48 protein-coding genes (2 of these 48 running past the window's edge) are annotated in these 57,671 nt (G+C 62.7%); 23 read left to right on the top strand and 25 right to left on the bottom strand.

Going from position 1 to position 57,671, the window contains the following annotated elements; translation table 11 throughout:
• The 3 genes in view from recG to EYW45_RS16125 are tightly spaced (at most 54 nt apart) and all read right to left on the bottom strand, a layout consistent with a single transcriptional unit that may run on beyond the window.
• Positions 1-1,985: the 5' portion of an ATP-dependent DNA helicase RecG gene (gene recG, locus EYW45_RS16135; RefSeq protein ID WP_161136461.1), read on the bottom strand. Its footprint begins 124 nt before the window's first position; only the first 1,985 of its 2,109 coding nucleotides appear in the window; the start codon lies at positions 1,983-1,985; its stop codon lies off the left edge, out of view.
• Positions 1,986-2,017: 32 nt separating this feature from the next.
• Complete coding sequence (locus tag EYW45_RS16130; protein WP_161136460.1) at positions 2,018-2,404, bottom strand: Rid family detoxifying hydrolase; 387 nt, start codon at positions 2,402-2,404, stop codon at positions 2,018-2,020.
• A 54-nt stretch (positions 2,405-2,458) separates the two neighbouring features.
• Positions 2,459-3,367 (bottom strand): LysR family transcriptional regulator, encoded by a 909-nt coding sequence (locus tag EYW45_RS16125; protein ID WP_161136459.1) that lies wholly within the window; start codon positions 3,365-3,367, stop codon positions 2,459-2,461.
• A 69-nt stretch (positions 3,368-3,436) separates the two neighbouring features.
• Between EYW45_RS16125 and EYW45_RS16120 the strand changes: the two genes are divergently transcribed.
• Genes EYW45_RS16120 through EYW45_RS16110 form a run of 3 tightly spaced genes read left to right on the top strand, consistent with a single transcriptional unit; the run spans position 3,437 to position 6,222 of the window.
• Positions 3,437-4,819: an acyclic terpene utilization AtuA family protein gene (locus tag EYW45_RS16120; protein WP_161136458.1), complete on the top strand. Its 1,383-nt coding sequence runs from the start codon at positions 3,437-3,439 to the stop codon at positions 4,817-4,819.
• Positions 4,816-5,196 (top strand): AtuA-related protein, encoded by a 381-nt coding sequence (locus EYW45_RS16115; RefSeq protein WP_161136457.1) that lies wholly within the window; start codon positions 4,816-4,818, stop codon positions 5,194-5,196. Before EYW45_RS16120 ends, EYW45_RS16115 begins: the two co-directional genes overlap by 4 nt.
• A gap of 54 nt (positions 5,197-5,250) precedes the next feature.
• On the top strand, positions 5,251-6,222 hold the full coding sequence (locus EYW45_RS16110) for a Bug family tripartite tricarboxylate transporter substrate binding protein (protein WP_161136456.1): 972 nt from the start codon (positions 5,251-5,253) through the stop codon (positions 6,220-6,222).
• 172 nt (positions 6,223-6,394) lie between these two features.
• Here EYW45_RS16110 and EYW45_RS16105 read toward each other — a convergent pair whose 3' ends face one another.
• Complete coding sequence (locus tag EYW45_RS16105) at positions 6,395-7,171, bottom strand: ferredoxin--NADP reductase (RefSeq protein WP_161136455.1); 777 nt, start codon at positions 7,169-7,171, stop codon at positions 6,395-6,397.
• 454 nt (positions 7,172-7,625) lie between these two features.
• On the opposite strand from EYW45_RS16105, the gene EYW45_RS16100 reads away from it, so the two are divergent.
• The 3 genes from EYW45_RS16100 to EYW45_RS16090 are packed head-to-tail and all read left to right on the top strand — an operon-like array spanning position 7,626 to position 11,209.
• Positions 7,626-8,669: a Fe(3+) ABC transporter substrate-binding protein gene (locus tag EYW45_RS16100; RefSeq protein WP_161136454.1), complete on the top strand. Its 1,044-nt coding sequence runs from the start codon at positions 7,626-7,628 to the stop codon at positions 8,667-8,669.
• A 60-nt stretch (positions 8,670-8,729) separates the two neighbouring features.
• A complete protein-coding gene (locus tag EYW45_RS16095; protein WP_161136453.1) occupies positions 8,730-10,409 on the top strand; it encodes an ABC transporter permease in 1,680 nt (559 codons plus the stop codon).
• Positions 10,410-10,414: 5 nt separating this feature from the next.
• Positions 10,415-11,209 (top strand): ABC transporter ATP-binding protein, encoded by a 795-nt coding sequence (locus tag EYW45_RS16090; RefSeq protein ID WP_161136452.1) that lies wholly within the window; start codon positions 10,415-10,417, stop codon positions 11,207-11,209.
• 39 nt (positions 11,210-11,248) lie between these two features.
• On the opposite strand, the gene EYW45_RS16085 is transcribed toward EYW45_RS16090, so the two are convergent.
• Complete coding sequence (locus EYW45_RS16085) at positions 11,249-11,947, bottom strand: pirin family protein (protein WP_161136451.1); 699 nt, start codon at positions 11,945-11,947, stop codon at positions 11,249-11,251.
• A 223-nt stretch (positions 11,948-12,170) separates the two neighbouring features.
• On the opposite strand from EYW45_RS16085, the gene EYW45_RS16080 reads away from it, so the two are divergent.
• Positions 12,171-13,121, top strand: coding sequence for a LysR family transcriptional regulator (locus tag EYW45_RS16080; RefSeq protein ID WP_161136450.1), 951 nt, complete (start codon positions 12,171-12,173; stop codon positions 13,119-13,121).
• Positions 13,122-13,124: 3 nt separating this feature from the next.
• Here EYW45_RS16080 and ntrC read toward each other — a convergent pair whose 3' ends face one another.
• The 5 genes from ntrC to rdgB form a co-directional block, all read right to left on the bottom strand.
• Entirely contained in the window at positions 13,125-14,567 is a 1,443-nt protein-coding gene (gene ntrC / locus EYW45_RS16075) for a nitrogen regulation protein NR(I) (protein WP_161136449.1), read from the bottom strand.
• Complete coding sequence (gene glnL / locus EYW45_RS16070) at positions 14,564-15,625, bottom strand: nitrogen regulation protein NR(II) (RefSeq protein WP_161136448.1); 1,062 nt, start codon at positions 15,623-15,625, stop codon at positions 14,564-14,566. The genes ntrC and glnL overlap by 4 nt, the downstream gene beginning before the upstream one ends.
• A 65-nt stretch (positions 15,626-15,690) precedes the next feature.
• Positions 15,691-17,103 carry a type I glutamate--ammonia ligase gene (gene glnA / locus EYW45_RS16065; RefSeq protein WP_161136447.1) on the bottom strand — a complete coding sequence of 471 codons (1,413 nt, stop codon included), beginning with the start codon at positions 17,101-17,103 and terminating at the stop codon, positions 15,691-15,693.
• Between the two features lie 179 nt (positions 17,104-17,282).
• A complete protein-coding gene (hemW, locus tag EYW45_RS16060; RefSeq protein WP_161136446.1) occupies positions 17,283-18,509 on the bottom strand; it encodes a radical SAM family heme chaperone HemW in 1,227 nt (408 codons plus the stop codon).
• A 9-nt stretch (positions 18,510-18,518) separates the two neighbouring features.
• Positions 18,519-19,142 (bottom strand): RdgB/HAM1 family non-canonical purine NTP pyrophosphatase, encoded by a 624-nt coding sequence (rdgB, locus tag EYW45_RS16055; protein WP_161136445.1) that lies wholly within the window; start codon positions 19,140-19,142, stop codon positions 18,519-18,521.
• 99 nt (positions 19,143-19,241) lie between these two features.
• On the opposite strand from rdgB, the gene EYW45_RS16050 reads away from it, so the two are divergent.
• On the top strand, positions 19,242-21,065 hold the full coding sequence (locus EYW45_RS16050; RefSeq protein WP_161136444.1) for an EAL domain-containing protein: 1,824 nt from the start codon (positions 19,242-19,244) through the stop codon (positions 21,063-21,065).
• A gap of 153 nt (positions 21,066-21,218) precedes the next feature.
• Here the strand turns inward: EYW45_RS16050 and EYW45_RS16045 are convergent, their stop codons facing one another.
• Positions 21,219-22,865 carry a methyl-accepting chemotaxis protein gene (locus EYW45_RS16045; protein WP_161136443.1) on the bottom strand — a complete coding sequence of 549 codons (1,647 nt, stop codon included), beginning with the start codon at positions 22,863-22,865 and terminating at the stop codon, positions 21,219-21,221.
• Between the two features lie 102 nt (positions 22,866-22,967).
• Entirely contained in the window at positions 22,968-23,870 is a 903-nt protein-coding gene (locus tag EYW45_RS16040; RefSeq protein ID WP_161136442.1) for a LysR substrate-binding domain-containing protein, read from the bottom strand.
• Between the two features lie 167 nt (positions 23,871-24,037).
• Between EYW45_RS16040 and EYW45_RS16035 the strand changes: the two genes are divergently transcribed.
• Together EYW45_RS16035 and EYW45_RS16030 are read left to right on the top strand one after the other, a co-directional pair.
• On the top strand, positions 24,038-25,198 hold the full coding sequence (locus EYW45_RS16035) for an acyl-CoA dehydrogenase family protein (protein WP_161136441.1): 1,161 nt from the start codon (positions 24,038-24,040) through the stop codon (positions 25,196-25,198).
• Entirely contained in the window at positions 25,198-26,583 is a 1,386-nt protein-coding gene (locus EYW45_RS16030; protein ID WP_235939094.1) for an MmgE/PrpD family protein, read from the top strand. The genes EYW45_RS16035 and EYW45_RS16030 overlap by 1 nt, the downstream gene beginning before the upstream one ends.
• A gap of 45 nt (positions 26,584-26,628) precedes the next feature.
• Here EYW45_RS16030 and rph read toward each other — a convergent pair whose 3' ends face one another.
• Positions 26,629-27,369, bottom strand: a complete 741-nt coding sequence (rph, locus tag EYW45_RS16025) for a ribonuclease PH (protein WP_161136440.1) — start codon at positions 27,367-27,369, stop codon at positions 26,629-26,631.
• Positions 27,370-27,521: 152 nt separating this feature from the next.
• Here rph and ggt point away from each other — a divergent pair, with 152 nt between their 5' ends.
• From ggt to EYW45_RS16010, 3 genes are all read left to right on the top strand, one after another.
• Positions 27,522-29,345 carry a gamma-glutamyltransferase gene (ggt, locus tag EYW45_RS16020; RefSeq protein WP_235939093.1) on the top strand — a complete coding sequence of 608 codons (1,824 nt, stop codon included), beginning with the start codon at positions 27,522-27,524 and terminating at the stop codon, positions 29,343-29,345.
• Between the two features lie 3 nt (positions 29,346-29,348).
• Positions 29,349-30,314: a YicC family protein gene (locus EYW45_RS16015; protein WP_161136438.1), complete on the top strand. Its 966-nt coding sequence runs from the start codon at positions 29,349-29,351 to the stop codon at positions 30,312-30,314.
• Positions 30,315-31,115: 801 nt separating this feature from the next.
• Complete coding sequence (locus EYW45_RS16010) at positions 31,116-31,733, top strand: C40 family peptidase (RefSeq protein ID WP_202444761.1); 618 nt, start codon at positions 31,116-31,118, stop codon at positions 31,731-31,733.
• A gap of 178 nt (positions 31,734-31,911) precedes the next feature.
• On the opposite strand, the gene EYW45_RS16005 is transcribed toward EYW45_RS16010, so the two are convergent.
• The gene (locus EYW45_RS16005) at positions 31,912-32,745 is read right to left on the bottom strand and encodes an SDR family oxidoreductase (RefSeq protein WP_161136436.1); all 834 of its coding nucleotides are present in this window, start codon (positions 32,743-32,745) and stop codon (positions 31,912-31,914) included.
• A gap of 107 nt (positions 32,746-32,852) precedes the next feature.
• On the opposite strand from EYW45_RS16005, the gene gmk reads away from it, so the two are divergent.
• The 3 genes from gmk to EYW45_RS15990 all read left to right on the top strand — a co-directional run bounded on the left by gmk (position 32,853) and on the right by EYW45_RS15990 (position 36,085).
• On the top strand, positions 32,853-33,485 hold the full coding sequence (gene gmk / locus EYW45_RS16000; protein ID WP_161137061.1) for a guanylate kinase: 633 nt from the start codon (positions 32,853-32,855) through the stop codon (positions 33,483-33,485).
• Between the two features lie 65 nt (positions 33,486-33,550).
• Entirely contained in the window at positions 33,551-33,754 is a 204-nt protein-coding gene (gene rpoZ / locus EYW45_RS15995; protein ID WP_161136435.1) for a DNA-directed RNA polymerase subunit omega, read from the top strand.
• Positions 33,755-33,775: 21 nt separating this feature from the next.
• On the top strand, positions 33,776-36,085 hold the full coding sequence (locus EYW45_RS15990; RefSeq protein WP_161136434.1) for a RelA/SpoT family protein: 2,310 nt from the start codon (positions 33,776-33,778) through the stop codon (positions 36,083-36,085).
• Between the two features lie 230 nt (positions 36,086-36,315).
• Here the strand turns inward: EYW45_RS15990 and glnQ are convergent, their stop codons facing one another.
• The 3 genes from glnQ to glnH all read right to left on the bottom strand — a co-directional run bounded on the left by glnQ (position 36,316) and on the right by glnH (position 38,540).
• Entirely contained in the window at positions 36,316-37,044 is a 729-nt protein-coding gene (glnQ, locus tag EYW45_RS15985) for a glutamine ABC transporter ATP-binding protein GlnQ (RefSeq protein ID WP_161136433.1), read from the bottom strand.
• Entirely contained in the window at positions 37,041-37,700 is a 660-nt protein-coding gene (gene glnP / locus EYW45_RS15980; RefSeq protein WP_161136432.1) for a glutamine ABC transporter permease GlnP, read from the bottom strand. The genes glnQ and glnP overlap by 4 nt, the downstream gene beginning before the upstream one ends.
• Before the next feature lie 84 nt (positions 37,701-37,784).
• Complete coding sequence (glnH, locus tag EYW45_RS15975; RefSeq protein ID WP_161136431.1) at positions 37,785-38,540, bottom strand: glutamine ABC transporter substrate-binding protein GlnH; 756 nt, start codon at positions 38,538-38,540, stop codon at positions 37,785-37,787.
• A gap of 315 nt (positions 38,541-38,855) precedes the next feature.
• Here glnH and EYW45_RS15970 point away from each other — a divergent pair, with 315 nt between their 5' ends.
• Positions 38,856-39,800 (top strand): DMT family transporter, encoded by a 945-nt coding sequence (locus tag EYW45_RS15970; protein WP_161136430.1) that lies wholly within the window; start codon positions 38,856-38,858, stop codon positions 39,798-39,800.
• Positions 39,801-39,881: 81 nt separating this feature from the next.
• Here EYW45_RS15970 and EYW45_RS15965 read toward each other — a convergent pair whose 3' ends face one another.
• Positions 39,882-40,553, bottom strand: coding sequence for an ABC transporter ATP-binding protein (locus tag EYW45_RS15965; protein WP_161136429.1), 672 nt, complete (start codon positions 40,551-40,553; stop codon positions 39,882-39,884).
• On the opposite strand from EYW45_RS15965, the gene EYW45_RS15960 reads away from it, so the two are divergent.
• Complete coding sequence (locus EYW45_RS15960) at positions 40,552-41,235, top strand: arylesterase (protein ID WP_161136428.1); 684 nt, start codon at positions 40,552-40,554, stop codon at positions 41,233-41,235. The two genes, EYW45_RS15965 and EYW45_RS15960, sit on opposite strands and share 2 nt — an antisense overlap.
• 258 nt (positions 41,236-41,493) lie before the next feature.
• Here the strand turns inward: EYW45_RS15960 and EYW45_RS15955 are convergent, their stop codons facing one another.
• Positions 41,494-43,512: a SurA N-terminal domain-containing protein gene (locus EYW45_RS15955; protein ID WP_202444760.1), complete on the bottom strand. Its 2,019-nt coding sequence runs from the start codon at positions 43,510-43,512 to the stop codon at positions 41,494-41,496.
• A 121-nt stretch (positions 43,513-43,633) separates the two neighbouring features.
• Between EYW45_RS15955 and ugpQ the strand changes: the two genes are divergently transcribed.
• Positions 43,634-44,389, top strand: a complete 756-nt coding sequence (gene ugpQ, locus EYW45_RS15950) for a glycerophosphodiester phosphodiesterase (protein ID WP_161136426.1) — start codon at positions 43,634-43,636, stop codon at positions 44,387-44,389.
• Positions 44,390-44,405: 16 nt separating this feature from the next.
• Positions 44,406-45,263 carry a 23S rRNA (adenine(2030)-N(6))-methyltransferase RlmJ gene (locus EYW45_RS15945; protein WP_161136425.1) on the top strand — a complete coding sequence of 286 codons (858 nt, stop codon included), beginning with the start codon at positions 44,406-44,408 and terminating at the stop codon, positions 45,261-45,263.
• A 116-nt stretch (positions 45,264-45,379) separates the two neighbouring features.
• On the opposite strand, the gene EYW45_RS15940 is transcribed toward EYW45_RS15945, so the two are convergent.
• Genes EYW45_RS15940 through EYW45_RS15930 form a run of 3 tightly spaced genes read right to left on the bottom strand, consistent with a single transcriptional unit; the run spans position 45,380 to position 51,504 of the window.
• Positions 45,380-47,014 carry an efflux transporter outer membrane subunit gene (locus EYW45_RS15940; RefSeq protein WP_161136424.1) on the bottom strand — a complete coding sequence of 545 codons (1,635 nt, stop codon included), beginning with the start codon at positions 47,012-47,014 and terminating at the stop codon, positions 45,380-45,382.
• Positions 47,011-50,232, bottom strand: coding sequence for an efflux RND transporter permease subunit (locus EYW45_RS15935; RefSeq protein ID WP_161136423.1), 3,222 nt, complete (start codon positions 50,230-50,232; stop codon positions 47,011-47,013). Before EYW45_RS15935 ends, EYW45_RS15940 begins: the two co-directional genes overlap by 4 nt.
• Positions 50,233-50,244: 12 nt before the next feature.
• Positions 50,245-51,504 (bottom strand): efflux RND transporter periplasmic adaptor subunit, encoded by a 1,260-nt coding sequence (locus EYW45_RS15930; RefSeq protein WP_161136422.1) that lies wholly within the window; start codon positions 51,502-51,504, stop codon positions 50,245-50,247.
• A gap of 171 nt (positions 51,505-51,675) precedes the next feature.
• Between EYW45_RS15930 and EYW45_RS15925 the strand changes: the two genes are divergently transcribed.
• Complete coding sequence (locus EYW45_RS15925; protein WP_161137060.1) at positions 51,676-52,620, top strand: LysR family transcriptional regulator; 945 nt, start codon at positions 51,676-51,678, stop codon at positions 52,618-52,620.
• 10 nt (positions 52,621-52,630) lie between these two features.
• On the opposite strand, the gene EYW45_RS15920 is transcribed toward EYW45_RS15925, so the two are convergent.
• Complete coding sequence (locus EYW45_RS15920; protein ID WP_161136421.1) at positions 52,631-54,763, bottom strand: hybrid sensor histidine kinase/response regulator; 2,133 nt, start codon at positions 54,761-54,763, stop codon at positions 52,631-52,633.
• A gap of 6 nt (positions 54,764-54,769) precedes the next feature.
• Positions 54,770-55,498, bottom strand: coding sequence for a pseudouridine synthase (locus EYW45_RS15915; protein WP_161136420.1), 729 nt, complete (start codon positions 55,496-55,498; stop codon positions 54,770-54,772).
• A 135-nt stretch (positions 55,499-55,633) separates the two neighbouring features.
• Here EYW45_RS15915 and EYW45_RS15910 point away from each other — a divergent pair, with 135 nt between their 5' ends.
• Together EYW45_RS15910 and EYW45_RS15905 are read left to right on the top strand one after the other, a co-directional pair.
• Positions 55,634-56,209, top strand: coding sequence for a chorismate--pyruvate lyase family protein (locus EYW45_RS15910; RefSeq protein WP_161137059.1), 576 nt, complete (start codon positions 55,634-55,636; stop codon positions 56,207-56,209).
• Positions 56,210-56,212: 3 nt separating this feature from the next.
• Complete coding sequence (locus EYW45_RS15905) at positions 56,213-57,577, top strand: DUF2254 domain-containing protein (RefSeq protein WP_161136419.1); 1,365 nt, start codon at positions 56,213-56,215, stop codon at positions 57,575-57,577.
• Here EYW45_RS15905 and EYW45_RS15900 read toward each other — a convergent pair.
• Positions 57,574-57,671, bottom strand: partial view of a YaeQ family protein gene (locus tag EYW45_RS15900; RefSeq protein WP_161136418.1) — the 3' portion only. The gene runs 439 nt beyond the window's last position; the window shows 98 of its 537 coding nt (coding positions 440-537); its start codon lies off the right edge, out of view — the gene reads right to left on this strand; it ends in the stop codon at positions 57,574-57,576. The genes EYW45_RS15905 and EYW45_RS15900 overlap by 4 nt on opposite strands.

Genomic DNA, 57,671 nt, shown 5'->3' with positions numbered 1-57,671 from the left:
GTATTGAGGTCGGCAAAGCGCAACAGCGCCACGCCGGATTGCCGCTTGCCCAAAAACTCTCCAGGGCCGCGCAGTTCGAGATCGCGCCGGGCGATTTCGAAGCCATCGCCCGTTTCGAACATCGCGCGCAAGCGCTCGCGAGCAACCTGCGACAACGGCGACGCATACATCAAGACGCACACCGATTGGGCGGTACCGCGCCCGACCCGGCCGCGCAACTGATGCAGCTGCGCCAGGCCGAAGCGTTCGGCATGCTCGATCACCATGAGCGCCGCATTGGGCACATCCACGCCCACTTCGATCACGGTGGTCGCCACCAATACATCCACTTCGCCGGCACGAAAGGCGTTCATCACGGCCGCCTTTTCGCTGGACGACAGGCGACCGTGCACCAGGCCCACCCGCACATCGGGCAACTCGGCGCTCAGCGTGTCGAACGTATCTACCGCCGTCTGCAATTCGAGCGCTTCGCTTTCTTCCACCAGCGGGCACACCCAATAGGCCTGGCGTCCTTCGCGCACGCCCATGGCAATGCGCGCAATGACTTCCTCGCGGCGTGCATCGTTGACGAGCTTGGTGATCACCGGCGTGCGGCCCGGCGGTAGCGTGTCGATCACAGATACATCCAGATCGGCGAAAAACGTCATCGCCAACGTGCGCGGGATGGGGGTGGCGCTCATATTGAGCTGATGTGGAATGGCGATGCGATCCTCGCGTTCGCCCTTCTTGGTCAGCGACAGCCGCTGGCCGACGCCGAAGCGATGCTGCTCGTCGACGATCGCCAACCCCAGGCGCGCGAAGGTGACGGTGTCTTGAATCACGGCCTGCGTACCCACCAGCAGATGCACCTCGCCCGCGGCCACGGCAGCGGCCGTTTCCCGCTTCACGCGCGCGCTGAGACTGCCGCTCAACCAGGCGACCTTCACACCCAGCGGCGTGAGCCAACCCGAGAGTTTGACGTAGTGCTGCTCGGCAAGGATTTCCGTGGGGGCCATCAAGGCCGCTTGCGCATCGTTCTGGATCGCCTGCGCGGCGGCCAATGCCGCCACCACCGTTTTGCCGCTGCCCACGTCGCCTTGCAGCAACCGATGCATGGGATAGGCGCGGCCCAGGTCGTGCGCGATCTCGGCCACCACGCGCTCTTGCGCCGCGGTGAGCGCAAACGGCAAGGCGGCGAGCAACTGCGCCACGAGGCTTTTCCTGCCGCGCGGTGCAGGCAGCGGATCTGCCGATTTGAGCCGGCGGGCTGCCCGGGCAGCCGCCAGCGACAGTTGCTGCGCGAGCAGCTCGTCGAACTTGATGCGGCGCCATGCAGGATGATCGTGGGCGGTAAGCGTGTATTCGGCCACACCGGGCGGCGGCGCATGCAGAAACCCGATCGCCTCGGCGAATGGCATGAGCGCGTAGGTGTCGCGCACCTCGTCGGGCAAGGTATCCGAGAGATCACAGGACGCGAGCGCCTGGGCGATCGCGCGCCGCAACGCCGGCTGCGCAAGACCATCTGTGGTGGGATAGACGGGCGTCAGCGCTTCGGGCAACGCGCCCTCGGCCACCGTGATGCGCGGATGCACGATCTCGCGGCCGAATAATCCGCCGCGTATTTCACCGCGCGCGCGGATGCGCCGGCCCACCGCCACCTGCTTTTGCTGACTGGGATAGAAGTTGAGCCAGCGCAATTGCAGCTCACCCGTGTCGTCCGCAACGACGGCCGTGAGCTGCTTGCGCGGGCGATACGTCACATCCGACCGGATGATGTCGCCTTCGACCAGCGCCGAACGCCCGGGGATCAGCGTACGTATCGGCACCACCTGCGTTTCGTCCTCATAGCGCAGCGGCAAATGCAGAACGAAATCCTGCGGCGCGTAGAGGCCCAGGCGCTGGAACCGGCGCGCGGCGTCGCTGAGCGCCGGCTTGGCCGACGGTTTGGCCTGACGTGAGGCAGGCGCCCCCCGGCCACCCGCACGGGGCGCAGTCGCAGTGGTCACGAGATCGACAGCTTGGAAGGCATTGGCCGGGTCTAGAGTGCCAGGATGGCCTCGACCTCGAACTGCGCGTTCTTGGGCAGGCTGGCCACGCCGATGGTCGAACGTGCCGGGAAGGGCTCGGGAATCAGCTCGGCCATGATGGCGTTGGCGGCGGTGAACTTGCTCAGATCCGTGAGGAAAAGCGTGAGCTTGACGACCTGATGCAAGGTGCCGCCGGCGGCTTCGATCACGGCCTGCATATTGGCGAACGCCTGACGCACCTGCGCGTCGAAGTTCTCCGAGACGAGTTCACCCGTGCCCGGCTCCAGGCCGATCTGGCCGGAGAGGTACACCGTCTTGTTGGGAACGACTGCGACCGCCTGCGAGTACGGGCCCACGGCCGCGGGCGCCGAATCGGTATGGATGATTTGTTTATTCATGAACAGTCCTTGTTTGGAGGAAAAGGTCGCTATCGGAGTGTAAACACCAATAGCTCATAACGAAAGCGCATCCGCTGCGATCTTCGCACGTTCAGCCATCAGCATGGCATAGAGCGCGTCGGCAGCCGGCGGCAACGTGCGCCCGCGGCGTTTCACCAGGTAGAGCGAACGCGTCAATGCACGGCCGACCAGCGGCACGATCGCCAGGGTTGAACGCCGGAAGTGAAACAGAGTCATGGCGGGCACGATGCTCACGCCCATGCCGGCGGCCACCAGCCCGGTGACCGTCGCCAGATGCTCCACTTCCAGAACCGGCCGCAACGCCACGCCTTGCGTTGCGGCATCGAGATGCTGCCGCACGCTGCTGTGCCGTGCCATCTGGATCATGGGCCATTGCGCCACGTCGCTCAAACGCACCTGGGCCTTGGCCGCCAGCGGATGATCGGTCCGGCACACGACGTAAAAGCGGTCGGCATGCAAAAAGTCGCTGTCCAGATCCGTCATGTCGGCCCGGCGCGCCGCGACCGCGAAGTCGCTATCGCCCCGCACCACGCTATCCAGGCACGCATCCAGCAAGGCATCGTTGAGCGCCAGTTCGATGCCTGGATGCGCAGCAGTAAAGCGCGCCAGGATCGGCGGCAGCCACCCTGCGGCCAGCGAGGGCAATGCGGCGATGGCGACCCGCCCTCGCCGCTTGGCCACGTGGTCGTCAAGGTCGGCCATCGTCAACTCCATATCCACGAGCAGACGCCGCGCGGCCCCGTTGAGCACCTCGCCGGCCGAGGTGAGCGCGACGTGCCGGGTACTCCGATCGAAAAGCCGCGCACCGGCCGTTTCCTCCAATCCCTTGATCAGCGCGCTGAATGCCGGCTGGGTGAGGTGGCAGCGATGCGCGGCGCGCGTGAAATGCTTTTCGTCGGCCAAGGCCACGAAGGCGCGCAACTGCCGGGTGGAGATATTCATGGCTTATCTCTATCAATTGATTTTATTTTTCTATTTTACGTATGAGTGCACGCCGCCTACATTGCTCGCATGAGCCAGCCCTCTTCCTCGCAAGTTTCCAAGCCGCCGATGCATATCGGCTGCGCCAGCGGCTTCTCGGGCGATCGCACCGATGGCGCATCGGCCGTGGTCGATACCTTGATCGCCCTGGGCGGCGGAACCCTGATTTTTGAAACGCTCGCCGAGCGCACACTGGCGCTGGCGCAACTGGCGCGCAATGCCGATCCGGAGAGCGGCTACGAGCCCCTGCTGGACGCGTTGGTCGCGCCGATCCTGCAGCGCTGTCTCGATCACGGTGTGCGTATCGTGAGCAACTTCGGACAAGCCAATCCCCTGGGTGCCGCCCGGCGGATCGCCGCGCTCGCAGCTGAACAGGGCCTGCGCACGCCGCGCATTGCGATCGTGGCCGGCGACACCCTGACGGCACCGGAGCAATACACCCATCTGCGGGCGGCCTTCGGCCCGATGTTCGACGATATCGATCTCGTCAGCGCCAATGCCTATCTCGGCGCCGAGCAGATCGCGGATGCCCTGCGGGCGGGCGCGGATATCGTCGTGGCCGGCCGCGTGGCCGACCCCTCATTGACGGTGGGTCCTGCAATGGCGCATTTCGGTTGGGCCGCCGACAACTGGCCCCGCCTGGGTCAAGCCACCATGGCCGGCCACCTGCTGGAGTGCGGCACCCAGGTCACCGGCGGCTACTTCGCCATCCCGGGGTTGAAAGATGTGCCTGGATTGGAGAACACCGGCTTCCCCCTGTGCACGCTGCATGAGGACGGAACATTCGAGATCTTCAAGCCGCCCCATACCGGTGGGCGGGTGGATGCACGCATCGCAAAGGAACAATTGCTTTACGAAGTGCACGATCCTGCCCGCTATCTGACGCCCGATGTGATTGCGGATCTGAGCCAGGCGGTGATCGAAGAGATCGGACCCGACCGGGTGCGCGTGAGCGGCATCGATGGCCATCCTCGCCCGCAAAGCTTGAAGGTCAACGTGTGCCACCGCGGCGGATGGCTGGCGGAAGCCGAGATCTCCTATGCCGGCATTCAAGCCGAGGCGCGTGCCAGGCTCGCGGGCGATATCGTTCGCAAACGTCTCGATCCCGGCTTGCGCCTGCGCATCGATCTGATTGGCGCCTTGAGCATTCTGGCCGATGACGACGGCGCCTTGCAGAACGCGCGCGTGCCGGGCGATAGCCGCGACGTGCGGCTGCGTGTGGCAGCGGCGCATACCGATCGCACCCTGGCCGACACGGTATTGCGCGAAGTCACCGCCCTGTACTGTTGCGGCCCGGCGGGCGGCGGTGGCGTGCGCACGGCCTTGCGGCCGCGCCTGAACATGCTGTCGTGCACGATCGACCGCGATGCGGTGCCCGCCACCTGGACGTTTCTGGAGGACATTCCGACATGACCGCGGCGACCTATATCGATGTGCCGCTGTACCGGCTGGCGCACAGCCGCACCGGCGACAAAGGCGACATTTCAAACCTGAGTGTGATTGCCTGGCGTCCCGACTGCTATGAGATTCTGGTCGACGCGGTAACGGAATCGCGGGTGGCTGAGTGGTTCAGCGCGCGGCAGCCCTCGCGCGTCACGCGTTATCTTGTGCCGAGCCTGCATGCGATGAATCTCGTTCTCGAGGGCGTGCTCGATGGCGGTGTGAACGACGCGCTCAATCTCGATACCCACGGCAAGGGGCTCTCGTTCTGGCTGCTGGATATGCCGGTACGGGTGCCGGAGACGTTGGCCGCGACCTTGCCGGATATCGAGCCCCTCCCTACTTCCTGATTGCAAGCTTCTCGATTCAATACGCACCCCACAACAACAACGACGGAGACAAACATGACACGATTCTTTTTGAAAACGCTGTGCGCAACAGCGGTACTGGCTGCCCTGCCCGCCGCGCACGCCGCTGCAGCCGATTTCCCCACGAAACCCATTACGTTCATCGTGCCTTTCGCGGCCGGCAGTGCAACGGATCAGATCGCCCGGGCCATCGGCCAAGGAGTAAGTGAATCCGCCGGCCAAGCCGTCGTGATCGAAAACAAGCCCGGTGCCAGCGCCATGATCGGGGCGCAGAACGCAGCGCGCGCGCAACCCGACGGCTATACGGTGCTGATCACCACCAACACCACGCATGCGGCCAACGAACATTTGTACAAGTCGCTGGCCTACGATCCCGTCAAAGACTTTCAGCCCCTCACCTTGTTGGGTAAAGGCGGCCAGATCATGGTGGTCAATCCCGCCTTCCCAGCCAAAACGGTCAGTGAGTTTCTGGCTGCCGCCAAGAAAGACCCCGGCAAGCTGAGCTTCGGCAGCGGCAGCTCGAGCAGCCGCATCGCCGGCGAATTGCTGCAGCAGATGACCGGCATTCAATTGCTGCACGTGCCGTACAAGAGCAACCCCCTGGCCTTGACCGATCTGCTGGGCAACCAGATCTCGATGATGATCACGGATGCGGCGACCGGCCTGCCTCAAGTCAATTCCGGCAAATTGCGGGCACTGGGTGTGACCGGCACGGCGCGGTCGCCATTGGCGCCGGACGTGCCCACGATCGCCGAGTCGGGCGTACCAGGATACGAAATGGGCTACTGGTTTGCCGCGTATGCGCCGGCCGGTACGCCTCCCGAGGTCACGAAACGCTTGAACGCACTGCTGGTGGAAGCGACTGAAAAGCAGGCGGCCAAACAGTTCTACAAGCAAACCGGTACCGAGCCTGCAACGTCGACGCCCGAAGAACTGAAGACCTTCCAGCTGGCCGAGTCGAAGAAATGGGGCGAGATCATCAAGCGCGCAGGCATCCAGCCTGAGTAATGCACACCAAGTGTGTCGATTGACGGCTCGATTAGCCGGCGATCGATCGCTCACCGAGCGCCCATGAAAAAAGCACGCTGCCGAATGATCGGGCCAGCGTGCTTTTTGACCTGGGCGATGCGCCTGTTGGCGCCCCACCCTGCGCGGACTCGCCTCGCCGGGCGCGACCGATTTACTTGTCGACGAACGCGCGCTCGACAACGTAGTGACCCGGCTGGCCCACACCCTTGGAAACCTCAAAACCGCGGGCATCGAGCATGGCACTGATGTCGGCCAGCATGTGCGGGCTGCCGCAGATCATGGCGCGATCCGTTTCCGGATTCAGCGGCGGCAAACCGATATCCTCGAATACCTTGCCGCTCTCGACCAGCGTCGTGATGCGGCCCTGGTTGCGGAAGGCTTCACGGGTGACCGACGGGTAATAGATCAACTTGTTGCGCACCACATCGCCGAAGAACTCGTTGTTGGGCAATTCGTTTTCGATGTAGTCGGCATATGCCAGCTCACTCTGCCACCGCACGCCGTGCATCAATACGATCTTGTCGAAACGTTCATATACATCGGGATCTTTGATGATGCTCATGAACGGCGCCAGGCCGGTGCCGGTGCCGAACAGGTAGAGATGTTTGCCCGGGTGCAGATCATCTGCCACCAGCGTACCGACGGGCTTGCGGCTCACCAGAATCGTGTCGCCTTCCTTCAAGTGCTGCAGACGCGAGGTCAACGGACCGTCCTGCACCTTGATGCTGAGGAATTCGAGATTTTCTTCGTAGTTGGCGCTGGCGATACTGTACGCACGCAGCAACGGCTTGCCTTCCACTTCCAACCCGATCATGACGAAATGACCGTTATGGAAACGCAGCGCAGAGTCGCGCGTCGTCTTGAAGGAAAACAAGGTGTCGTTCCAGTGGTGCACGCTCAGTACGCGCTCGGTGTTGAAGGCAGCCATGGTGTTCAGTCAATTTAGGATGAGTCGATTTTACCCGATCCATTGATAGCAATTCTCATTGTCCGACGATACCTAGGGATGTTTTTCTCATATGCATATTGCCGCAAGGCATAAGCGACGCGGTCTGTCGGGCCGGATGGGCCGGATCGCCATACGCGGCGCGGCCTGCGGGATACCTCGGGTGCCGAAAAATGGACAGGAATGCGTCAGCCATCGTCGACAAAGGTAGCGATAACCTGTTGTTTTATAACGGCAACACGCCTCGATGACGTGCCGCAATGGCCGACAGGCCGCCTCGCAATCGCCGCCGATGCTCCGACCCATCAGCGCTTGGCGGGATCTCAGCGCCTCTGCCCGCCTGACAATAAGTTGAAAAGCCCGCAGCAATCCAGTATCGTCCGCGTCTCTGTTGATAATCATTTACGTTACCGATAGCCTGCTTGGAGACCGCCTGATGCAATCGCGCCCTTTTCTTCGTCCCTTGTTGAGTGCGCTGGCTTTGGCCGGCGGTCTGGTATCGATGGCGCCGGCCATGGCGGCCGAAGAGGTCAGCCTCTACACCACCCGCGAGCCCAAGCTGATTCAGCCGCTGCTGGATGCGTATACCAAGGAAAGCGGTGTGAAGGTCAACACCGTTTTCGTCAAGGACGGGCTGCTTGAACGTGTCAAAGCCGAAGGTGCGCAGTCGCCTGCCGACGTGTTGATGACGGTGGACGTGGGCAACCTGCTCGATCTGGTGGCAGGCGGCGTCACCCAGCCCGTCAGCTCGAAGACGCTCGAATCCGTAATCCCCGCCAACCTGCGCGGCACCGATGGCCAATGGTTTGCGCTGTCGCTGCGCGATCGCGTGCTGTACGTCGAGAAGGATTTGCCGCTCACCAGCTTCACCTATGAATCGCTGGCCGATCCGAAATGGAAAGGCAAGGTGTGCATCCGCGCCGGTCAACATCCTTACAACACCGCATTGATCGCTGCGATGATTGCGCACGACGGCGCCGAGAAAACCGAAAAGTGGTTGCGCGACGTCAAGGCCAATCTGGGCCGCAAGGCAACCGGCGGCGATCGCGACGTGGCCCGCGATATTCTGGGCGGCATTTGCGATATCGGTCTGGCCAACGCGTATTACGTCGGTCAAATGAAGAACGCCGAACCCGGCACCGATGCGCGTAAATGGGGCGATGCGATCAAGGTGATCCGCCCCACGTTCGCCAATGAAAAAAGCGGCGGCACGCATGTGAACATCAGTGGTGCGGCGGTAGCCAAGCATGCTCCGCATAAGGAAGGCGCGGTCAAGCTGCTCGAGTATCTGGTCTCCGAACCTGCCCAGGCGCTCTATGCCCAGGCCAATTACGAGTACCCGGTTCGCCGCGGCATCAAGCTGGATCCGGTGGTCGCCAGCTTCGGCGAGTTGAAGATCGATCCGCTCTCGGTGACCGAGATCGCCAAGCACCGCAAACAAGCCAGCGAACTGGTCGATAAGGTCGGCTTCGACAACTAAGCCGGCGTGAGGTCGCAGTAGTAAGGCGGCCCCCCGGCCGCCTTTTCGCATTCATCCCCCATGGCGCTTCTTCCCTCTTCCCGTCGCTGGTCTCTCACGCATCGCGCCGAGGGCGGTTGGGGCTGGCTGCTGGCCGCCGGCGCAATCGCCTTGTTGGTGGCGCTGCCGGTGATTGCCCTGGCTTACGCCGCCTTGGGCGGCACCGAAAGTCTTGCGCACTGGCTGCATCTGGCCCGTTTCGTCCTGCCCGACGCCGCACTCAACACGCTGGCATTGCTGGCAGGCGTGGGCGTGGTGGTCACGCTGCTCGGCACCGGCAGCGCGTGGCTGGTGACGGCGTTCGACTTCCCCAGCAAGCGGGTACTCACCTGGGCATTGCTGCTGCCGCTGGCCGTGCCTACCTACATCGTCGCCTTCGCTTACCTGGATCTGCTGCACCCGATCGGCCCCATCCAGACCGCCTTGCGCGCCGTACTGGGCTACGACAGCCCAAGGCAATTCCGCCTGCCGGATTTGCGCGCCCTGCCCGGCGCCATTTTTGTGCTCGGCGTGGTGCTCTATCCCTATGTGTACCTCAGCACACGCATGATGTTCATGACGCAGGCGGCCAATCTGCTGGAGGCCGCGCGCACGCTGGGCCACGGCAGGTTTGGTGTGTTCTTTCGCGTGATGCTGCCGTTGGCACGCCCGGCGGTCGCCGTGGGCGTCAGCCTGGCGCTGCTCGAAACGCTCAACGATATCGGCGCCTCCGAATTCCTGGGTGTACAAACGCTGACCGTATCCGTCTACACCACCTGGGTCACGCGCAGCGATCTCGCGGGCGCGGCACAAATCGCGCTCTCGATGCTCATCATCGTGGTGGCGCTCATTCTGTTCGAACGCCACGGCCGGCGTCGGCAACGTTATGCGAACACGCAACGGATGCGGCCCATGCAGCCTCGCCGTCTGCGCGGCGCGGCCGCCTTCGGCGCCATCGTGCTGGGCTGGATTCCAGTGGTGCTGGGCTTCGTGGCGCCGGCCGTGTATCTCATGGTCGAGACCGGCAAACGGCTGCACCTCGTCGGCGGCGTCTCGGCGCAGTTGCTGGCCAGCACGCGCAACACGCTCACGCTCGCCCTGGTGGCGACCGTGGTCACGTTGATCGCGGGGCTGATCGTTGCCTGGGCGGGCCGGCAGTTGCGTGAAAGCGCACGCGCGCAACCGGGCCGCCTGATGGCGCGCGTGGCGAGCCTGGGCTATGCCTTGCCGGGTACGGTGCTCGCGATCGGACTGCTCGCGCCGTTGACGCTGTTCGATCGTGCGTTGGCCGCCACCTTCGGCACCACGGGCCTGTTCTTGATGGGCTCTTCGCTCGCCCTGGTGATTGCCTACACCATGCGATTCCTGGCGATCTCCACCGGCGCCATCGAAGCCGGCCTTGCCCGCATTCCGGCATCGCTCGAACAAGCCTCACGATTGTTGGGCGAGCCCCCCGGGCGTACGCTATGGCGCGTGCATCTGCCACTATTACGGCCGGCACTTGCCACAGGCGCGTTGCTGGTGTTTGTGGATGCCATGAAAGAGTTGCCCGCCACGCTGCTGTTGCGCCCGATGAACTTCGACACCCTGGCCACGTGGTTGTATGCCGAAGCGGCGCGAGGCACATACGAAGAAGGCGCGGTAGCCGCGCTGATCATCGTGCTCGCCGGCCTGCTGCCCGTGGTGCTGCTGGCGCGCACGCAATTGAAAATAGGCCGTTGACACGCATGTCCGCTCAACTCGATCTCACACATCTCACGCTCGCCTACGACACGCCGCAAGGGCTGCGCACCGTCGTCGACGACATCACGCTCAGCCTGGATAGCGGCCACATCGGTTGCCTGCTGGGCGCATCGGGCTGCGGCAAGACCACGATCCTGCGCGCGATCGCCGGCTTCGAACCGGTGCGCAGCGGCGATATCTCGCTCGACGGCCAAGTGCTTTCCTCGGCCTACGTGCATCGCCCGCCCGAAACCCGGCGCGTGGGCATGATGTTCCAGGACTACGCCCTCTTTCCCCATCTCACCGTCGCGGAGAACGTGGGATTCGGGCTTCGCAAACTGACGCGCGACGCACGCCGCGCGCGCGTTGGCACATTGCTCGACATGGTGGGGTTGGGCGCGTCGGCCACCCACTATCCGCATGAATTGTCGGGCGGTCAGCAGCAACGCGTGGCGTTGGCGCGCGCCCTGGCGCCCGAGCCGGACCTGCTGCTGCTGGATGAACCGTTTTCCAATCTTGATGTGGACACGCGCGAACGACTGGCGTTCGAAGTGCGCGACATTCTGAAGGCGACCGGTCACACGGCCATTTTGGTCACCCACAACCAGGCCGAGGCGTTTGCCATCGCGGATCGCATCGGCGTCATGCAGAACGGCCATGTGGTGCAGTGGGATACGCCGTACAACCTGCATCATCATCCCGTCGATGCGTTCGTTGCGCAGTTCGTGCGCCGCGAACATCTGGCAGAACAACGCGCCCAGGCTTTGCAGCGTGGGCGCGTCGTGGCACCGGGCGAGTAGCAGGCCGCATGACGCGATCGCGCGTCGGCGGCCCAAGCCTCACGGCAGGTCGAACAACAGCACTTCTGCCTGACGGCCGTCCGAGAGCGTAACCATATCGGCATCTTCGATCGCCGCGGCATCGCCCGGGCCCAAGGCCTGACCGTTTACCGACACTTCACCGCGCGCGACATGCAACCAGGCGCGGCGGCCTGCGGCCAGCGTGTAGGTCGCCGACTCATCGCCATCGAAAAGACCCACATAAAACTGGGCATTCTGATGGATGCGGGCCGAACCCTCGGCGCCGTCAGGCGACGCCACCAGGCGGAAGCGGCCACGCTTCTCGACTTCCGGAAATCGCTTTTCTTCGTACTCAGGCTCGATGTTGGTGACATCCGGTTCAATCCAGATCTGCAGCAGATGCGTACCGGCATCCGGCTGCGGGTTGAATTCCGAATGCATCACGCCGCGGCCGGCGCTCATGCGTTGAATATCGCCCGGGCGGATGGTCGAGCCATTGCCCATGCTGTCTTCGTGCGCGACCGCGCCATCGAGCACGTAGGTGATGATTTCCATGTCGCGGTGCCCATGCTTGCCGAAGCCGCGGCCGGCAGCGATGCGGTCGTCGTTGATCACGCGCAGCGGACCGAAACCCATGTGATTGGCATCGTGGTAGTTAGCGAACGAAAAGGTATGAAAGCTATCGAGCCAACCATGGTTGGCGTGACCGCGTTCTTCACTGCGACGGAGGGTAATCATGGTGAAACTCCTTGGCTCAACGTTTGGCGCTTCTCGATGTGATCTGCGCAACTCATGTATGAGATTGTGGGCTTCCACGCCCCGCTTGCAGCACAATGCATTTCACGACATCATTCAATTTATTTGAACGACTGGCAATACGCTACGAGCCGGCAGGAACAACCGCCGCGCTCGGGCGGCGTGCCCTTAACCGACCCTGCACCCTCATCCTGCGAATGCTTCCATGAATGCCCTCACGCCCGACCTGCTGCTGATCATCGATGCGATTGCTCGTCATGGGAGCTTTGCCAAGGCAGCACGCGAGCTCGACCGTGTGCCCTCGGCCATCACTTACTCGGTGCGCCGTCTGGAGGAAAGCCTGGACGTACTGCTTTTCGATCGCAGCGGCCATCGGGCGCGACTCACGCCGGCCGGCGACGCCCTGCTGCAGGATGGGCGCCATATCCTGGAGGCCATGGATGCCTTGACGCGGCGGGTACAGCGCGTGGCCACGGGCTGGGAAGCCGAATTGCGCATCGCCGTAAGCGCCGTGCTGGATTGGCAACCGCTCTACACCCTGATCGACGACTTTCACGCCCTGAAGTGCGGCACCCGTTTGCGCTTCTCGGTGGAGGTGCTGAGCGGCAACTGGGATGCGCTGACCTCGGGCCGGGCCGATATCGTGATCGGGGCGGACGCCGGCATGGCGGCTACCGGCGACTATCGCACGCAGCCTCTGGGCATCTCGCCGTTTGTGTTTTGCGTGGCACCCCACCACCCGCTGGCGCAAGCCGCCGAGCCCTTGAGCAAAGCGGCCGTCCAGGCCCATTGCGCCATCGTCGTGGGCGACACGTCACGCTATATCGCGCCGCAGACGCGCGGATTGCTGCAAAGTCAGGACATGCTGATCATGCCCACCATGCAGGCGAAGATCGATGCGCAGATCAGGGGATTGGGGTGCGGCTATGTACCGCATGCATTGGCCGCGCCCTATCTCGCACAAGGGCTGCTGCTGGCACGTGAGACCGAATCCGGTCATCCACTGCCGGAAAACCTGGTGGTCGCGTGGAACAAGACCGCACGTGGCGAAGCGTTGAAATGGTGGTTGAAGCAGTTGACTGCGCCGCGTCTGCGCGCCGCGATGCTGGGCGAGCTGCGCGGCCGTTTGCCGCAGCAGCCCGAGACGCCGCCTTGATGCCTACTCGTCCTCGATACCCAGCTCGCGCAATTTGCGCGTGATCGTATTGCGACCGATGCCCAGGCGCGTCGCGGCTTCCACCCGGCGGCCGCGGCTGGCGTCCAACGCGCTTTGCAGCAAAATGCGCTCGAATTGTCGCGTCAAGGTTGCCATGATGGCCGGCTCGCCGCGATCCAGGCGATGTTGCGCATCGCGCAACAGGCCCTCGTGCCAATGCTCCTGCGCCGCCATCGTAGCCGGCGCATTGCGGATGGTGGTTTCGATCGGCGCGTGACCGCCCACCCGGATCTCCGGTGGCAGGTCGGCAGGTTCGACGATCTGCCCCGCCGCCATGACGGTCAACCAATGACAGAAATTTTCGAGTTGGCGCACGTTGCCCGGAAACTCGAAACCGCTCAAGGCCACCATCGCCTCATTGGTCAGACGCTTCACCGGCACGCCAAGCGATCGCGCGCTTTGCGTGAGAAAGTGCTGCGCAAGCGAGGGAATGTCCTCGGTGCGTTCGCGCAATGGCGGCAAGCGCAGGCGAATCACATTCAAGCGATGGAACAAGTCCTCGCGAAAGAGCCCCTGCTCCACCCGTTGCTCCAGCGGCTGGTGGGTGGCAGCCACGATGCGCACATCCACACGCACCGGTTGGGCACCGCCCACGCGATAGAAATTGCCCTCTGCCAGCACGCGCAGCAAGCGCGTCTGCAACTCGATCGGCATATCGCCGATCTCGTCCAGAAAGAGCGTGCCGCCATGCGCTTCTTCGAAACGCCCGCGGCGCAACGTATTGGCACCGGTGAAGGCACCGCGCTCGTGACCGAACAGCTCGGCTTCCAGCAGATCGCGCGGGATGGCGGCGGCGTTCAGCGCCACAAACGGCCCGGTATGGCGGGCGCCATGGCCGTGCAAGGCACGCGCCACAAGTTCCTTGCCGGTACCCGATTCGCCGGTGATCAACACCGTCACTTTCGACTGTGCCAAGCGCCCGATTGCCCGGAAGACTTCCTGCATCGCCGTGCTGGACGACTGCGTCATCATCCAGCGTTCGGACTCGGCCGCTTCGGGATCGGCGCGTTCGGTTTCCGGTGCTGCCGATTCCTGGACCGCACGCTGGATCAGCGCCACGGCCTCATTGACGTCGAAGGGCTTGGCCAGGTAGTCGAATGCACCGCCCTGAAAGGCGGATACGGTGCTATCCAGATCCGCAAAGGCGGTCATCACGATGACCGGCAATGCCGGGTGGCGCTCTTTCAACTGCCGCAGCAGATCCAGACCGCTTCCGCCAGGCATGCGGATATCGGACACCAGTGTGGCGGGCATGTCGGTTTGCAACGCATCGAGCACATCCTGAGCTTGCGAAAAGCTCCGCGTCGTGACGCCGGCGCGAGCCAGCGCCTTCTCGAGCACCCAACGGATGGCCTGATCGTCGTCGACGATCCAAACGGGTTTCATGCGGTCTCCATCGGAAGCACCAGGCGAAATTCGGTATGCCCGGGACGGGAATCGAATTCGATGATGCCGCCGTGCTGCTGGACAAAATCCTGGGCCAGGCTCAGGCCCAAGCCGGTGCCGCCGGCACGGCCGGTGACAAGGGGATGAAAGAGTCGATCGCGGATATCTTCGGGCACGCCCGGTCCGTTATCGATGATGGACAAGACGAGCGCCAGGCGGTGGCGGCGGTGCGCCAGCATCATCTGGCGCGCGACACGCGTGCGGAACGTGACCACGCCCGCGCTTTCTTCACCGGGCCGGCGCAACAGCACGAGTTCCTGCGCGGCATTGCGCGCGACGTTCAGCACCGCCTGCATCAAGCGCGCGGCGTCGCCCGGCACGTCGGGCACAGACGCATCGTAGTCGCGCACCAGGCGCACATCGCTACGAAACTCGGCTTGAATCAGCGCGCACACGCGCTCGCAGATCTCGTGAATATTCACCGGCCGCGCATTGAGCGGCACACGTTGTGGACCGATCAAACGGTCCACCAATGCCTGCAGGCGATCGGCTTCGGAAATGATGACCTGCGTGTATTCGGTCAGGCTGGCGTTGGGCAGTTCGGCTTCCAGCAATTGCGCCGCACCGCGCAATCCACCCAGGGGGTTTTTCACCTCATGCGCCAGGTTGCGCAGCAACTGACGATGGGTTTCGATCTCTTCGACGAGGCGGTGATTACGGTCGGCCAGAAGCCGTTGCTCGATTTCACGGGTCTCGATCAATACCGGCCATTTCTGGCCCGAAAGCGACACGGTGGTCACCGACACTTCGATTGGATCGGTACCGCGACGCAAGGTCGACGATTGACGCACATCGGCCACGGCGCCACGGGCGGCGCGTTCGATGGACGACGCTAATTCCTGGGGGTTATCGAACAGGCCTGAGGCGGGCTGTCCGCACATCTGCTTGCGAGAGCGGCCAAAAAGATCTTCGGCTGCTGCATTCACATGATCGACCTGACCTTGTTCGTTCAGCAGTAAAACAGCGGTGGCGAGAAGGTCGAGGGCGTCTACATTCATAAGTAAAACCGGGGCGGGATAGCGACACGGCGAGCCCGTCGCGAGCCCGCCCCTTCAAGCCGAAATTACAGGCTGTAGTACATGTCGAATTCGACCGGATGGGTCGTCATGCGCAAGCGCGTGACTTCCTGCATCTTGAGGTCGATATAGGCATCGATCATGTCGTTGCTGAACACGCCACCGCGGGTCAGGAACTCGCGATCCTTGTCCAGCGCGTCCAGGGCTTCGTCCAGCGAGGCGCAAACCGTCGGAATCTTCGCGTCTTCTTCGGGCGGCAGATCGTAGAGGTTCTTGTCGGCGGGATCGCCCGGATTGATCTTGTTCTGGACACCGTCCAGACCGGCCATCATCAGGGCCGAGAAAGCCAGGTACGGGTTGGCCAGGGGATCCGGGAAGCGCGTTTCGATACGGCGTGCCTTGGCGTTGGCCACGTAAGGAATGCGGATCGAGGCGGAACGGTTGCGGGCCGAATAAGCCAGCTTGACCGGGGCTTCGAAGTGCGGAACCAGACGCTTGTACGAGTTGGTGCCGGGGTTCGTGATCGCGTTCAGTGCACGGGCGTGCTTGATGATGCCGCCGATGTAATGCAGTGCGAACTCGGACAGGCCGGCGTAGCCGTTGCCCGCAAACAGGTTTTGACCGTCTTTCCAGATCGACTGGTGCACGTGCATGCCCGAACCGTTGTCGCCAACGATGGGCTTGGGCATGAACGTGGCCGTCTTGCCGTACACGTGAGCCACGTTGTGAATCACGTACTTCATGATCTGGTTCCAGTCGGCGCGCTGAACCAGCGTGCTGAACTTGGTGCCGATTTCGAGCTGGCCGGCGTTGGCCACTTCGTGGTGATGCACTTCGACGGGCACGCCCAGCTCTTCGAGCAACAGGCACATTTCCGAACGCATATCCTGGAACGAATCGACCGGGGGCACGGGGAAGTAGCCGCCCTTCACGCCCGGGCGGTGACCCAGGTTGCCGCCTTCGAATTCCAGCGCGCTGGACCAGCTGCCTTCTTCGGACTTGATCTTGACGAACGTGCCGGACATGTCGGTGCCCCAGGTCACGCCGTCAAACACGAAAAATTCGGGTTCCGGACCGAAATAGGCGGTGTCGCCCAGGCCGGAGGACTTCAAATAAGCTTCGGCGCGCTTGGCCAGCGAACGGGGGTCGCGGTCATAGCCCTTCAGATCCGACGGTTCCACGACGTCGCAAGTCATGATCATCGTCGCTTCTTCGCGGAACGGATCCAGCTTCGCGGTATCCAGATCGGGTACGAGCAGCATGTCGGACGCTTCGATACCCTTCCAGCCGGGAATCGACGAGCCGTCGAATGCTTGGCCGCTTTCGAGCTTGTCTTCGTCAACGGCGGTGGTCGGCACCGAAATGTGGTGTTCGCGACCGGCGGTATCGGTAAAACGGAAGTCAACGAATTTGACTTCTTGCTCAGCGATCTGCTTTAAAACGTCTTTCGGGCTTGCCATGTCATCTCCAAAAAAAGGTCGAGGGCACCGCCTCTCGATTGGCACAGGGGGTCAAAAGCAATATGTGTGCCAACTTTTGTCGAGGTGCTACCCTGCCTGAAACAGTGCTTAAGCACCATAATAGTGCAAAACATGATGCACGAACGCCCCACAACGGGGCGCGAGCGGTGCACCACGGTCTACAAAAAGAGCGCCTGGGTGTCGTTGAGAAACTGCCACCCCAGTGGCGTCGTCTGTAATCTGCCCGGATCGGGCGACATCAAGCCGCGCTTCACCCCTGCCTCCAATTGGTGCGCGATCTGCGCGACCGACAGGCCGGTATGGGTTTCGAAGAGCGGCGTGGGCACACCGTCTCGCAAACGCAGCGCGTTGAGCATGAACTCGAACGGCAAGGCGTCCGTCTGCACTTCGAGGTCTTCCCCGATATGCCGGCCATCCCCCGCCGCCACGCCGGCCATCCAGCTGTCCGGTTGCTTTACCCTCGCCTGCCGGATGATGCGGTCGTGAAATGACAATTTGCCGTGCGCCCCCGGTCCGAGCCCGAGATAGTCGCCAAACGTCCAGTAATTCATATTGTGGCGGCTGCGCGCACCGGGCCGGGCGTAGGCCGACACCTCGTAACGTTGCAAGCCGGCGCTTTCCGCCAGATCGGCGACCGCATCCTGCATGGCCGCGCCATCGTCGTCATCCGGCAAGGCCGCCGGGGGATATTTCGCGAAAACCGTGTTGGGTTCCATCGTCAGGTGATAGAGCGACAGATGTTCGGTACCGAACGACAACGCTTCGCGCACATCCTGGGTACAGGTTTCGAGGGTCTGGCCGGGCAAAGCAAACATGATGTCCAGATTGACCCGGGCAACCGCCTGCTGCGCCATTTCGATGGCCGCACGCGCCTGGGCCGCGTCATGGATGCGGCCCAGCGTTTTCAGGCGCACATCGTCGAAAGTCTGAATGCCCAACGAGAGCCGATTGATGCCACTCGCCGCGTAAGCCTTGAAACGGTCCGCTTCGGCGGTGCCCGGATTGGCTTCGAGCGTGACCTCGGCATCCGGGATCAGATTGAAATGCGCGCGCAGCATGCCCATGATCGTGTCGATCGTGGCGGCCGACAGCAGGCTCGGGGTGCCGCCCCCGATAAATACCGACATGACCTGGCGGCCCCAGATCAGCGGCAACGCCTGCTCGATATCGCCGCGCAAGGCTTCCAGGTACGCCGCTTCAGGCAGCGGCCCGGCCGGTGCCGCGTGCGAATTGAAGTCGCAATACGGGCACTTGCGAACGCACCAGGGCACATGCAGGTAGAGAGAAAGCGGCGGCAAAGCGGTCAGGCGACTGGCGCCGGCGCCCGAAGGCAAGCGGCGCGGCGGGGTCGCCCCCTCGCGCACGATGGGAATGGTGATGGCCATACTGCGGTATCAGACGGTCGTGGACAGCTTGTCCAGCAGATGCGCCAATGCACGGGCGCGATGACTGACCCGGTTTTTCTCGGCCGGCTCGAGCTCGGCGGCCGTGTGGCCGCGATCGGGCAAATAGAAATGCGCGTCGTATCCGAAACCATTGGAACCGCGCGGCGTATCGATGATTTCGCCGTGCCATACGCCCTCGCCGATCAACGGCTGGGGATCGTTCTCGCCGCGCACCAGCACCAGCACCGCCACATAGCGCGCCCGGCGATCGCTGACGCCTTCCAGATTGCGCACCAATAATTCGTTGTTGTCGGCGTCCGACTTGGGTCCGCCGGGCTGCTGCGCGTACCGCGCCGACAACACCCCGGGTGCCCCGCCCAGCGCTTCCACGCACAACCCCGAATCGTCAGACAGGGCCGGCAACCCCGTGATGCGGCTGGCATGACGCGCTTTCGTCAGCGCATTTTCGACGAACGTGACATACGGCTCTTCGGGCTCGGGCACGCCAAGCTCCGCCTGCGAAATGAGCTCGATGCCCAAAGGCGCGAAGAGCGCCGAAAATTCGCGCAGCTTGCCGGGGTTGTTGGACGCCAGCACCACGCGTACGAGAGAGTCTTCGGTATGTGTAGTCATCCTGGGATTGTATGCCGGAGAACATCCGATGTCGTGCCATGGAACTGTCACATTCGACTGAAAGAATCCAAGGTTTACAAAACCTACCGAGGGCTTCTCATGACTGCGTCTACGCGCATCGACGGCGGACCCGCGACGGCGCACGCTTCTTTTGCCAGTTCAGCCTGCAGCCTGACCGAAATCCTGGCCAAGCGTCAGCTCACCCCGCACTTCCAGGTGGTGTACGACATGATGCGAAACCGCGTCTACGGTCACGAAAGCCTGATTCGCGGACCGGACGACACGCTGCTGCGTACGCCCGACGCCCTGTTCAGCGAAGCCCGGCGTCAAGGCCTGCAACCGCAACTCGAACTGGCCAGCGCGCACGCCGCCGTCCAGGCGTTCGCGGCTCAGGAAGGGGCCGGCCACCTCTTCATCAACATGTCGGCTACGGCCATCGTCCATCACTGGCTGCAATGGCGCGACGAGATGCCCGCCCGCCTGTTCGGTGCGACCGGCTTGGATCCCGAGCGCATCGTGCTCGAGCTCACCGAAACGGATCCCGTGGTGCCGCACCTGCCAGTGCTCACGGAAGCGTTCGCCATGCTGCGCGCGTATGGCGTGCGTATCGCGCTGGACGACTATGGCGTGGGCCATTCCAGCCTGCAACTGTGGTCGGAAGTGCGGCCCGACCTCGTCAAGATCGACCGGTACTTCTTTCACGGCATCGCGACCGACGACCGGCGCCAGAAGATGGTGCGCGCAGTGCTCGCGGTGGCGCAGTGCTTTTCGACGGCAGTGATTGCCGAGGGCATCGAAACCGCGGAAGACCTGGCGTGCGTGCGCGATATGGGCATCCGCTACGCGCAAGGCTGGATGCTTGGACGACCCAACGCCAAGATCCAACCCCACATTCTCGATGCTGCTGCCCACACCCTGGCCACGCGCAAGGTAGGCCACGCCACCGATCGCGCCGGCACGGCCGCCAGCTTGCGGCTGGATGCGCCGGTGCTGCGGCCGGATCACACCAACGATGACGTGCACAAGCTTTTCGACGAGCACAAGGCATTGCATGCGGTGGCGATCGTGGACGATGCGAATTGTCCCGTCGGCATCATCAACCGCCGCGATTTCTCCGAACGCTACGCGCAACGCTACACGCGCGAGCTCTTCGGCCGCAACCCATGCGCCACGTTCATGAACACCGCACCCGTGCTTGTGGAGCTCAGCGTCTCGATCGATCAGTTGAGCCATGTGCTGATCTCAGAAGATCAGCGCTATCTGATGGACGGCTTCGTCATCACGCGCGACGGCGCCTACGACGGCCTCGGAACCGGCGAAGCGCTCGTGCGATCGGTGACCGAGATGCGTATCGAAGCCGCGCGCTACGCCAACCCGCTCACGTCTTTGCCCGGCAATATCCCGATCAGCCAACACATCGCCGCGCTGGTCGAACAAGGCAGCGACTTCGTCACCTGCTACGGCGATCTGAATAACTTCAAACCGTTCAACGACGTCTTCGGTTACTGGCGCGGCGACGACATGATCCTGCTGTGCGCCGAGGTGATCCGTGCCCATTGCGATCCGCAGCGCGACTTCGTCGGCCATGTAGGCGGTGACGATTTCGTCGTGCTGTTTCGCAGTCCGGACTGGCACGACCGGGCACAGCGCATCATTGCGGAATTCAACGCGCGGGCGATTGCGCTCTACGACGACGCCGGCCGCAGCAATGGCGGCATCGAAGCGGAGGACCGCTATGGCGTGCCGCGATTTTTCCCTTTCGTGACGATCGGCATCGGCGCCCTGCTCGTGCGTCCGGCCACATGCGGCCGGTTGCGCCCCGAAGACATCGCCTCGGCGGCCGCACACGTCAAGCACAAGGTCAAACACGGCAATCTATCGTTGGTGACCGAGCCCTACGTGGATCTGGCGCTGCTGACGTAACAGGGTGCGGGGTGACAAGTGCTGGGTGACAGGTGCTGGGTGACAGGTGTTGGGTGGGCGGGCCGTTGAATCGGCAGCCTGCTCGCTTGGCAGGCTGCTGACGTACTCGCAGTTGACTTGGCAGGCTGCCGAGCCGACAGGCCTGCCGTTACGTCAATACGCGGGCGCGTGCGTCAGCTCGCCGGCATAACGCTCATCAGCGCGTGCCGGCGCACTGGGCTGTGCCCGCCCGCCGTCCACCACGAAGGCCGCCATCGCCGCACGCAGGTTCTCGGCTTGCTCGGCCAGTTGATGAGCAGCCGCTGCGGTCTGCTCGACCATCGCTGCATTCTCTTGGGTGCCTCGATCGATTTCCATCACCGCCGCATTGACCTGCACGATGCGATCCGCCTGCTCGTTGGCGAACATCGAGATGTCGGCGGCCGCCTGGCGCACACTGTCGATCGCCGTGACCACCTGGCGCACGGTACGCCCGGCGTCGGCCGCTTCCTTTACCCCGGCATCGGCGCAAACCGTTGCGGCATCGATCAGCGCCTTGATCTCCTTGGCGGCCAGCGCGCTGCGCTGGGCCAACGTGCGCACTTCGCCCGCTACCACCGCGAATCCGCGCCCTTCCTGACCCGCGCGGGCCGCTTCCACAGCAGCATTGAGCGCCAGAATATTGGTCTGAAAAGCAATGCTCTCGACCACGCTGACGATGGCACCGATCCTGCCAGCCTCGCCGGCCATGTCATGCATGCGCTGCTCGGCCCGTTCGACTGCACTGCCTGCCTCGCGTGCCAGTTGCGTTGCCGCCTGCGCGCCCGCCGCCGCGCCCTGCGCTTGTTCGGCGGTATGTTGCACGGTGGTGCCCAGTGTGGCCATGCTGGCGGCCGTCTCCTGAACCGCGGCCGCCTGGCGCGCCGTCCGCGTCGACATATCCGCGCCGCCCTCGGCAATATCCTGCACGCCGGCGTGCATAGCGTCCACCCCAAGTCGCACACTGCGCACCGCCTGGGATAGGCCGCCCTGCATCCGGCGCATTGCGCCGAACAACACGCCGATCTCGTTGTTACCTCGCTGCTCGATTGGCGCGGTCAGGTCGCCATCGGCCATGCGATCGAAATGGTGACCCGCGCCGGTCAAGGGGCGCAGCACCACCCGCCCGAAGACCAGGCGCGACGCAATCGCCAGCACGCACACCACGCCAAAAGCGGCCAGTGCCGCCCAGATCGCCGTCTGCAGCACGTCGGCGGCACGCGCAACCGAACGCTCGCCACGCTCACGCATGTACTGCTGATACTCGTCGACCCGCGCCACGAAGTCGGCCGATAAATTTGGAATGACGGCATCGCTCAAACGATTGGCCTCGATCCCGTTCCACCCCTGGAGCGCGGCGGCAAGCGGTGTCAGCCCGCGTCCGGCAAACGCATCGTAGGCCGCGATCACGGCGTCGTATCGCGGTTTGCCCTGCGCATCGTCGTCGCCATTGGCCCGGAGTCGCTCGATCTTGCTCGCGGCGCCGCCCAACATGATCGTCACGCGTTTGAGCGCCGCGTCGCGCGCTTCGATCAAACCGCCTTCCATATTGGTCTTGGCCTCGGTCAACAACGCCCGCGCCTGAAACACGCGACTGGTGGCGTCGCTCAGATCGCTGGCGCGTTCGATATTGCCCCGGCCAAGCTCGGCAATCCAACGCTGGTTTTCGAGCGATAAGCCAACGGCCCCCGCAGCAGCCAAGGCAAAGGCGGCGACGAAGAACGTCAGCACGGCGGTAAGGACGGTATTGACGCGAAGGGACGCGCCCAGACGAAATCGCATGATGATCCTGCGTAGAGCGCCTCGTGGCGCGGCAGGCGCGATTATCGTGATCGCAGGTGGCGCTTTCGTGACAGTGAGGCGTCACGTCGGGCGATGCACCCGTCAAGCGCCCTGACCGTCCTTCACCAACAGGTCGACCAGCGCCTGCGCAAACGCCGGCAACGCCGCATAGTCGCGCACACAGATATGCAGTTCGCGCTCAGCCCAGGCATCGGTCAGCGCCACCCGCTCGAACGCCATCGTGCGCGCAAAGCGCTCAGCCACGGACGCGGGAATCACACCCACCCCCACCCGTGCCTCGACCATGCGGCACAACGCCTCGAAGTTGCCAACCTCGACCCGAAACTTCAAGGGCCGACCCAGCGCGTCGGCCGCCTGCCGCAAAAAGGGGTGAATGGCGCTTGTCTCGGACAAGCCCACATAATCGAACGAGAGCGTATCGGCGAATGCGATCTCGCCTTGGTCGGCGAGCGAATGCTTGGGCGGCGTGATTAGGACCAAGCGGTCGCTGCGATACGGCAAGTACACGACATCGGCCGCGGGCGGTTGGCCCGCCACGATGCCGATATCGGCCGCGCCTTCCGATACTTCTTTTGCCACCAGATAACTCAGTCGCTCACGCAACTCAATATGCACATCCGGATGGGCCGATAGATAACGCCCCAGAACAGCCGGCATGAATTCCGTCATTGCACTGGTATTGGCGAGCACACGCACGCGGCCGCGCACCCCCAGCGCAAAGGCCTGCATATCGCCGCGCAAGTGTTCTATCTGCCCGATCACCGTACGCGCATGCCGCAGCAGCGACTCGCCGGCAGGGGTCATCGTCACACCCTGGCTGGTGCGATAGAGCAGTTGCGCGCCGAAATGCGCTTCCAGATTCTTGACACGCGTACTGGCGGCCGGCAGTGACAGATGCGATTTTTCGGCACCGCGAGTGAGACTGCGCGACGTACCGATATTCACCATCAACTGCATGTCGACCAGATCGAAATGCATGGACATTGCAGCAGACTCCCTTTACGACAGACGGCGCTTCGTGATCGCCTAACACTGCCTTCGTCAATTCGAATTAGCTTTCGGCCGGTCTTTGCGGCACAGTATGGATCGCGCTTTGTAACACGCGGCCGGCTCGAACGCCCGCTGCCTTCCTCCCCTATTTGGCTGTAGATATGTCCGAATTCGACACCGCTCATACCGATATCCGTGACGCCGTACGCGAGTTGTGCGGCCAGTTTTCCGGCGAATACTTTCGCAAGATCGACGAGGAACGGGGCTACCCCGAGGCCTTCGTCGAGGCGCTGACCAAGGCCGGTTGGCTGGCCGCGCTGATCCCTCAGGAATACGGCGGCTCAGGATTGGGACTGACCGAAGCGTCGATCATCATGGAAGAGATCAATCGTTCGGGCGGCAACTCGGGCGCCTGCCACGGGCAGATGTACAACATGGGCACCCTGCTGCGTCACGGCTCGGAAGCGCAAAAGCGCGAGTTCCTGCCGCGCATCGCTGCGGGCGAACTGCGGCTGCAGTCCATGGGCGTGACCGAGCCCACCACGGGAACGGACACCACCAAGATCAAAACGACCGCGCAGCGCAAGGGCGACCGGTACGTCATCAATGGTCAGAAGGTGTGGATTTCACGGGTGCAGCATTCGGACTTGATGATTCTGCTGGCCCGCACCACGCCGCTCGATCAGGTACAGAAAAAATCCGAAGGCATGTCGATCTTCCTGGTTGATCTGCACCACGCGCTCAAGCACGGCATGACGCTGCGCCCCATCGCCAACATGGTCAATCATGAAACCAACGAGCTGTTTTTCGACAACCTTGAGATCCCGGCGGATAACCTGATCGGCGAGGAAGGCAAAGGCTTCAAGTACATCCTCGACGGCCTGAATGCCGAACGCACCTTGATCGCCGCGGAGTGTATCGGCGACGGCTATTGGTTTGTCGACAAGGTCACGGCCTACGCCAAGGAACGCGTCGTATTCGGCCGTCCGATCGGTCAGAATCAAGGCGTGCAATTTCCGATCGCGCGCGCGCACATCAATGTGGAAGCGGCCAGCCTTATGCGCTTCGAGGCTTGCCGGCGGTTCGACGCGCATGAGCCCTGCGGCGCGCAGGCCAACATGGCCAAGCTCCTCGCCGCAGACGCGTCGTGGGAAGCGGCCAACGCCTGCCTGCAGTTTCATGGCGGCTTCGGCTTTGCCACCGAGTACGACGTCGAACGCAAGTTCCGCGAAACGCGGCTGTATCAGGTCGCGCCTATTTCCACCAATCTGATCCTGGCGTATGTGGCCGAACACGTGCTGGGTTTGCCGAGGTCCTTCTAATGCGTATCGACGACATGCCCCAAAGCCTTGCAGCCACGCACCCCAGCGCGGTGCTGGCGCAGTTCGCCGCCACCCTCACCTATGACGCCATTCCGCCGGAAGTTGCCCGCCGCACCGAATCGCTGCTGCTGGACACTTTGGGATCGATCCTCGCCGGTGCGCAGACCGCGCCCATCAAGGCGATCGACACCTTCGCCCGCGCGATGGGGCCGGGCACGGGCGAGGCCGAGGTACTGATCTCGCGGCGCCTGACGAGTCCCTTGTTTGCTGCGATGGTCAATGCGGCCGCTGCCCATGTGGTGGAGCAGGACGACGTTCACAACGGCGCGGTGTTTCACCCCGCTGCCGTCGTCTTCCCGCCTGCTCTGGCGGTGGCCCAGTTGCTGGGCCGCAGCGGGCCCGACCTGATTGCCGCGTCTGTGGCCGGCTATGAAGTCGGCATTCGTATTGGCGAATTTCTCGGCCGATCGCACTACAAGATCTTTCACACCACCGGCACCGCCGGCACCGTTGCGGCCGCCGTCACCGTAGGTCATCTCCTGCGCCTCACCCCGGAGCAAATGTTGCATGCCATCGGCTCGGCGGGCACGCAGGCCGCCGGCCTGTGGGAGTTCTTGCGCGACGCCGCCGATTCCAAGCAGCTTCATACGGCAAAAGCTGCCGGTGACGGACTGACGGCGGCATTCCTCGCGCGCGAGGGTTTCACCGGCGCGAAGCAGATTCTGGAAGGCCCCCAAGGCATGGGTGCCGGCATGTCCACCGACGCGGACCCCGCCAAGCTTACCGATCGGTTGGGGACGCGCTGGACGGTGCTCGAAACGTCGTTCAAGTTTCATGCATCGTGCCGCCACACCCATCCGGCCGCCGATGCGTTGCTCGCCGTGATGCAGGAACACAATCTGGCTGCCGACGATATCGCCCATGTGGATGCGCAAGTGCATCAGGGCGCAATCGACGTCCTCGGCCCCGTGGTCGACCCACGCAGCGTGCATCAGTCAAAATTTTCGATGGGCACCGTGCTCGCGCTGATCGCCGCGCACGGCCGCGCCGGGCTGGCGGAATTCGATGCCGGCTTCGGCAACACATTCGTCAGCGCCTTCAACAAACGCGTCACGATGTCGCTAGACGACGAGGTGGACACCGCTTACCCCCGCCGCTGGATCGGCAAGGTTCACGTCACCACCCACGACGGTCGGCAATTCGACGGCCGCGTCGACGAGCCCAAGGGCGATCCGGGCAATACCCTGAGCCGAGCCGAGATCGAAGACAAAGTCACGACACTGGCTGCGTACGGCGGCATCACCACGCCCACCGAAGTGCGCCGCCTCATCGACACCGTGTGGTCACTGGGCGACTGCACCAGGATTGGACGCTTGCTGCCGTAGACGGTTGCTCAGTCTGCTCGCGTACGCAGTCCTGGCCCAGCGCGATCAGCGCAGCGCCGCCTTTTGCGCCGCCACGAGTTTGACGATGCCTTGTTCGGCGATGTCGAGCAAGGCGTTCATATCGCTGCGCGAGAACGCCACGCCTTCAGCGGTGCCCTGCACTTCCACGAAGTCGCCAGCGCCCGTCATGACGACGTTCACATCGGCGTCGCACCCGGAATCCTCTTCATAGTCCAGATCGAGTACGGGACGGCCGTTGACCATGCCTACCGAGACGGCAGCCACATGATCGCGCATCGGATTGGCAGTCAATAATCCCTGGCGCTGCAATGCAGCCACAGCGTCAGCGCATGCAATCCACGCGCCGGTAATACTGGCGCAGCGCGTGCCGCCGTCGGCCTGGAGCACATCGCAGTCGATATGCAGCGTGCGTTCACCCAACGCCTGCATGTCGAATACCGCGCGCAAACTGCGGCCGATCAGGCGCTGAATCTCTTGCGTGCGCCCGGATTGCTTGCCCCGCGCGGCCTCGCGATCGCCACGCGTATGCGTGGCACGCGGCAGCATGCCGTACTCCGCCGTCACCCAGCCCTGACCCTTGCCTTTCAAAAACGGGGGCACCTTTTCCAGCACGCTCGCCGTGCACAGCACGTGCGTATTGCCGGCCTTGACGAGCACCGAGCCTTCGGCATAACGCGTATAGCCGCGAATGGCCTCAAACGGCCTCAACTCATCGAGCGCGCGGCCGGAATGACGGGACAGTGGGGTCGAGGAATCGAGGGACATCGGGAACTCCGGCAAGACAGGAAAGGTAGGCATTGTACGGGGCGCGGCAAGCCCAACATCCCCCGCCCCGACTTGCGACTTGTACGCATATCGTCGCGTCGGCGTCGCCGGTTATGCTGACAGGATCGACCATCGTCTCTCATTGCCTATCCATGACCGCACGCTTCCGTCCTTCACACGCCACCCTGGTTCTCGCCTTCGCTCTGATGTCGCCACCCGGCATCTCGGCACCGGTCAGCGCCCTCACATCGCCCACAGCGTCCGCCACCACGTCTGCGGCCGCAGCCCGTTATGACACACGCGATGTGATTTTCTCGCCCGTCAAAGCGGTCAACGGCATGGTGGCAAGCGAAAGTGCACTGGCCTCGCGCATCGGCGTGGAGATCATGCGTCAGGGCGGCAATGCCGTCGATGCAGCGGTGGCGGTGGGCTTTGCACTCGCCGTCACGTTGCCCAACGCGGGCAACCTGGGCGGCGGCGGCTTCATGTTGATCCACGATGCCAAAACCAGCCGCGACGTTGCACTCGACTTTCGCGAAGTCGCGCCTGAATCTGCACGGCGCGACATGTATCTCGATGGCGCCGGCAACCTGCGCTCAGGCGCCTCGCTGTACACCCACCGCGCGGTAGGCGTTCCGGGCACCGTTGCGGGTCTGCTGAAAGCCCTCGACGAACACGGCTCGTTGCCACGCGCCAAGGTCATTGCCCCGGCGATCGATCTCGCCCGCAAAGGATTTCCGGTTGGGCAATCCCTCGCCGACATGCTTGCCACAGAAGCCGATACGCTTGGGCAGTGGCCCGCCACGCGCCGCATCTTTTTCAAAGACGTGACCGGTACCTGTACGCCGAAGCCCTGTGCCCCAGATAAGCAAAGCGTGCCGCTGGCGGCCGGCGACATCCTGCGTCAGACCGATCTGGCGGTCTCACTCGAAGCCATCGCTCGCGATGGTGCGCGGGCATTCTATGAAGGCGACATCGCCGTAAAAATTGCCGCTGAAATGCAGCGGCATGGCGGCGGTATCACCGTAGCCGATCTCAAGCGATACAAAGCGATCAACCGGGAACCGGTCGTGGGTGCCTACCGCGGGAATCGTATCGTTGCGATGCCCCCACCGAGCTCAGGGGGCGTCCATATCGTGCAGATGCTCAATATCCTCGAACGCTACCCACTGGGCGATTACGGCCTGGGCAGCGCTCAGACCATTCATCTGATGGCCGAGAGCATGAAACTGGCGTACGCCGACCGTTCCGAATATCTGGGCGACCCGGATCGTACGAAAGTGCCGGTCGCGGGCATTACCTCGCGAGCCTACGCCGATGTGCTGGCGGCAAAAATCGATGCGCGTCGTGCCGCCCCGAGCGCGGCCGTTCGGCCCGGCAATCCATTGCCATATGAAAGCGACCAGACCACGCACTTCTCCGTGGCGGATAAACAAGGCAACGTCGTCAGCACCACCTATACGCTCAATCTGAACTTCGGCACCGGCATCGTGGCCGACGGCACCGGCATTCTGCTCAACAACGAGATGGACGATTTCGTATCCAAGCCCGGCGTACCCAATGCCTACGGGCTGACGGGCGGCGACGCCAACGCGATCGCGCCAGGCAAACGGCCGCTGAGTTCGATGACGCCATTGATGGTGTTCAAGAATGGCGAGCCCTGGCTGGTGACGGGTTCGCCCGGCGGGTCACGTATCATTACGACTGTTCTCGAGGCCGTCGTCAATGCCATCGATTTCGGCTTGAATCCGGCCGAATCGGCCGCCGTGCCTCGCTTCCATCATCAAGGCCTACCGGATGTGCTGCGGGTTGAGAAAGGCATCAACCCCGATACGCGGCGCATTCTGGAAAGCATGGGTCACACCATCAAGGTCCAGGCCGTCATGGGCCGCACCCAAACGATAGAAATTCACGATGGTGTGCTCTACGGGGCGTCAGACCCCCGCAATCCCGACGGACTCACAGCAGGATATTGATTCATGATTCACAGCATGACCGCGTTTGGCAGTGCCCGCGTCGATCTCGCACAAGGCTCGCTTGCGCTTGAGATACGCAGCGTCAACAGTCGCTTTCTGGACCTACATTTCCGGCTGCCCGAAGACCTTCGGCAAGCCGAAAGCCCGTTGCGCGATCTCCTGACGGCACGTTTGGGACGCGGAAAGATCGAAGTCCGCGCAAGCTTCACGCGGGTAGCCGATACCGCATCGACGACCTTCGACCCGGTATGGCTGGCGCAGCTCGCGGACCAGCTTCAGCAAGCGCGAGCCGTCATTCCGGATGTCGCCGCACCGCGTCTGGTCGAGTTGAGCAACTGGCCTGGCCAGCGCGGCAACGATGCCATGGACCCGCAAGCCTGGAGTGAGGCCTGCGTGACCGCCGCCCATGAAGCACTCAAGCAATTGGAGGCGTCGCGTGCCCGCGAAGGCGAACGTCTGGCGGGCGTGATGCTCGCCTGCGCCGACGATATCTCAGGCGTGGTCGATCACGTCACGGCACACCTTCCGGCGCTTTTGGCTGAGCATCGCGAGAAGCTTGCCACCAAGTTGCGCGACACCGTCGCATCGGCATTTCCGTCGGGCTTCGCAAACATCAGCGGCAGCGAACTCTCCGAACGGCTGGCGCAGGAGTCCACGCTGTTCGCGCTTCGAATCGATGTCGCTGAGGAAATTGCGCGGCTGCGCTCGCATTTGACCGAACTGCGGCACATCCTGGGTGCAACCGATTCGACCGATGCCGCAGTCCAGACATCAAGCGCAAAACCCGGCAAGGCGGCCAAGCGGCCCACCGGAAGCGCGGGCAAGCGATTGGATTTCCTTTTCCAGGAAATGAACCGCGAAGCCAATACGCTTGGCTCCAAAGCGTCCAGCTTGGAGGTTACGCGCGCTGCGATGGATTTGAAGCTGCTCATCGAGCAGATGCGCGAACAAGCGCAAAACATCGAGTGAAGATGGACTGAGACGCCGCTCGCCAGCGACACTGGCGAGCGGCGTTTCTATTGGAATCTCGACCGGAGTCTCTATTGGAATCTCGACCGGCGTCTCTATTGGAATCTCCACCGGCGTCTCTATTGGAATCTCCACCGGCGTCTCGATTCGAATCTCCACCGGCCCTACTACTGACGCCTCGTCTGACGCAATCAATGATCGGCTTGGTCAACGACGCTCAAGTTCCGCGACCTATAGCCAGCAAATAACGACGACAGATTCGAACGAATCAATCGCTCGCATTTCCCCTTGAACGCGGTGCCATCTCCGTGAAAAACGCACTCATGGCGGTATTTCCATCGCTCGCTCGCGGCGGCCACGCGGCGCACCGCCTCATTTTGTGCTGCGCACCATCGAAATATTGACATTTTGGCGGGGTCGAGACGCGAGTGTTGTACGGCGCAGACACTTAGCGGCAGCCACCGTTGCGCCGTTTCCCCAACGGTTGAAAAGCGCTATCGCCGCCATAGTCAAAAACCCACAAGACACGCGTAATCCAAGCTCGAGACCGGCGCGCTTTAATGCTAAACGTCTTAACGACACGGCTGCATTTTTTACAACGGCACGTAAAATATACCAATAATGATCGGTATTTCGCGCTTCGTCGCACATCGGAGAATGTAACTCGATGCCCCCACTTGCGACAGGTGTAATAAAATATTTTGCTTATACAATGCGTCCCGGGCCTAGTCCATTCGCCGGCCCGTAGCGAGTTTTTTTTTCGCACGGGTCCTCCGACATGTACGATTTTGATTCAGATTTATGACTCCGCCGACGCGACCGAATACTCAGACCGCCACCACCGCACGCCGCTCACGATTTTCAGTACGTTCCGCACTGGTCGCCTTTGCGATCGCCGCGGGCGCGATCAGCCTTCCGCAGACCGCTGACGCAATGATTACCCCGGAAGCCCGGGGCTCGCTCAAAGGATTGAGCTCGCAGCAGAAAGACAGCCTCCGAGATCAAGTCGTGGCCGCCGGCCTTGACGCGATCGGCACGCCCTACACCTGGGGCGGGGATGATCCCGACGATGGCTTCGACTGCAGTGGACTTGTTGCATTTGTTTATCGCGAAATCGCAGGCATGGATCTTCCCCGCCGAGCGCGCGATCAGCGTGCCAAAGGCGCCAATGTCGCCAAAAGCAAGCTGCAACCCGGCGACCTGGTATTTTTCAACACCCGCGGTCGCGGTGCGGTTTCACACGTCGGCATCTACATTGGCGATGACAAATTCGTTCACGCGCCCACCAGCGGTTCGTCGGTTCGCATCGACAGCCTGGACAGCACCTATTGGTCGAAGGTCTACCGCGGCGCCCGTGCGCTGATCAAGCCTGAAAGCGCGCCCGTGGCGCCGAAACTGGTCGCCGTCAACGCTCGCTGATCGATCGGTAGCACGCGCCTGCTTCGATGAACGGCGCGCGTGTTCCTTTATAGGCAACGCGCGTCTTCTTCGCGCGTTTTCTTCTTCAGGCGCCCCGCGCGTCTCCTCGTCCAGGCGACCCCGATGTTGCCTTCACGACGAGCGACCGGTTTTTACACGGTCGCCATCGTCAAGACACTCAGCCCCGGCCCACGAACGGCATGGCCGTCGCCATCACCGTCATGAATTGCACGTTGGCCGAAAGCGGCAACGCGGCCATGTGGACGACCGCACGGGCAACGTCCTGGACGTCCATTCGCGGTTCCGCCGCCACCACCAGATTGGCCTGAAGCACGCCTGCCACCATGCGGTCCGTCATTTCGGTTGCCGCGTTGCCAATGTCGATCTGCCCGCAGGCGATGTTATCGGCTCGGCCGTCGAGAGAGATGGATTTCGTGAGGCCGGTCACGGCGTGTTTGGTCGCGGTATATGCAATAGAACGCGGGCGTGGTGCATGCGCCGAAATCGATCCGTTGTTGATGATGCGTCCACCCCGCGGTTCCTGATGCTTCATCATTCGGAACGCCGACTGGGCACACAAGAACATGCCCGTCAGATTGACGTCGACGACGTCACGCCAGGTTTGCACCGGCAGTTCGTCGATTGGAACGGCGGGCGCACCGCGTCCCGCATTATTGAAGAGCAGATCGATTCGTCCATAGTGGGTGCGAACCGCGTCGAACAGCGCCCCGACCGCGGCTTCATCGCTCACATCCGTGGGTACGGCCAACATCCGATTTTCCGAATCGTTCGCCTGGCGCCGCGTTTCCTCCAGCGCATCGGCGCGCCGGCCCGCCAGAACAACGGCGTAGCCCTCGGCGAACAGCGCCAAGGCGACTGCGCGGCCGATGCCCGATCCTGCACCCGTCACGACCGCCACACGCGTCGCGGACGACCCGCCGCCTTTCGTTTGACCCTGCGTGGCTGGGACCGTCGATGTCGCGTCGTTGACCGCGCCTGCTTGCTCACTCATGATGCCCTTCTCCTTTGCCGAAAATGGCATCCTACTCCCCGCGATCGACTCAGCGCACGGCGAATTTGCTATTCTTCGCCTCTTCTTCCCGGCCACTGATTTTTCTCATGTCTGTCCAACCCGGCAATGTATTGATGGTCGTCGCGCCTAGTGGCGCCGGCAAATCCAGCTTGGTGAGCGCGCTGCTCGAGCGCGATCCCTCGCTGACCCTTTCGATTTCGTGCACCACGCGCGCCCCGCGTCCGGGTGAGGTGGATGGCCGCGAATATCGCTTCATCAGCGTGGCGGATTTCCAGGCGCTTCGCGCGAGCGACAGCCTGCTTGAGTGGGCCGAGGTACACGGCAATTTTTATGGCACGCCCCGCGACCGTATCGACGAGGCAACGCAGGCCGGCCGCGATGTTTTGCTGGAAATCGATTGGCAGGGTGCACGTCAGGTCCGCCAGCGTTTCCCCGCAGCATTAGGCGTCTTCATCCTGCCGCCCTCCTTCGATGCGCTCGAAAGCCGGCTCAAGGCACGGGGTCAGGACGACGCTTCGGTGATTGCGCGCCGCTTATTGGCGGCTGGCGGCGAAATCGCCCATGCTCCCGAGTGCGAATATGTTATTATTAATCAAGAATTTAGCGTAGCCTTGGACGAGCTGACTCAAATCGTCAGCGCGGCCCGGCTACGTTTTTCGTCTCAGGCCGTGCGCCACGCCGATTTGTTCGCTCAACTCGGCATTCCGGCGGCACACTGAGGTCATGCGCTTTATGCGCATGCGCTTCCCTTTTTTTCCCATTCACGCTCGCAGCAGGTGCGCTCATGGCTCGTATTACCGTCGAAGATTGTCTGAACCAGATCCCCAACCGCTTCAAGCTCACGCTGGCTGCCACCTACCGCGCTCGCGAACTGGCCCAAGGCCACGCCCCGCGTCTGGACAGCAAAGATAAGCCGACGGTTACCGCTTTGCGCGAAATCGCCGCCGGTTTGACCGGTCTCGAAATGCTGCGCAAGGTACCGACCTGATCTAAACCTGGAGCGGCTCGCATGGCGTTTCCAGGACTCAAATCGGCATCCTCGGGCTTGCTAGCGGCGCTACGCGCCGGTTCTCGCCTGGGTCGCAGTCCCAGCAAGAAGAAAAAAGGCGCGGTGCAAACGCCCGCCGGTTTGGCGTTGGCTCCGGATGCAACGGATGCCATTGCCCCAGCAACACCCATCATCGCCTCTCTGGCACCCCTTACTGAAGTCATTGCCCAGTACCTCGACGCGAAAGACGTCGATCGCGTCCGCGAGGCCTATCGCTTCGCTGACCGCGCACATCTCGGGCAGTTTCGCTCCAGTGGGCTGCCTTATATTTCGCATCCCATCGCCGTCACGGAAATCTGTGCCGGCTGGAAGCTCGACGCCAACGCGCTCTCGGCAGCCCTGCTCCATGACGTCATGGAAGACACGGGAATACCGAAGCACGAGCTGGCCGAGAAGTTCGGTCCCGAAGTCGCAGAACTGGTCGACGGTCTCTCAAAACTGGATCGTCTCGACTTTGCAACCAAGGCTGAGCAGCAGGCGGAGAGCTTTCGCAAGATGCTGTTGGCAATGGCGCGCGATGTGCGCGTCATTCTCATCAAGCTGGCCGATCGCGTGCACAACATGCGCACGCTCGACGCGGTCAATCCTGAAAAGCGCCGCCGCGTCGCGCGCGAAACGCTCGAGATTTATGCCCCCATCGCACATCGCCTGGGGCTCAACCTGCTGTTTCGCGAGCTGCAGGATCTTTGCTTTGGCGCGATGTACCCCAATCGGTATCAGGTGCTCTACAAGGCGGTACTGTCTGCGCGCGGCAATCGCCGCGAGGTCATCAGCAAGATCAGCGATGCCGTCCGGGCTGCCCTGCCCGCTGCGGGCATTGAGGCGGAAGTCACGGGCCGAGAGAAAACCCTGTTCGGCATCTATAACAAGATGGTCGATCAGAAAAAAACGTTTTCTGAAGTACTCGACATCTACGGGTTCCGGGTGATCGTGCACACGCTGCCCGAGTGCTATCTGGCGTTGGGCACCTTGCATCAGCTATTCCGGCCTGTGCCGGGCAAGTTCAAGGATTACATCGCCATCCCCAAGGTCAACGGGTACCAATCGCTGCATACCACGCTGGTGGGTCCTTATGGCACACCCGTCGAGTTCCAGGTGCGTACGCGCGACATGCACCACATTGCCGAGGAAGGCGTTGCCTCCCATTGGCTTTACAAGGAAGCGTCCACAGGCTTGAATGACTTGCAAAAACGCACCCATCAGTGGTTGCAGTCTCTGCTGGATATTCAAAGCCAGACCGGCGATTCGGGTGAGTTTCTCGAGCATGTCAAAGTCGACCTGTTCCCCGATGCCGTTTATGTGTTCACCCCTCGCGGCAAGATCATTTCGCTCCCGCGCGGCGCCACACCGGTCGATTTCGCCTATGCCATTCATACGGATATCGGCAATCAGGCCGTGGCAGCGAAGGTCAACAACGAGTTCGTACCGCTGCGCAAAGAACTGAACAGCGGTGACTCGGTTGAAATCGTGACCTCGCCGGCGTCGCGGCCCAATGCGCAGTGGCTCAACTACGTGCGCACTGGCCGCGCACGCTCAGAGATTCGTCACTACCTGCGCACCGTCAAGTACGAAGAATCGGTTGCGTTCGGTGAACGGCTTCTGTCGCAGGCGCTCCACGATCTCCATCTCGATTTGCCCGACGTCAACGATCCCGCATGGGAGAAACTGGCGCGCAGTACCGGGGCGAGTTCACGCGATGAGATCCTGGCCGACATCGGATTGGGTAAACGCCTGGCTGCCGTCGTCGCCCGTCGCTTCCAGCCGGAAAACAGCCTGGTCGCCACCACGGCCGCTGCGGTCGACGAGATCACGTCGGCGCGTAGCGCGCCGATCATGATTCAAGGCAATGAGGGTCAGGCCGTACAGCTCGCAAGCTGTTGCGGCCCCTTGCCGGGCGACCCCATCATCGCCGGTTTGCGGATCGGCCAGGGACTGGTCGTTCATACCGCTGATTGCCCGGTGGCCCTTCGCCTGCAAGCGCGCGAACCCGATCGGTGGGTCAGCGTGGCGTGGGATTCCCAGCCGGCCAAGCACTTCTCGACTCGCCTGGATATCACCTGCCGTAACGAACGCGGAACGCTTGGCCGTCTGGCAGCAGAAGTGACCGCTGCGGATGCCAACATCGTGCACGTGACCATGCACGATGATGCAACGGCCACCGTGGCATTGCACCTCACGATTCAGGTCGAGAGCCGCAAGCATCTGGCACAGGTGATCCGGTCGATCCGACACGTCCCGCAAGTGCAGCGCATCGTGCGCGTTAAAGGTTGACGGCGCCGCCATCCAGCCACAAAAAAATCGGACCCCGCGGGGTCCGATTTTTTTATGCCTGCAATACATGCACCGCTCAGCGCGCCGGCTCGGCACGCTCATCTCAGTGAAGGCGCTGACCGCGTCGAACAGTGACTGCACTGCGCGGCCAGCGCAACATTGGTGCTGAACGCCTTACACAGTGAACGTGCTGCACGCCAGATCACAAACGTGGCGCTTAACGCTCAGGCTCAATGAACGTGCTGCAGGAAGTCCTTTAAACGCTGGCTCGGCGGATTGCTGAGCAATTCCGACGGCGGGCCGTCGTGCGCGATCTTGCCCTTGTCGATGAACAGCAATCGGCTGCCCACGCTGCGGGCGAACGCCATTTCGTGCGTGACCACCACCATCGTCATACCTTCCTGTGCAAGCGTCTGCATGACTTGCAAGACCTCCTGGCGCAACTCGGGATCGAGCGCGGAGGTGGGCTCGTCGAACAGCATCAAGCGCGGTTTGATGGCCAGCGCGCGTGCAATGGCCACGCGTTGTTGCTGGCCGCCCGACAACTCGGATGGAAAATGATTCATGCGCTCGGCCAAGCCCACTTTCGCCAGGAGGGTTTCGGCCTGCTGACGCGCGTCTTCTTTCGAGGCGCCCCGCGTATGGATGGGCCCGAACATCACGTTATCCAATGCCGACAGCTGCGGGAATAGATTGAACTGCTGAAACACCATGCCGGCTTCACGGCGGATCTCGCGCACTTGCTCATCAGAGCCGTGCACGCTGATGCCGTTGACCAGCAGATCGCCGCCCTGAATGGTTTCAAGCACATTGATGCAGCGAAGGAAGGTGGACTTACCCGAACCGGAAGGCCCTACCACCACCACGACTTCGCCCTCGTTGATATCGAGGGAGATGTCGTCCAGCACGGTCGACGTACCGAACTGCTTGATGACGTTGCGAAATTCGACCATGCTCATAGTATGCGCATCCTTTTTTCGACCAGCCGCAGGCCCAATGCCAATGCGCCGGTGAGAATCAGATAAATGATGGCGACCGCCGACCAGATTTCGACTGCGCGAAAGTTGCTCGCCATGATCTCCTGCCCTTGCCGCGTCAGTTCGGCCACACCGATCACGATGAAGAGCGACGAATCCTTCAAGCTGATGATGCACTGATTGCCCAGCGGCGGAATCATGCGGCGAAACGCCACTGGACCAATGATGTGCGTCAGGATTTTGTGAAATGGCAGACCCATGGCCTGACCCGCCTCTTTCAGGCCCTTGTGCACCGAGAGCAGCGAACCGCGCACGATCTCCGAGATATAGGCGCCCGAGTTGACGATCAGGGTGATGATCGCGGCCCACAGCGCATCGATGCGCAGGTCGGGCACCATCAACGGCAATGCGAAGTACAGGAACATGACCTGCACCACGATCGGCGTGCCACGGATGACGGCCACATAAACCTGGGCAATGGCGGACAACCACGTTGGGCCATAAGCGCGCACCACACCGGTGAGCGCCCCGAGAACGAAGCCGCCGGCCAAGCCGCAGAAGGTGATGAGCATCGTCATCTTGGTGCCTTCCCAGAGATTGGGAAGGGCGTCCACAATGACTGACCAGTCGAATTCCAAAATGGATCCCCTTAAACACGTGGGCCGACTCGCTTGAGCCGGCCCCGTTCAGACGTTGGCAATGTGCGCCACGTCAGCCCTGAATCAAGGCTGCTTGCCGAACCACTTGGCGTAGATTTCGTCGTACTTGCCGTTGGACTTCAACGTGGCCAGCGCCTTGTTGACGTCGGCCACCAGCGGGCTACCCTTGGGCATCGCGATGCCGTAGAAGTCACCGCTCTTGACCTTGCCGACGACCTTGGTGCGATCCTTGCCGGCCGAGTTCGCGTAGTACTGGACGTTGGGGGTATCGTGGACCGCGGCATCGACGCGGCCTGTAGCCAGTTCGAGATAGGCGTTATCGATGTTTGGGAAGAGCTTGAGCTTGGCGTCGGGCACTTCCTTGCGCAGGAAGTCGACCGTGGCCGTGCCGGTCTTCACGGCAACCGTTTTGCCAGCGAGGCTTTTCGCATCGGTGATGTCGGTATTCTTGCTGCTTACCAGGATGGCCAGACCGCTCTCGTAGTAAGGATCCGAAAAATCGATCACTTTCTTGCGATCGTCACGAATCGTGATCCCTGCCAAGGCGGCGTCGAGGTTCTTGGTCTGCAGACCCGGAATGATGCCGCTGAAATCCATCGGGCGGAACTGATACTTGACGTTCATTTCCTTGGCGATGGCATCCCACAGATCGATGTCGAAGCCGACATACTTGTCGCCTTGCTTGAATTCGAACGGTACGAAGGCCGTATCGGTGGCGACGGTCAGCGTTTTGCCTTGCTGGGCCAACGCGGGCGTGGCTGCGCCAAAAAGCGCGACCGACATGCCGAGCCAGACGGCGGCAACGTGTTTCTTGACCATTAAGCATCTCCTCAATTTGGCATAGGGCCACCCTGCAACGAGGGCGTTCATCCGGCTGTACGCCCTTGTGAGGCGCCAGCATCCGAAAGATGTTACTCCATCCCGCGGGCGGCGCTTCCTACCGATTGCAAGCGTTAACGATTGCCCGGCAGGCTGCAAATCGCGCCCCAATGCTGTGATGCTTTACCGCTAAAGGCTTGCCGAATAAGCGGTTTTGAACGCGCTTGTCCGCGTCGAGATGCCGAGGAGTCGCGCGCCCATCCCGCACCAGCCGTATCAAGGCGTATCATCACTGCGCATAAAAGGGAGACAGGCATGTCGGCAGGGACTGCTGCGCCAATCGCGCGGCCAGTGTGGGGCATCGTGTGGCTATTGGCCTCGATGGTGATGTTGTCGGTACTGGATGGCACGAGCAAGTGGATCATGGCGGCCGGCGTACCACTGCTGTTTCTGGCCTGGATCCGATACGCCGTGCATTTGGTACTGGTTCTGGCGCTGGTCGTACCGGCCCGAGGCTGGTCCATCGTGCGCACGCGACAGCCCGGACGGCAGTTCGTCCGCGGCGCATTAATGTTTTGCGCCACGCTCTCGTTCTTCACGACGCTGAGCCTGTTGCCGCAGTCGGAAGCCACCGCCATCAATTTCCTTGCGCCTCTTATCGTGCTGGCGGTTTCGCCCTGGGTATTGGGCGAGCAACCGCGCATGTCGCGCTGGGTGGCGGCAGGCGTGGGTTTTGCCGGCGTGTTGCTCATCATCCGGCCTGGCAGCGGTCTGCCCTTGGCTGGCGTGGCCGCCGGCCTGGTCACCGCGTGTCTTTTCGCCGGTCAATTCGTCGCCACGCGACGCATTGCCGGCGAAAATCCGTTCACGTCGTTGATCTGGAGCGGCGGTGTGGGCACGGCCTGTCTGACACTCGCATTGCCGGTGCTCTGGTCCGATGCGATGGCCGCGATCGCACAACTGAGTGCAGGCCAGATCCTGATCATGCTGTCGACCGGGTTCTCGGGCGCGCTGGGCCATTTGTTTCAGATCGGCGCGTATCGGAATGCGCCCGCATCCACATTGGCGCCCGTGCTGTATCTGCAGATCGTGACGTCTACCGCCATGGGCTGGCTGGTGTGGCGGCATTTTCCAGATGCGACCACGTGGCTGGGTATTGCCGTGGTCTGTGCAAGTGGGGTAACCATCAGCCTGCTCGAATGGCGCCGCGGTCAACGCCTGCGCCAAGTGAGTGGGGCAAGCACCCAATCGTCGCATTGAGGTGCCCAATCGCCGTCGTCAGCCGTGTACATGCTTCGCCAACGCCGCCCGCGGTGCTTAGGTGCTTAGGTGCTCAGGTGCTCAGGTGCTCAGGCGACCCGCCTTCAGCACGATCTGCTCGGCGCAGCGGGCGGCAAGCTGGGGATCGTGGGTCACCAGCACCAACGTTGTGCCCTGCTCGCGGTGCAAGGCAAACATCAAATCGATCACCGTTTCGCCCGTCGCCACGTCAAGGCTGCCGGTGGGCTCATCCGCAAACAACAGCGCCGGTTCGACCACGAATGCACGCGCAAGCGAGACGCGTTGCTGTTCGCCGCCCGATAGCGTGCGCGGATAGTGATGCAGCCGCGCGCCCAGCCCGACCCGCTCGAGCATGGCTTCAGCCGACGCGCGGGCGGGCTTCCCAGCCAGTTCAAGCGGCAGCATGACGTTTTCGAGTGCCGTAAGATTGGGGAGCAGCTGGAACGATTGGAAAACAAAGCCGACGTGGCGGGCGCGCAATTGGGCACGTCCATCCTCATCCAATGCGAAAAGATCTTCCCCGGCCAGGTGAACGCTACCCGTTGAGGGAACATCCAGGCCCGCCAGCAGTCCCAACAAGGTACTTTTGCCCGAGCCCGAGCTGCCGACGATGGCCACCGCCGCGCCGGCCTGGATCGTAAAATCGATGCCTTCAAGGATCGACAGCGAACCGCCCGCATCGGCCACTTGCTTGCCCAACCCCTTTACTACGATCGCGTTGCGACTATCCATGCGCCTATTCTTCCGTTTGCTTTGCCGGACCAGCCTCTCGGCCGTCCTGCTGTTGTGTGCTTATGTTCCCGCTTCCGCTCAGACCGCGTCTACCGCCAGCGGTTCCCGCGATACCGCCAGCATGCGCAACGTGCTCGTGGTGGGCGATAGCCTCTCTGCGGAGTACGGCCTGCGGCGCGGCTCGGGCTGGGTGCCCTTGATGGCGCAACGCATGAACGAACAATACCCTAACTATCGTCTGATCAATGCCAGCATCAGCGGCGATACCACCAGCGGTGGCGTTTCACGCATTGGCCCCCTGCTCGAACAGCACAAGCCGGCAATCGTCATCATCGAACTCGGCGGCAACGACGCCCTTCGCGGCCTCGCGCTGGACATGACCCAGAACAATCTGACGACCATGGCCGAGCAGGCACGCAAGGCCGGCGCGAAAGTCATGATCGTCGGTATGCAGATTCCGCCAAACTATGGCCGGGCTTACGCCGATCGTTTCCAGGGTTTGTTCGCCACGGTGGCCAAAGCCCAGAACGCCACCTTCGTGCCGTTTCTGCTCGAAGGAATGGCCACCCGTCGCGAGTGGTTTCAGGCCGACGGCATCCATCCCAACGAAGATGCCCAACCGACGCTGCGCGACAATGTCTGGCCGGTGCTCGAACCGATGCTGAGCAAGCAAACGGGCTGACACGAGGCTTTCATGCAATGCCGTACCTGACGTCATGCCGCAAACAATGTGATCGCCCACCCAAGGCGATCACTGCAAAAAAGGCGCTTCGAACGAAGCGCCTTTTTCTTTTCGGAGGGTGAGAAGTACGGTCCATTTGACCTGCCTGCCGGCGTAGACCGCACGGTTTGTCAGCCGGAAATCATCGCCGAACCATCCCTCTTCGCGGTGGCAGGTGGCAGGTGGCAGGTGGCAGGCACCCTCACCCGCCGATCCCGATCAGCCTTCGGCCGTCGCTTCACCCTTGATGATGCGTTCGGCTTCCGGCGTGATCTTGACCTTGTACTGCTCGCGCAGCATGCGGATCACGGCCGCGTCTTCGGCTTGCGCCCAGGCATCGTTCAACTGCTGAGTGAGCATGGCTTGAGCCTGCGCGTCGGGCTTGCCGGCGCTGACCGATTCCAGGCGGACGACAACGTAGTCCGACCCATCCGCCACGCCGGTGTAGGCCGGTACGGGCGTGACGGGCAACTGAACGACTGCATTCAGCACGCTTTGCGACAGGTCGCCGGCTTCGCGGCGCGACACCATTTGCGTGGGGCCGAAGCCCGCAGGCACGGTCACAACGGGCGACGTGCGCAGCGTCGCCAGTTCGGCCTCGCCTGCCTGCTTGGCGGCTTCGGCAGCCTTTTGATTACGCAAGGTGGTGCGCACACGATCGGTCACGCTGGCGAGCGGCGGCACCTGTGCGGGCTTCAGTGCATCGAGACGCACCACCACCATCTTGTTTGCCGCCAATTCGATGACGCCCGAGTTGAATTTCTCGCGCAGCACTTCGTTGGAGAACAATGCCTCGCGCACGCGCGGGCTGCTCAGGATGTCCGCGTCGCGGCTGGCAGCGGCGGCGCCTGCACCGGCCTGTTCGGCAGGCAACAAGCCGTCGCGCGTGACACCCGTTGCCGTGCGCACCTTCAAACCCGCAGCTTCGGCGGCCGGCTCGAGCGAATCGCGCTGATCGTTAACCTGCTTGGTCAGCGTGGTGGCCATCTCAGCAAAGCGCTTGGCACCCTCCTGTTGCTTGATCTCGGCAATGATGGTGTCGCGCACGTCGGCCAACGGCTTGATCGTCGGTGCTTCAACGGCCGTGACTTTCAACACGTGATAACCGGACGGGCTTTCGACGACACCCGACACCTGGTCGAGCGCGAGGCTGTTGATGGCCGAATCGAGCGCCGGCGGCAGCACACCCTTGACGATCCACCCCAGATCGCCACCATTGGCGGCCGAACCGGCATCCTGCGAATTCTGGCGTGCCAGATCGGCGAAACCGGCGGGATTGGACGCGGCCTGCGCGGCGAGTGCCGCAGCTTTGCCTTGCGCCGTCTTGCGCACGTCGGCCGATGCGCCTGCGGGCACTTGAATCAAAATATGGCTGGCGCGGCGGCGCTCCGGCTGACCGAAACGGTTTTGATTTTGCTTGTAGTACGTGGCGATGTCGGCATCTTTGACCTCGATACCCGCCGTTGCGGCAGCCTCGTCCAGCACCACATAGCGTACCGATGCGTTCTCGGGAATCTGCAGGGCTTGCTGATTGGCGTCGTACCAGGCCTTGATGTCCTGATCGGACACGGTCACGCGGTCGCGATACGCGGCGGCATCGAAGCGGCGTGTCTGCACCGACCGCGTTTGCGTGAGTGCGCTATCGACACTGTTGGCCACGGTGGTCGGCACCCGCGCCGACTGACCCACGGGTTCGATCACACGCGCCACGGCCAGATCCCGGCGCATGCCGGCTTCGAACTGGGCGGGCGACATGCCTTGCGAGGCCAATACCTGACGGTAGAGCTCGGGCGAAAAACGGCCATCGTCCTGCACAGCGGGAATCGAGGCGATCGTGTTGCGCAACGTTTCGTCGGAGACCGAGAAACGGTTGTCGATCGCGACGGCGGCCAGCAGACGCTGGTCGATCATCTGATCCAGCAACGCCTGGCGGCTTGCGGGTGTATCGAGGCGGGCGGCGTCGAAACGCTCGCGCATGCTTTGGCGCAGGCGCTCGAGACGGTCGCGGCGCACGGCATCGAAATCGGCCTGGCTGATCGCCGACTCGCCAACAACCGCCATATCCGGCGCCTTGTTGACGAAACTGTCATAACCCTGAATCCCGACCAGGAAAAAGGACGGCACGATCAAGACCAACAGGATGACTTGCATCCAACGTCGGTGGTTGCGAATAAAATCGAACAATTGAAGTCCCTGATCCCGCGCGTTGACTGAACCCCGCGCGGCAATAAAGCGCATAAAAAAAGGCGAACCCCGAATCGTATCCGCCTCGTCCCCGTACCGGTGTGAACCGTTTAGCCGGGGCAGTTTACCATTTTCGACTGTTTGCTCCGCTCATCTCTCAACAGGAATGACCCGCATGTCCGCACCCGCATTCGACTGGCCCTATCCCGCCCTCATCGCCCACCGTGGCGGCGGGCGTCATGCGCCCGAAAACACCCTGGCCGCAATGCGCCTGGGGGCAAGCGAGGGGTACACCTTCGTCGAATACGACGTCAAGCTCACCCGCGACAACATTCTGGTGCTGATGCATGACGACACCGTAGACCGTTGCACCAATGGTCAGGGGCGCGTGGCCGATATGACGTACGCCGAACTGTCGCAACTCGACGCCGGCAGCTGGCATTCGCCCGCATTCGCCGGCGAGCGCGTGCCCACATTTGAAGCGGTCGTGCAGTTTCTGCTTGCCAATGGCATTGCCAGCAATGTCGAGATCAAGCCGTCGCTCGGGCATGAAGCCGCCACCGGTACCGCCGTCGCATTGGCCTGCCGCGCGCTGTGGGCAGATGCAAGCGTGCCGCCGCTGCTGTCGTCGTTTTCCGAGGTGGCACTGGCTGCCGCGCACGTGGCCGCGCCCGAATTGCCGCGCGCCCTGCTGCTCTCCGAACCCACGGCAGACTGGCGCGAACGCCTGGTGAAGTACGACTGCGTTGCACTGAACATCAATCAAAAGCGCGCGACGCCCGAGCTGATCGCCGCCGTGCACGATGCCGGCTATCGCATGGCAGCCTATACCGTGAACGACGTGGCGCGCGCAAAACAGTTGCGCGAATGGGGCATGGACGGCATTTTTACCGATGAGCTCGTCGCGATGCGCGACGTGGCCGGTCGTTGACGGGTAGACTGCACGCATGTTTAGTTACCGCCACGCCTTTCATGCCGGCAATCATGCCGACGTTCTCAAACACGCCATCTGGGTTCATATCCTTGACTATATGAACCGCAAGGATGCCCCGTACTGGGTGGTCGATACCCACGCGGGCGCCGGGCGCTACACGCTCGATAGCGACTGGGCGGAAAAAAATGCCGAGTTCGCCGACGGGGTCATGCGCCTCTGGAATCGCAACGACCTGCCGCCACTCTTTGCGGCCTACATCGCCCGCCTGCGTGCGGTCAATCGTGGCGAGGGTCTGCGCCATTATCCCGGCTCGCCCTGGTATGCCCTGCATAGTCTGCGTGAGCACGACCGCTTGCGATTGTTCGAGCTCCACCCCACCGAATCCGAAGTGCTGCTGGCCAACCTCGAGCGAGAAAGCCGCAGCGCCATTCGCCAAACCACCATCTACGCCACTGACGGCTTCGATGGCCTGAAAGCCATGATGCCGCCGCCCACGCGCCGCGGCGTCGTGATGATCGACCCGTCATACGAAGACAAACGCGACTACCGCCGCGCCTATCTGGCCGTGAAGGAAGGCCTGCAGCGCTTCGCCACCGGCACGTTCGTCGTCTGGTATCCGATGGTGCAGCGCCTCGAGTCGTCCGAGATCGGCCGGCATCTCGAAAAGATCGAGGCCAAGAGCTGGGTGCACGCCACGTTGAGCGTGCGCAAGCCTTCCCCCGATGGTTTGGGTCTGCATGGCAGCGGAATGTATATCGTCAACCCGCCGTACACCTTGCACGACGAGTTGAAGACTGCCCTGCCCTGGTTGACCAAACTGCTGGCGCAGGATGAGCGCGCCGTTTACACGTTGAACGGCAAGGCCGGCTGACCGCCGATACGCGACTAAAGCGACAAGGAAAGCGACAGAAAAAATGCCGCGTGGCCGATAAGGCTTCACGCGGCATTTTGTTAGGCGACCGTTCAGATCGCGCAGTCATCAAGCCATCAACGGCCCGACGTCGGCTGCTGCACGCGCGTGACCGAGCCGGGCTGCGGGCGCATGTAAGACGACGATGTCGACCCAGCAGGACGCTGTGCCGGCGTCGACGACGAGGTTGCCGGCGCGTCCGTAACCGTGCCATTTGCGGCGGTGCCAGCCGCGGCCGTTCCGGGTGCAGCCGCCGATGCCGGCGTGCGTTCCGTCCAACCACCGCCCAACACCTTGTACAACGTGATCAGATTGCTGATCCGCGACAGTCGCGTGGTGACGAGCGTTTGCTGCGCGTCATACAGCGAGCGCTGCGAATCCAGCAGCGTCAGGTAATTGCTGATGCCGCCGCGGAACAATTGGTCTGATACATCATAGGCACGCTGCGTCGCGGCCACCAGCTGCTCTTGCGAGCGAATCTGCTGATCGAGCGTGCCGCGGCCCGCCAAGGCGTCCGCCACTTCTCGAAAGCCCGTTTGAATCGTGCGTTCGTACTGGGCGATGCGCGCGTCTTTCTGAATCTCGGCCACATCGAGGCTGGCGCGCAACTGCCCGCCCGCAAAGATCGGCACCGAGATCAATGGACTGAACGCCCAGGTGCCCGAGCCGGCCTTGAACAACCCATCCAGACTGGAGCTGGACGTGCCGCCGCTCGCGGTCAACCCGATACGTGGGAAGAACGCCGCGCGTGCCGCGCCGATGTTGGCGTTGGCGCTCATCAACTGATGCTCCGCCGCACGCACGTCCGGACGACGGGTAAGCAGATCCGAGGGCAAGCCGGCGGGCAAGGCCGTCGGCAAGGCGTTGTCGTCCAGGCGATTGGCCTGTTCGAGCGCACGCTCCATGTTGTCGTCCAGCGGCTGGCCCAGCAACAGCACCAGTGCATTTCGATCGTTGGCGACCTGACGGGTGTACAGCGCGTAATTGCGCTCGGCCGTGCGTACCGACACTTCGGCTTGGCTCAGGTCCAGGGCGGTGTTCACGCCGCCGTCATACCCCTGGAGGGTCAGATCGTAGGATTGCTTTTGCGTGGCCAGCGTTTCTTCGGTCAGGGCGAGCAATTCCTGGTCGGCGCGAAACGTCATGTACGCGTTGGCGACTTCGGCGATCAGCGACAGCTGCGTCGCTTCACGCGTATCTTCCAGACCGAAATATTCTTGCAACGCCGCATCGCTCAGGCTGCGAATCCGGCCAAACAGATCCAGCTCCCAATCCGAAAACGACGCGCCCACGCTGTAAGTGCGGCTCGTGCTCGAATTGCCGGAAATCGACAGATCGCCGGGCGTGCGCTGGATATTGGCCTGTCCGCCCACCCCGACGCTGGGGAAGAGATTGGCGCGCTCGATCCGGTACTGCGCCTGGGCCGACTCGACGTTGAGCGCGGCAATGCGCAGATCGCGGTTGTTGGCCAGGGACATCTCGATCAATTGCTGCAGCAGCGGGTCGGTGAAGAACTCGCGCCAGCCGATATCGGCGGTTGCCACGCCATCGGCACGGGCCGCGCTCTGGTCGGGCGCGCCGTACGCCGGGCCGGTGGGGTACGTGCCCGACACCGGCGCCGCCGGACGCTCATAGGTGGGTGCCAGGGAGCACCCGGCCAGGGTTACCGCCAGCGAGGCGGTCCACAGTGATCTCATCGATGACATTCTCATTGCTTTGGTTCCTGCTCGCCGTTCGGGCGATCGCCCTTGCCATGTTCGGCAGGCGCGTCTTCGTTATCCTCGTCGTCATCTTGCTTCAAATGCTTGTCCTGGTTCTCGCTCAAACGCTTCACCTTGAAAAGCGACAGCATGATCACGAAGAACGCCGGGACGAAGAAGATGGCCAGGAAGGTGGCGGACAGCATACCGCCGATGACGCCGGTACCGATGGCGTTCTGGCTGCCCGAACCCGCGCCGGTCGAAATGGCCAGAGGCACCACGCCCAGCGTAAAGGCCAACGAGGTCATCAGAATCGGACGCAGACGTTGGCGTGCCGCGTGCACCGCTGCCTCTTTCAGGCTCGCGCCCTGCTCCCAATGCTCTTTCGCAAATTCCACGATCAAAATCGCGTTCTTTGCGGCAAGGCCGATGGTTGTCAGCAACCCCACTTGGAAATAAACGTCGTTGGACATGCCGCGCAACAGCGTCGCGACCACCGCGCCGATGATCCCCAGCGGCACCACCATCATGACCGCAGTCGGAATCGACCAGCTTTCATAAAGTGCCGCCAAGCACAGGAACACCACGATCAGCGAAATCGCATACAGCATCGGCGCCTGCGAGCCGGACAAACGTTCTTCGTACGACAGACCCGTCCACTCGTAGCCGACGCCGGCAGGCAGCTTGGCCATCAACTGCTCCATCTCGGCCATGGCTGCGCCCGAACTCGACCCCGGTGCGGCTTCACCCTGAATGTTGTACGAGGCAGAACCGTTGTAGCGGTCGAGCTTTTGCGGCCCGAACGTCCATTTGCCGGTGGCGAATGCCGAGAACGGCACCATCTCGCCCGCGCTATTGCGCACGTACCAGCGATCGATATCTTCCGGATTCATCCGGGCATCGGCTTCGCCCTGGATATACACGCGCTTCACACGACCGCGGTCGATGAAGTCGTTGACGTACGACGACCCCCAGGCGGTGGACAACGTGGTGTTGATTTCGGAGATCGATACACCCAGTACAGACGCTTTCTCACGATCGATCGCAATTTCGTACTGCGCCGAATCTTCCACGCCATTGGGGCGCACACGCACCAACGTCTTGCTCTGCGCGGCCATGCCAAGCAATTGGTTGCGCGCCGCCAGCAAGGCCTCCGGCCCCACGTTGGCACGATCGATCAGCTGCAGGTCGAAACCGTTGGCATTACCGAGCTCAAGCACGGCGGGCGGTGCGAACGCAAAGATCTGTGCATCGCGGATATTTTGCGCGAAGTAGCCCGACGCAGCACCGGCCACGGCGCCTGCCTGCAGTGCGGCATCCTTGCGCACCGACCAATCCTTGAGCTTGACGAACATGATGGCGGAGTTCTGACCCCGGCCGCCAAAGCTGAAGCCGTTGATCGCGAGCACCGAGTCCACGGCGTCCTTCTGCTCATTCAACAAATAGGCAGTGGCCTTGTCGATCGATTCCTTGGTGCGCTCGGCGGTCGAACCCGACGGCGTTTGCACCTGAACGAACAGAATCCCCTGATCTTCGTCCGGCAGAAAGCCCGTGGGCAAACGCAGGAACACCCAGGCCATTGCCACCAGCAACACCAGATAGATCAGCATCAGACGCTTCGGACGGCCCAGGCCGCGCGAGACGTTGTTCGCGTATCCGTGGCTCGCCTTGTCGAACTTGCGGTTGAACCAGCCGAAAAAGCCCTTTTTGCTCTCGCTATGCCCTTTCTTGATGGGCTTGAGAATGGTGGCGCACAACGCGGGCGTAAAGATAATGGCCACGCCGACCGACAGCACCATCGACGCCACGATCGTGATCGAGAACTGACGATAGATCACACCGGTGGAGCCACCGAAGAACGCCATCGGCAGGAACACCGCCGACAGCACCATGCCGATACCGATCAGCGCGCCGGTAATCTGCGTCATGGACTTCTTGGTCGCCTGCTTGGGGGTGAGCCCCTCCTCCTCCATCAGCCGCTCGACGTTCTCCACCACCACGATGGCATCGTCGACCAATAGCCCGATGGCGAGCACCAACCCGAACATGGTGAGCGTGTTGATCGAGTAGCCGAAAGCCGCCAGCACGCCGAATACCCCCAGCAGCACCACCGGCACCGCCATGGTCGGGATCAGCGTGGCCCGGATATTCTGCAGGAACAGATACATCACCAGGAACACCAGCACGATGGCTTCGATCAGGGTGTGAATCACGCCCTCGATCGACAGCTTCACGAACGGCGTCGTGTCGAACGGATACACCACGTCCAGGCCGGGCGGGAAATACGGCTTCAGCCCATCGACTGTGGCGCGTACGGCCTCGGCCGTGTCCAACGCGTTGGCACCGGTTGCCAGCTTGATGGCCAGTGCGGATGCCGGCGCGCCGTTGTAGAACGAATCGATCGAATAGTTCTGGCTACCCAGCGATACCCGTGCCACGTCGCCGACGCGCACTTGCGAGCCGTCGGGATTGACCTTGACCAGGATCTTGCGAAACTCCTCGGGCGTTTGCAGACGGGTGGGACCAATCACGGTCGCCGTCAATTCCTGCCCCTTGACCGCGGGCAAACCGCCCAACTGACCGGCTGAAATCTGTACGTTCTGCGCACTGATGGCCGCCGTCACATCGCTGGGCACGAGCTTGAAATTGACCAGCTTCTCGGGATCCAGCCAGATGCGCATGGCATAGGACGACCCGAACAACTGGAAGTCGCCCACGCCCTTGGTACGGCTGATCGGATCCTGGACGAATGCCGCCACATAATCGCTGATGTCTTCACGCGCCATGCTGCCGTCGGTCGACACGAAGCCCAACACGATCAGGAAGTTGGCGGTCGCCTTCGTCACCCGGATACCTTGCTGCTGCACTTCCTGCGGCAGCAAAGCCTCGGCGGTGGACAGCTTGTTCTGAACCTGAACCTGCGCAATATCCGGATTGATGCCCTGCTCGAACGTGAGTTCGATAGTCATGCTGCCGTCGGCGTTACTTTCAGATGTGAAGTAACGCAAACCATCCAGGCCGTTCATCTGTTGCTCGATGACCTGCACGACGGTGTCCTGCACCGTCTTGGCCGATGCACCGGGATAGGTCACCTGAATCGAAATGGCGGGTGGCGCGATGGCCGGGTACTGCGACACCGGCAGCGACCTGATCGATAGCGCACCGGCCAACATCAGCACGATCGCGATCACCCAGGCGAAAATCGGCCTGTCGATAAAAAACTTTGCCATGCGAGAAACTCCTTAGTTCGCTTTGGCGTCGGCGTTGCCGCCCGCACCCTGACCATTCCCTGCGGGCGCTCCGCCCGAAGGTGCGGCGCCTGCGGCACCGGCTGCGGGCTGCTGGCCCGGCTTGGTGGCGGCGTCGACGATCTGGACCTGAGCACCAGGACGCACGGTCTGCAGTCCTTCGACGATCACGCGGTCACCCACCTTCAAGCCATCCGTCACAAGCCATTTGTCGCCGATGGCACGATCGGTCTTCAGATTGCGCAGTTCGGCCTTGTTCTCGGCATTCACGACCAGGGCTGTGGGTTCGCCCCGTTGATTGCGCGTCACGCCACGTTGCGGCACGAGCAGCGCGTTATCGTCCACGCCACCGGGCAGCTGCGCGCGCACAAACATGCCCGGCAGCAAACGGCGCTTGGGATTGGGGAACTCGGCACGGATCAGGACCGAGCTGGTCGTCGGATCCACCGTCACTTCGGAGAACATCAACTTGCCGGGCTGGTCGTAAGGCGTGCCATCTTCGAGCATCAGCGTCACGCGGGCCGCTTGAGCGCCCTCGGCGCGTTGCAGACGACCGGCTGCCAGGTCTTGCTGCAGGCGCAAGAGCTCGATGCTGGACTGCGTGACGTCAACGTAGATCGGATCGATCTGCTGAATCGTCGCCATCGCGTTGGCCTGCTGTGCGGCCACCAGCGCGCCTTCGGTGAAGTTCGAGCGGCCGATCAGGCCCGAGATCGGCGCCAGCACCTTGGTGTAAACCAGATTGATGCGTGCGGTATCCAGGGCAGCCTTGGCCGATTGCACATCGGCGGCCGCCTGATCGCGCGACGCGACCGATTCATCATACGTTTGTTGCGCAACCGCGCGCGTCTTGGCCAGCGGCGCATAGCGCTCGACCAGACGTGCTGCGGTCTTCTGCGTCGCTTGCGCGCGCGCCAGGGAAGCCCGCGCATTGTCGACTTCAGCCTGATAGATTGCCGGATCGATCTGATAGAGCTGCTGGCCTTGCTTGACCTCACCACCCTCGGTAAAGAGCCGCTTTTGCACGATGCCATTAACTTGCGGGCGCACTTCGGCAATTCGGTATGCGGACGTCCGTCCAGGCAGTTGTGTCGTCAGCGCGACGGTTTCTGTCTTCAGCGTGACCACGCTCACCTTGGAGGGCGGCGGTGCCGGCGGCGCTTCATCTTTCTTTCCGCATGCTGCCAATGCGAGAGCCAACACCGACACGCAGGCGACACCCGCCGCCCGCTGAATGACATTATTGCTTTTCATTAGATCCGATCCCAAAACTGCTATCCCGCGCCAGACCGGCGCGTCGCACACACTTGGTGCGCTGCAAAAAGACGCCTATTTTCGTCTATCCCGTTACAGAAACAAAGTGGTAATTCTCGAAAACATAGTTCCATATATGGAATAATCCCAGGCATGAAACGCCTTTACGGAATGGAACTATTTGTTGAAGTCGCCCGTGCGCGAAGTTTCAGCCGCGCGGCGGACGCACTTGGCATGCCCAAGTCGACGCTGTCGCGTCAGGTGGCGGAACTGGAACGGGCGGTGGGCGTGCGGCTGCTCAGCCGAACGACGCGAAAGGTCGCACTCACCGAGGCTGGCGAGCGCTATCTCGAACGATGCGAGCGCATCGTCGCCGAGGCACAGATTGCACATGAAGAACTCCAACACCTGGTCAGCACGCCGACAGGTCCGCTACGCGTGAACATGCCGGCCGATTTCGGGACGGATTTCCTCGCAGCGGCATTCGTGGAGTTCTCCAAGCGCTACCCTGCGGTGACCTTCCATCTGGATCTTGCCGCCCCCGAACATGCCGGACAGGTGTTTCACACGTGTGACGTATCCATCGAGATCGGCGAGCTTCCCGATTCTACTCAGATCGCGCGCCTTCTTGGTGCAATTCCGGCAATGCTCTATGCTGCACCGCAATATATCGCGGTGAACGGCTTCCCTCGTCACCCGGACGAACTCGCCAAACACGAATTCCTGGAGTTTCGCTCGTCGCAGGCCAATCGCGCCACAGCCTGGCCGCTGCGATCGGGCAAGGATCAGGTGATGGTGCAACCGAAAAGCCGCTTTTCCGTCAACAGCATCGCCATGTTGCGCCAACTGGCAGTGCGCGGGGTCGGCATTGCGGGATTGGACGAAGCGGGATGCGAAGCCGAAGTGCGGGCGGGCCGACTGGTGCGCGTGCTGCCAGATTGGCACGGCGGCCCGTTTCCGGTGTATGCCGTTACCGAAACCCGCCTGCTGCCTGCCAAAACCAGTATTTTTGTCGATTTTCTCGCCGAATGGCTCACGCGCCATTGGTCGTTGGGCTCGGGGCCGGCGCTGATCGGGCAACGCCCAAAGATGGCCGCCGTTCGCCAACCCGGCTGACTGCGACCATTCAGGCGGCAGGCGTCCCGCCGCTTACCGAGAGCATGCTTTTGATACGCTGAACCAGCGGCTCCAGGCCAAAAGGTTTGGTCAGTACCTGCATGCTGGCGTCGAATGCGGTGTTATTCATCACCACGCTTTCCGCGTAACCGGTAATGAAGAGCACTTTCAGCCCCGGGCGCACGACGCGGGCGGCGTCGGCAACCTGTCGGCCGTTCATGCCGCCGGGCAAGCCGACATCGGTGATCAGCAGATCGATCGGCGCGCTGGATTGCAGGATCCGCATGCCCGTGGGCCCATCGGCGGCTTCGAGCGTGCGGTATCCAAGACTTTCGAGCACTTCAAGCACCAGCAGACGCACCGTGGGCTCGTCGTCGATGACCAGCACCGTTTCACGCGCCGGCCCGTCGGGCAAGGCAACGGGGCAATCGAGCGTTTGCGCCGTCAATTCGGCCGCTTGCGCATGCCGGGGCAAATACACCCACAGGGTTGTGCCGACATTGGGCGTGGACTCGATCCGCACCGTGCCATTGGACTGGCGCGCAAACCCGTAGGTCATGCTCAATCCCAGGCCCGTACCGGAGCCCAGGGGTTTCGTGGTGTAGAACGGATCGAAAGCGCGTGCGACGACCGCCGGCGGCATGCCACAGCCCGTATCGTTGACGGTCAGCACCACGTAGTCGCCCGGCGTCAGATCGAGGGCATGCGCCTCGGCCGTCGCCAGCACGACGTTCTGGGTCTCGATGGCCAGCCGACCGCCATCGGGCATGGCGTCGCGCGCGTTGATGCATAGATTGAGGAGCGCATTTTCGAGTTGGCTGGCGTCGACCAGGATGGGCCAAAGTCCCGGCGCAGCGGTCACCGTCAACGCAACGGCAGGCCCTACCGTGCGATCGATCAGATCCCGCAAGCCCGTCACCAGCTGCGCGGCATCGATCGCGGTGGGGTCCAACGTCTGGCGGCGCGAAAACGCCAGCAAACGGTGGGTGAGCGACGCCGCGCGCGACGCGGCATCCTGTGCCACCCGGATATACCGTTCCAGCGAGACCGGATCCAGCGTATCGGCGGCCAACCGGCGCCGCATCAATTCGAGGCTTCCCGTGACGCCGGTCAGCAGGTTGTTGAAATCGTGCGCCAGCCCGCCGGTGAGTTGGCCCACGGCTTCCATCTTCTGCGCCTGACGCAGTTGCGCTTCCGTCATTGCCAGGGCGCTCTCCTGGGCTTTCTCGTGCGTGATGTCGCGGCCGAACGAGTACACGCGGTCGCGGCCGACGCGCGTGTGCCACGATATCCAGCGATAACTCCCGTCGGCATGCTGCAGGCGGTTTTCGAAGCTGGTGAGGTCGACCTGATCGGCCGACGCGGCCAATGCACCCAGCGTAAGCGGCACGTCGTCGGGATGCACCAGGTCGACCGAATTGCGGCCGATCATTTCAGCGGGGCGACGGCCGAGAATGGTGTCGCACGAGGGGCTGACGTCGCGCCAGACGCCGTCGAATGACGACACCACCAGCAGATCGCGCGAGTGAGCCCACACCCGATCGCGCTCTTCGCTGCTCTGCAGCGCGCGTTGCTCCAGCATGTCATTGGTTTGCCGCAGCGTCGCCTCGAACGCTTCGCGCTCAATCAGCTCGGTGACTTGCAGCGTCGTTTCATTGACGACCAGAAAGATCCCCACCACCTCGCCCCGCTCATCCCAGATCGGACTGTGGCAGTGCGTGAAATAGGCATCGCGCCGCGCGCCATCGCGCATGGGTGCGTAGCGCTTGTTCTCGGCGTAGTACGTTTCGCCGGCCAGCACGCGATCGAACATCGGGCCCAACTCGTCCCAGAGTTCGCTCCACCAGGCGCGCGCCGGCGAACCCAGCGCGCCCGGATGCTTGTCGCGCAGGCTGGGCGCATACGCATCGTTATAGAAGGTGATGAGGTCGCGCCCCCAATGAATCATCATCGGAAAGCGCGACGCCAGAACCACCCTCAGCGTGGTCTTGAGCGTGACCGGCCACTGCTCGGGCATGCCCAGCGCGGTGCCGGACCAATCGCGCTCGCGCAACAGGGCCGCGCAGGCGCTGCTGCCCCCCAGAAAATCCAGACCGTCCGCCGCCTGAGCAGCATGCGATGCGGCGTGCGGGTTCAATGCCATGACCGACTAGAACTGCTCATCGTCGCGTAGATAACGCCACTGCCCAACGGGAAGGTCGCCCAGGCCGACCCGTCCGATACGCACCCGTTTCAAGCCCACGACCTTCAACCCCACCAGTTCGCACATGCGGCGAATCTGCCGCTTGCGGCCTTCCTGCAGCACGAACTGCAGTTGGTCCGAATTCTGCCAACGTACCTTGGCGGGCTTGAGCGGCTTGTCGTCCAACGTCAGGCCGTGATTGAGCAGCGCCAGGCCTTCTGCCTTGAGCTGGCCCGAAACACGCACCAGATATTCCTTTTCGACTGGCGATGTTTCACCGATCAAATGCTTGGCGATACGCCCATCCTGCGTGAGCACCAGCAGCCCGGTCGAGTCGATATCCAGACGGCCCGCCACGGCCAATCCCTGACGGTGCGCCGGCTCGAAACGCATCTTCGCGCGATCGGTGGCCGAGCGGCTCTTGGCATCGATCAGCGCCACCGCGGGCGTATAGCCTTTTTCAGCCTGCCCCGACACAATGCCCATGGGCTTATGGATGAGAATGGTCACGCGTGCGGTCTGACGCGTCTGCGCCGCCCGCTCGAGGGTGATCTCCTGACTGGGAAACGCGCGCTCACCCAGCGCGGCGACCTCGCCGTCGACACGCACCCAGCCCCGCTCGATGTAGTCGTCCGCTTCGCGACGCGAACACAGCCCGCGCTCGGACATCAATTTGGATATTCGTACTTTTTCCATTGCCGCCACCAACATACAACCGCGATGTTAACGCCTTACCGCGTGGTTTATGCCCGGCAATCCCGGAATTCGGGATAATACGCAGCCATGACTTGGCTGAACCCTGCGCTTTCCGTGTCCCGTGCTGACGAAATCATGCAAACGCCCTCGCGCAACCCGTGGCGCCTGAAGGTTATCCCGCGCCGCACGCCCGCCGAGCGGGCATGGCTGACCCGCCCTGGCGCGTTGACCGTCGGGTTGCGCGGGCTCGGGCGGGTCGAACTTTCGGTGCTCAGTGAGCACGCTGCCGGTCTCACGCGCGACGAAGCGCCCGCGATCGGTCTACCGGTCGGCGCGCCGGTGTGGGTACGCGAAGTCATCATGCTGGTCGACGGCATTCCGGCCGTGGTCGCACGCAGCCTGACGCCCCTCGCGGCATCGCATGGCGCCTGGCAAGGCATGCGCCGCCTGCGCACGCGGCCCCTGGCCGACATGCTCTATCACGATGCCGGCGTCACGCGATCCGCATTCACGACCCGGGCACTCGATCGCTTCACGCCGCTTCACGGCACCGTTCACACGGCCCTCGCCGCGCTCGCGGCCCGGCACATCGCCACCCCCTGGGCGGCCCAACCCGCACCGTGGCTGGCGCGGCGGTCGGTATTCTGGCGCCTGGGCCAACCGCTGATGGTGGCCGAATGTTTTCTACCGCCCTTTTGGCATCGAGCGTAATTCATGACCCGCTGGCAATGGCTGTTGATCCAGATGACACGCAAGCTGTGGTTTCGCGCCACGGCATTTTCGATTCTCGCGGTCGTAACAGCGCTGGCGGCGCTCCTGGTCAAACCCTACATTCCTGAAGACATCCCGGCGCGCGTCGGTGCCGACGCGGTCGACAAGATTCTCACGATTCTCGCCTCCAGCATGCTGGCGGTGACCACGTTCTCGGTGAGCACGTTGGTATCGGCCTACGGCGGTGCGGCCAGCAACGTCACGCCCCGCGCGATCAAGCTGTTGATGGAGGACTCGTCCACCCAGAATATGCTGGCCACCTTCATCGGCTCGTTCCTCTTCAGCCTGGTCGGACTGATCGCATTGAGTTCCGGCGTGTACGGAAATGCGGGCCGGGTGGTGCTGTTTGTGGTGACGATCGGCGTGGTACTGCTGATCGTGGTCACGTTGCTGCGCTGGATCGATCATGTGTCGTCATTCGGGCGCCTGGGCGAGACGACCGAACGCATCGAGCAGGCGGCCAGCGAATCGGCGCAGGCCGAGCGCCAGGCGCCGTGCCTGGGCGCCATGCCGCTGACGGCCGGCGACGGGGTTGCCGCCGACGAAAGCAGCCGCCACGCGATCTTCGTGCATGAAGTGGGTTATGTGCAGCATATCGATGTGCGCGCGCTGCAGGAGGTTGCACAACGGCTGGGTACGCCGATCCGGGTGCAGGTACGTCCCGGCGCGTTCGTCGACCCCTTCCAACCGATCGCCACCTGCGTCGTGGCGTTGAACGACGACGATCGCAAGACCGTCGAGCACGCCTTTACGCTCGGTGCCGCCCGGTCGTTCGATCAGGATCCGCGTTTCGGGCTCTGCGTGCTGACCGAAGTGGCCTCGCGGGCCCTTTCACCCGCGACCAACGATCCTGGTACGGCGATCGATATCGTGGGCCGCCTGACGCGGTTGATGATGGTCTGGTCGAACCACGCCAATGCAGAGCGCGATGCGCAACCTTATCCGCGCGCGGCGCAGGTGCGCTATCCCGACGTCTACCTGCCGCCCATCGTCATCGACGATCTTTTCGACGATGCATTTACCCCGGTCGCCCATTACGGCGCCGGCAATCTCGAGGTCGGCATCAAGCTGCAGAAGGCGCTGGCCGTGCTTGCGCGGGCGCCCCATCCAGAATTCCGGCGCTGCGCACTGGCGCACAGCGCATTGGCGGTGGCGCGTGCAGAGCACGTGCTTACGATGGCGGTCGATCTGGCCCGGCTGCGTGACGTTGCGGCGCATGTCGGTGGACAAGCCGGGGGCCACAGTGTCGCGAACGCAGGCGACCCCCCTACCACGCAAAACGGCCAACGCGACGTGCCCGCGGCCTAACGCCAGACTTCCGGCTCGATGGTGACCGATCCCTGGTCGTTCGATACGAATGCCGACCGATCGGAAATATTCACATCCAGCGACATCGTTCGCG

Source organism: Schauerella aestuarii (genome assembly GCF_009866805.1).
Lineage (GTDB): Bacteria > Pseudomonadota > Gammaproteobacteria > Burkholderiales > Burkholderiaceae_B > Schauerella > Schauerella aestuarii.
Note: the sequence above shows the minus strand (reverse complement) of the source record. Positions and strands in the feature narration are given on the sequence as shown.

Coding starts and splice junctions, on each gene's coding strand:
- EYW45_RS16130 (WP_161136460.1), bottom strand. CDS start 2,404: ATGAATAAACAAATCATCCATACCGATTCGGCGCCCGCGGCCGTGGGC.
- EYW45_RS16125 (WP_161136459.1), bottom strand. CDS start 3,367: ATGAATATCTCCACCCGGCAGTTGCGCGCCTTCGTGGCCTTGGCCGAC.
- EYW45_RS16120 (WP_161136458.1), top strand. CDS start 3,437: ATGAGCCAGCCCTCTTCCTCGCAAGTTTCCAAGCCGCCGATGCATATC.
- EYW45_RS16115 (WP_161136457.1), top strand. CDS start 4,816: ATGACCGCGGCGACCTATATCGATGTGCCGCTGTACCGGCTGGCGCAC.
- EYW45_RS16110 (WP_161136456.1), top strand. CDS start 5,251: ATGACACGATTCTTTTTGAAAACGCTGTGCGCAACAGCGGTACTGGCT.
- EYW45_RS16105 (WP_161136455.1), bottom strand. CDS start 7,171: ATGGCTGCCTTCAACACCGAGCGCGTACTGAGCGTGCACCACTGGAAC.
- EYW45_RS16100 (WP_161136454.1), top strand. CDS start 7,626: ATGCAATCGCGCCCTTTTCTTCGTCCCTTGTTGAGTGCGCTGGCTTTG.
- EYW45_RS16095 (WP_161136453.1), top strand. CDS start 8,730: ATGGCGCTTCTTCCCTCTTCCCGTCGCTGGTCTCTCACGCATCGCGCC.
- EYW45_RS16090 (WP_161136452.1), top strand. CDS start 10,415: ATGTCCGCTCAACTCGATCTCACACATCTCACGCTCGCCTACGACACG.
- EYW45_RS16085 (WP_161136451.1), bottom strand. CDS start 11,947: ATGATTACCCTCCGTCGCAGTGAAGAACGCGGTCACGCCAACCATGGT.
- EYW45_RS16080 (WP_161136450.1), top strand. CDS start 12,171: ATGAATGCCCTCACGCCCGACCTGCTGCTGATCATCGATGCGATTGCT.
- ntrC (WP_161136449.1), bottom strand. CDS start 14,567: ATGAAACCCGTTTGGATCGTCGACGACGATCAGGCCATCCGTTGGGTG.
- glnL (WP_161136448.1), bottom strand. CDS start 15,625: ATGAATGTAGACGCCCTCGACCTTCTCGCCACCGCTGTTTTACTGCTG.
- glnA (WP_161136447.1), bottom strand. CDS start 17,103: ATGGCAAGCCCGAAAGACGTTTTAAAGCAGATCGCTGAGCAAGAAGTC.
- hemW (WP_161136446.1), bottom strand. CDS start 18,509: ATGGCCATCACCATTCCCATCGTGCGCGAGGGGGCGACCCCGCCGCGC.
- rdgB (WP_161136445.1), bottom strand. CDS start 19,142: ATGACTACACATACCGAAGACTCTCTCGTACGCGTGGTGCTGGCGTCC.
- EYW45_RS16050 (WP_161136444.1), top strand. CDS start 19,242: ATGACTGCGTCTACGCGCATCGACGGCGGACCCGCGACGGCGCACGCT.
- EYW45_RS16045 (WP_161136443.1), bottom strand. CDS start 22,865: ATGCGATTTCGTCTGGGCGCGTCCCTTCGCGTCAATACCGTCCTTACC.
- EYW45_RS16040 (WP_161136442.1), bottom strand. CDS start 23,870: ATGTCCATGCATTTCGATCTGGTCGACATGCAGTTGATGGTGAATATC.
- EYW45_RS16035 (WP_161136441.1), top strand. CDS start 24,038: ATGTCCGAATTCGACACCGCTCATACCGATATCCGTGACGCCGTACGC.
- EYW45_RS16030 (WP_235939094.1), top strand. CDS start 25,198: ATGCGTATCGACGACATGCCCCAAAGCCTTGCAGCCACGCACCCCAGC.
- rph (WP_161136440.1), bottom strand. CDS start 27,369: ATGTCCCTCGATTCCTCGACCCCACTGTCCCGTCATTCCGGCCGCGCG.
- ggt (WP_235939093.1), top strand. CDS start 27,522: ATGACCGCACGCTTCCGTCCTTCACACGCCACCCTGGTTCTCGCCTTC.
- EYW45_RS16015 (WP_161136438.1), top strand. CDS start 29,349: ATGATTCACAGCATGACCGCGTTTGGCAGTGCCCGCGTCGATCTCGCA.
- EYW45_RS16010 (WP_202444761.1), top strand. CDS start 31,116: ATGACTCCGCCGACGCGACCGAATACTCAGACCGCCACCACCGCACGC.
- EYW45_RS16005 (WP_161136436.1), bottom strand. CDS start 32,745: ATGAGTGAGCAAGCAGGCGCGGTCAACGACGCGACATCGACGGTCCCA.
- gmk (WP_161137061.1), top strand. CDS start 32,853: ATGTCTGTCCAACCCGGCAATGTATTGATGGTCGTCGCGCCTAGTGGC.
- rpoZ (WP_161136435.1), top strand. CDS start 33,551: ATGGCTCGTATTACCGTCGAAGATTGTCTGAACCAGATCCCCAACCGC.
- EYW45_RS15990 (WP_161136434.1), top strand. CDS start 33,776: ATGGCGTTTCCAGGACTCAAATCGGCATCCTCGGGCTTGCTAGCGGCG.
- glnQ (WP_161136433.1), bottom strand. CDS start 37,044: ATGAGCATGGTCGAATTTCGCAACGTCATCAAGCAGTTCGGTACGTCG.
- glnH (WP_161136431.1), bottom strand. CDS start 38,540: ATGGTCAAGAAACACGTTGCCGCCGTCTGGCTCGGCATGTCGGTCGCG.
- EYW45_RS15970 (WP_161136430.1), top strand. CDS start 38,856: ATGTCGGCAGGGACTGCTGCGCCAATCGCGCGGCCAGTGTGGGGCATC.
- EYW45_RS15960 (WP_161136428.1), top strand. CDS start 40,552: ATGCGCCTATTCTTCCGTTTGCTTTGCCGGACCAGCCTCTCGGCCGTC.
- EYW45_RS15965 (WP_161136429.1), bottom strand. CDS start 40,553: ATGGATAGTCGCAACGCGATCGTAGTAAAGGGGTTGGGCAAGCAAGTG.
- EYW45_RS15955 (WP_202444760.1), bottom strand. CDS start 43,512: ATGCGCTTTATTGCCGCGCGGGGTTCAGTCAACGCGCGGGATCAGGGA.
- ugpQ (WP_161136426.1), top strand. CDS start 43,634: ATGTCCGCACCCGCATTCGACTGGCCCTATCCCGCCCTCATCGCCCAC.
- EYW45_RS15945 (WP_161136425.1), top strand. CDS start 44,406: ATGTTTAGTTACCGCCACGCCTTTCATGCCGGCAATCATGCCGACGTT.
- EYW45_RS15940 (WP_161136424.1), bottom strand. CDS start 47,014: ATGAGAATGTCATCGATGAGATCACTGTGGACCGCCTCGCTGGCGGTA.
- EYW45_RS15935 (WP_161136423.1), bottom strand. CDS start 50,232: ATGGCAAAGTTTTTTATCGACAGGCCGATTTTCGCCTGGGTGATCGCG.
- EYW45_RS15930 (WP_161136422.1), bottom strand. CDS start 51,504: ATGAAAAGCAATAATGTCATTCAGCGGGCGGCGGGTGTCGCCTGCGTG.
- EYW45_RS15925 (WP_161137060.1), top strand. CDS start 51,676: ATGGAACTATTTGTTGAAGTCGCCCGTGCGCGAAGTTTCAGCCGCGCG.
- EYW45_RS15920 (WP_161136421.1), bottom strand. CDS start 54,763: ATGGCATTGAACCCGCACGCCGCATCGCATGCTGCTCAGGCGGCGGAC.
- EYW45_RS15915 (WP_161136420.1), bottom strand. CDS start 55,498: ATGGAAAAAGTACGAATATCCAAATTGATGTCCGAGCGCGGGCTGTGT.
- EYW45_RS15910 (WP_161137059.1), top strand. CDS start 55,634: ATGCAAACGCCCTCGCGCAACCCGTGGCGCCTGAAGGTTATCCCGCGC.
- EYW45_RS15905 (WP_161136419.1), top strand. CDS start 56,213: ATGACCCGCTGGCAATGGCTGTTGATCCAGATGACACGCAAGCTGTGG.